Here is a 57,671-nt window from a genome sequence, read left to right on the forward strand (position 1 = left end):
CAGCTCAATCAACATAGAAATAAAAAAGAAATGAAAGAAGAAACCGAGGTATTTTCATTATCAAATACGCTTTAAAAAAGATAAATTGGTTCAACGTGCTCTGTATTAGCATTTTTGGATTTATGCCACGGCTTATTCCTGAGCAATCCAACTGAAATTACGCCCTGCTACTACGCTTATGCTTACCTCCTACGTACCGCACTTTATGCGCGGTACGTAGGAAATTGATCTAACTCTAATCAAAATGAGCCATTATTCTGGAACATTTTTATTCTTTTCCTGTTTTTTCTAAAGAACCTGAAATCGTTTGATGCTCCGTATGCAAAGTCATTTGTCTTAAATCCAATCTAGAAATAATTTTCATCATTGTCGTATTGTTAATTTTTCTTTCTTTTCTCAATGTACGCAATTCCAGATGAGCCCCTTCTAGGGCCGCATATCTTAGTTGCCGCTCAAACGTTAAAGCTAACATACTTTCGAGTTTTTCATGTTCAGAACCATGAGTCGATGCGATAAATTGATTAAAAGTCGCCATTAGCTTATCTCCAACCTCGAGGCATAAAGCCTTATCCCGTTCATTGATTTCTTCACATAAACTCTTCATTTTTGTTTTGATTGCTTCCACTGCGGCTTTAGTTAATGCAAGCACTGCTTCATTTTCCTCATCTTGAGTATGCTTATGAATCAAGTTTTTCAATCCAGGGGTAATCAAAGGCAAGAGCAAACTGCTAATTAACAAAGAACAAAGAACAACGCCAATAACCAAGATAATTAAAAGCTTACGCGCGGGAAAAGGCACTCCATTAATCATATGAGGTAAAGATAAGATCGCCGCCAGAGCAATTGCTCCTCGTACTCCGCCTAGTGAGAATGTGCTGATTATTTTTATGTTAGGGAAACGCCAGGTACTACGTTTGCGCCTGGATATTAATGCTTCAAAAGGCAATGTTAAATAAATCCATAATGTGCGTAATAAAATTAGAGTCACCGTGATAAGCACAACAATTCGTGCATATTCAGATAAACTATATCCCGTAGTGGCAAGAAATTTGATCGAATGAGGCAAATACAATCCTAAAAGAATAAAGATAATTCCATTTAAAGTGAGATCGAGTACCCCCCAGACAAAATGCCCTTCGATACGCATTTTGGCCATTGTTCTGTCTAAAAACCCGGCTCGATCTACGGTAAAACCCGCAGCAACTGTAGCTAATACCCCGGAAAAACCTAGTTTTTCAGCAACAAGATATACAGTGAATGGTAAAAGTAGTAACAATAGATTTTCAGTAGTTGTCTCATGAGCGCTATGCTTGGTTAACTTTCCTAAAAGCGAGATAAAAACATAGGTAAGAATAAAGCCAACAGCAATTCCTCCCAGACTTATAAATAATAAACTCCATACGGCACCTGTGAGCGAAAATACGCCCGTAACCATTGCAGCAACCGCTAATTTAAATGAAACCAGACCTGAGGCATCATTTAAAAGCGCTTCTCCTTGCAAAATATGCATAATCCGCTCAGGCACTCGAGTTCCAACAGTCATAGATCTAAGGGATATCGCATCTGTTGGAGAAAGCGCTGCCGCTAATGCAAACGCTGCCGGTAAAGGAATGATTGGAACTAACCAATGAACTAAATAACCAATCCCTGCGACCGTAAAAAAAACCAACCCAATCGAGAGCATAATAATGGGTCTGGTATAGAGCAAAAACTCACGTTTAGGGAAATGCCAACTGTCATTAAATAATAAAGGTGGAATGAACAACAACATAAAAAGTTCAGGATTAAATCCTACATCAAAGGTAGGAAATAAAACTGCCAGAATGGTCCCTATAGTAATTTGGATTAATGGAGCTGGTAGAAAAGAAACAAACCGTGTAATCACACCAGAGATCACCATTAAAAAAAGAAGAGTTAAACAAATTAATACACCTTCCATTGCTCCTATTTCCTCTAAGACTAATCAATTGATCATTATTAAATTTACTGTTCGTTACATGGTTATTATGAAACTCCGAACCTAGGTAATCTCCTACAGTTGAACATAACCACTATTGATTGTAAAACACTTCAGGGGTAAAAACCTGTAGAAGGCGATAAGATTAATCCCAAAAAACAATCTAATTGCGCAATTTACGTACATACATTAATCCTGCTTAAAACCTTATTTGGTATGATGGTAGTGTCAGTAAAGCAACTTAGATCTTTTCTAAGTACAACAAATTACTACAGAATCATCACCACAGATGGAGAAAATTAGATGATAACGTTCAAAAAATCGATAATAGCTTTAGCCATGATCTCACTCTCTTTGGCTAATTTTTCTTCTATGGCAGCCAGCGGGAGCAATCAAAATCAACTCGATGTTTTATTAATTTCAGACCCTCATGTGGATATTACAAAACGGCAACCGACGCATATAAATCCTCTTCCGAATACTTCTGAAGAACTGGATCCAGAAAGTTTTAAAACGTTAATAGCAAGCATTGGGGAACAAATCGACTTGGATCAAGAAACAAAACATGCAGTGCTTTTGCTTGGTGACTTACCAGCTCATAACGCATATAAGCGTAAAACGACCAAAGACAATATCAACTTGGTTTTTGAGCAACTCAATGAAAAAATAAATCCTTCCCCCTATTTTTATATTTTTGGTAATAATGATTCCTTCCAAAGAAATTATGGGCCATTTACTTATAACGACGAATCAGCTTTCGATTTGTTAAAAGCGATAACAGGAAATGGTGATGGATTTCTTTCAACAGGGCTTAAATGTCCATTTAATGGAGAAGCCTGTATTGGACAAGAAAACCAGAAATACGGCTATTACTCTGCCTATTTAGGCGATCATCTCAAGCTTATTTCGCTAAATAGTGTTGTATTTGTATACCGACCAGGATTTGACCCTTCTCGAGAAGGTGCTACAGATGAACTTCAATGGTTGGAAAATGAACTTAAAACAAGTAAAGCAAACCATGACAATGTTTTGATAGCCATGCATGTTCCTCCACAAAGTTGGGAATCAAGCTATAAAGACTCATTCTCAAAAATTATAAAAGCTTATCCAGAAATGATTATTGGTATGCTTGCAGCGCATACTCATTTTGATGAAATCCATGCAATTAAAGTGGAACGTAACGGTTATGTAATTCCAATTATTTATTCGGCCTCTATCGGAACAGATCATGGGAATGCGTCCTCTTTTAAAACTCTGAAGTTATCAAGATCCAATGAACAAGCTGCATGGAAATTGAGCGACTACATTACTTACAATTTCATCGGTAATACTGCTGCCAAAAGTCGTCTCAATCAATATTATGATTTTCAGCAAGCGTTCTGTTCAGGTGGGGCTAGCTCTGTAGGTAGTTGTCTCAACAAACACATTAAAAATAATAAATTTGACAGTGCCACCAGCACGTTAATGAGCAAACATTACACAGCTGGAAACCCTAATAATAATCAAAAAATTGATCCATCTTCAAAATGGATGATGATCATAAAGTGATAAATCATAGGGTCATTCCCGCCTACGCGGGGATGACATCATTTAGCGTCGAACGACAACAATGTAAGTAAAATGATTATTAATGATGGGACTGTTATTCTTCAACTACCATTGCAGAGCTTAGGCATTAAAAAAATTTAAAACAGAATGCTCTGCGGCCATCGTATCATCAAAACCTAATTTTATTAATTGACGCGTATATGCTTTTTCAAATAATAAAAAGCTGAGTAAATCACCGGAATGACGTTTCGCCCCCAGAAAATTAAGAAAAATACGTAATAAAATAGGCATATTATTGTATTGAGATTGAGCCATAACAGCAACATCCGTACTGGGTCGTAAATGCAAGGTTTGAATTGGCCGCCAAGGGGGAGACTCTGCCCCGGTTGGTACCATGCGCGCCATATGATTCATGTGACTCACCATCTCAAGATCACGCTCAAGATTATCTAAAAACAACCCGTTGACCATCCCTCCCAAAACACGCGAAAAATCAATGTCACCACGCTGTAATTTTTCGAGGTCACTCACATTGGGCAATGTACGAGTGCCAATTATTAAAATTTTATCGACTTGACAACGAATAGCACCTCGTAGAGGAGCCGCTAAACCTACATGCCCATCTCCATAATGAAGTCCATTTATATTTGCCGGTGGAAAGAATAAAGGTAATGAAGTTGAGGCCAGAAAATATTCCATTTTCAGGTTAACACGTTGACTACTATGAAGCGGATCATCCCAATCGTCAAACTCTTCTGCATGATGTTGATAAAAGGAAATGGTTTTTTGTGCTTCATAACAATTGCTGATGATTTCCATCATTTCTAAGTGTTTATTTTTGATAACATCTTCCAAGGTCTCAAAATTAATAATGTTCGTAATGAACTGACGCAAAGGCGACGTATCCAGAATATGTCCTAATAAGCGTTGCTTAGTAAGCATACTATTCATATTCCGCATCGCCGATATGCTAAGCGCGTAATTACTGGACTTAAATATGTGCTGACAAGTAATGTTGCTCCATAATTCATTTAACTTGTTTGTACCCGCAGAAAAATCCAGTGCATTTTCGGCGATTACTGCTGCATTAATACTGCCAACACTAACACCACTGATCATACTGAACGGAATTTTCCTTGCACCAAGAATGGTGTTGATCGCCTGAAGCGCCCCAGCCTGATAGGCTCCACGGGCTCCACCACCAGCTAAATAAAGTGCGATTTTGGTCATTTCTTACCGTTTTTAGGAGCGAAATTAAAAAATATAGCCCCATTGCACGTCGCTGGCAAGTTATAACCTGTGTTACTAAAACTGGATATCTCTCTAATTGCAAAGATTTTTTATCGGTTTATCAACTCAAATGACTTCGATTTATAACTCAAGATCTTGACATATTTTTCACTAAGCTGTATATTTGTACATTAATAGTACAATTTTGTGAAATTTAATGTCCCATTCTACTTTACACCACAAGTTAAATGAAAAAGCAGGTTTACCACAAACCTTTGCTTGCTTTTTTTATTTTAGCTTCTTTAGCCCCGAGCTGGGTGGTCGGTAGAATTAACTAACACTCCAACCCCCAGCATAGTCTGGGGGTTTTGGTACCCGAATTCCCAGACAACAAAATGCATGGGCGTTGGATAAACCACAAGAGGAGTGTATATCATGCGCCACCCATCGCGAACATGTCGTTCCCCCGCTCTATCCACAGTACGTTCTGATTGTAGGAGGGTATGATGAGCTATTCAGTCTTAAAAAAACTACCTTCTGTAGAATCAATTCTTCAAGAAATCCCTTTGTCCCTTTCTGCTCATCAGCAAATTACTCGCGATAGAAGAGAAGTAAAAGCTATTTTGGAAGGCCGTGATCATCGTCTTTTAATGATCGTTGGTCCTTGCTCTGCGTGGCCTAAACAGGCTGTTTTGGAATATGCCAACCGTTTAGTGCAATTGAATGAGAAAGTAAAACACGAATTAAAATTAATCATGAGGGTATATATTCAAAAACCTCGCACGACAAAGGGATGGACAGGCCCTGTAAACCAACCTGATTTATTTTCTGAACCCGATATTGCAGCAGGAATAAAATATACCAGAGACATGATGATTAAAGTCATCGAAAAGGGGCTTCCAATTGCCGATGAAGCACTATTTACTCATAATGCCAAAGGATTTCTTGAACTTCTCTCCTGGGTAGCAATTGGTGCACGCAGCTCAGAAGATCAAGAACATCGAATTTTTGCTTCGGCTTTAGATTGTGCCGTAGGATTAAAAAATCCCACTCATGGTTCATTGGCGATTGGCGTTAATAGTATTATTGCCTCACAACACTCTCACGTCGCAGTATTTGATGGTTATGAAGTACAAACTCATGGTAATAATCATGCTCATATGGTCTTACGTGGCTCGAACAATGCCCCTAATTATTCGATTGCACATCTTAAAGAAGTAAAACGGTACATGGATATGCATCAAATTGTTAATCCTTCGGTCATTGTTGATGTCAGCCATGATAATTGTCTTGTTGAAGGCAAAAAAAATCATCAACTACAACCCTCCATTGCTTTAAGCGTTTTAGAAAGCATTAGAAAATACCCTGATTTAAAACAATTGGTCAAAGGATTCATGGTTGAAAGTTTTATCAAAGAGGGGAATCAAAAAGTGGACGCTGTACACCCTGAGGACCTTGATTTAGGCGGGTTATCAATTACTGATCCTTGTTTAAGTTGGGAGAAAACAGAAAACTTTTTGTTGGAGTTAGCTGAGTTGCGATCATTGGAGAAAACAGAAATACGCAAGGAGGCCATCGCATGATCACTTTATTTGGTATTTCAGGTGATGCGGGGTCGTTTTCTGAAGAAGCGGCCCTGGTTTATGCCAAGCAAAAAGGGATAGCTCCCATCCTTGTACACTTACTGGATATGGAAGGTGTTCTTGATGCTATTGAACATGAAACCATCGATTTGGGCATATTCCCTGTTGTTAATCTTTTAGGGGGCTTGGTAAAACCCGCATTTCTAGCAATGGGAAAGCATTTATTTACCCCCATTGATGAATTATGGCATGAGATCAATCAATGTTTGCTAGTAAGACCTGGTGTTCAATACCACCAAATTACCTACATCGTGTCACACCCTCAAGGTCTAGCTCAATGTCGCCAATTTCTGCAAAAAAAATTTAAAGATTTAGAACAAATAGAGTGGATTGATACAGCAAAAGCAGCAAAAGATTTGGCAGAAGGAACATTACCGGCTCATTCGGCAGTCATTGCACCGGCACGGTGTGCTCAATTGTATGGGTTAGAAATATTAGAGGCCGATATTCAAGACAGCAAGCCGAATCGAACGGCGTTTATCTTAGTAAAAAAACATACTGATAATGCAACGCTTCTCAAGTAAGGAGAACATCATGCAAACCCTCGAAGAATTGAGAAAACAAATTGAACAGACAGATGCTGACCTCATTGAAATACTTGCGAAACGTCAAGAATTGTCGAAACAAATTGGCGCGTTAAAATCAAAAGAAGGGAAAAAAATAACGGACCGCTCGCGAGAGAAACAATTGTTCGAGTATTATGAACATTTATCCGAGCAGTACCACTTACAACAAGAATTTATTTATCGTGTATTCAAAATCATTATCGCAAATTCTAGAAAGGTACAAAAATAATGAGGCATTTACCTGAGAATTCAGCAACTGTTGTCATTAATTCATTAGCTCAGCAAAAGATGAGTGCTGGGATCAAAATTTATAACCTAAGTGCCGGCGAACCCAAACTTCCACCCCATCCATCCATTGCCACTGCCACCATGGAGGCTCTAGAACAAGGATTAACCCTTTATCCACCCGTATCAGGAGTCCCGGAACTGCGACACCTTGCAAGTGAATGGATGAATGAAATGTATGGCTGTTCATTCACAAAAGAACATTGTCTGGTGGTTAATGGTGGAAAACTAGGAATCTATTTGCTGATGCAATTACTGTTGGAAAAAGACGATGAAGTGATTATTCCCACCCCCTACTGGGTCTCTTATCCTTCTATAACTCAATTATTTGGAGGCGTACCCATCCTCGTTGAAACTCAAGAGACCCAAGGATGGAAGTTGACACCCCAATCACTCAAAAATGCCTGCAGCACTAAAAGCAAAATTTTAATTTTGAATAACGCAACAAACCCTACAGGAGCATTGTATACTGAGTCTGAGCTTACCGAGTTGTTGCAAATCGCCCACGAGCAGAATCTACTAGTTATTGCAGATGAGGTTTATAGTGCTCTCACCTATGATGAGCATACTTACGTATCATGTGGCTCCTTCCACCAATTTCAGGATCGCATCATTATTATTCAAAGCTGTTCAAAAAATTTTGCCATGACCGGTTGGCGAATCGGCTTTGTGTTTGCTCCCCCCGCCATCATCCACCCATTAACTACATTAGTAAGCCAAAGTACAAGTGGAGTAACTACATTAAGCCAATGGGCAGCCATAGCTGCATTAAACAAAATCAATCAGATAAGCACGTGGGTGCAACAATGCATGCAAAAAAGAAGAGATGTTCTCATTAATGCTTTACATCAATCATTAGGCTTAACAATAAAACCACCTAGTTCATCACTTTATGTGTTTCTTTCCTTAGAACGTTTAGGTGTAAAAAAAATGAATTCCGAAGAGTTTTGTAAACATGCTTTAGAAGAGGCACATGTTGCGCTTGTACCAGGAGTTGCATTTGGCAAAGAAGGCTATGTACGCTTATCATTTGGGGGCAGAGAAGAGGATTTAAAAGCCGGAATTCATGCTTTGGCACAATGGATGCATTCATAAATTTCTTAGAATACCAGTGTCTAACGGTCCATTAGGCATTTTATTTAATAAGCCATATTTGGATAGATTCAACAAATTCCCAACTCGGGTTACACTTTGATTATATATGGAAATTCAGGAAAAAAATGACTCGTTTAATAAGTATTATTATGATGCTTTTCCCCATAATTAGTTTGGCAAATAATCAAACGTTTTATTATGAGCCAAACGTTGTGGAATTAACTGGGATTATTAAAATACTTAAGTTCCCTGGTCCACCAAATTATACCAGCACCAAGGATGGTGATGTTGAGGAAACTGGAGGTTATCTACAATTAGATAAACCTATTGACGTAGAAATTAATCCTACTCTGAAAAAGAATAATGACAATCAACCTGAAAAAAATGTTTCATTATTACAGCTTGTTGTCACCGATAAAGACCAGTGGAATAAAATTAAGGAAGGTAATAAAGTTCGAATCACTGGGACCCTCTTTCATGCGCATACTGGACATCATCATGCAAGGGTATTAATAAATCTTAAAGAGATCGGTGTGTTTGCGAATCAAACAGAACACGATCATAAGCTGCAATTGACTCCGGAAGACCAGCCGTTTTTAAATCATCCATAACCAAAATAAATCACTTGGAGTGTCCCTATACTATGGTTATATGTTTTTTTTCATGACAGTAAGGAACAGTTCTGAACCTAAAAAAAACTGTAACCACCCATGTAGATATTTATATTCGCTTTGTTCAAACCATTGTGGATCGACCATGTAAAATTGCCTTATAAAAGGAAACAATGCGACATCGGCAATGCTGATATGGCTAGCTAAAAGAAAACGGTTTTCCATTAATAAGAAATTTAATTTATTAAGATATTCTTTGGCCTTCTCCCTATAATATAGAGGATCTTTTTCCGCTGATTTTTGTGGATATTTATAATTATCAAGAATGGGCTTAAATTTGAGATCATTTAAGTGAATCAATTCTTTGCATTTATCTTTTAGATTAATAGATAACCAACCATCCGGATCCGATTGTGCTAATGCCCAAATCATAATATCAATGCTTTCATCAATCACACGCCCATCCCTTAACACTAATACAGGGACCGTACCCTTTGGTGAAACCTGAAGCATTTCCTGCGGTTTGTTTTTAAGTTCGACCTCACGTTGTTCTACGCTAATTTGGGAATAGGAGAGCGCCATTCTTGCTCTAATCGCATATGGACAGCGCCTAAAAGTATAGAGTATCGGATATTCCACGAGATTTAGACCATTCTTAGTTTGCAAGTAGGGTGATTTGCTTTGAATACAAGCAGATAATAAAACAATAAAAGCATCCATGACAACTCTGAATAATATCAGCGCCCTTTCGCGACTAAATAGCTTATCCATCAAAAGAACAGATCTTGATCGATTTGTATTTATTTTTTGCAACAAAGACCCGTTTTATGTATAATTAAAAGTCAATTTGTAAAAAGGCAATATAATGAAAACGATAGTTGTAACTGTAGAAGAGCATGAAATAGTTCTGTTGGATATAGAGAATATCAAACTTCATGAAATGTCAAAATATTATACAAAACTATCCCAATATAAAAAGCTGGATGAGGCTATAGAATTATTGTCACAACTTGATGAAAAAGAATATTGGAGAGCTGCCATACTATTGAAAAGTCTCAAGAAGAAAAAGGAAGATGAGAGCGAGATAGAAATCAAAGCACTCATAGAACAATGCAACGATTTTTCACTCTTCTTTGAATCCAACTCAGATCAACTTCCGAGCATGAAGGGACTGAGTTGCTATAGAGTGGGTGCTGATGCAGGCGCCGGATTTAAGGAAGGCGATATAGATGTTATCGGTACAGAAGGTATTCTCCATTGCACTGGAATTTTAGTCGTCACCAAGGATGAAAAAGGAACTCCTTGTTATTATATGGGTCATATATTTGGTGAGCGTACAACTAAAGAAACCGTTCAAGAAGAATTAGATCGAATCTTATCTGACATCCAAGAGCTTTCCGGTAGGGAACTCTTATGGTCGGACTTAATTGGACAAGTTACTTTGGTAGGAACGGGAAGCAGCACCGATGAACCCAGTATATGTTACAAACAAACATTCAAAATTTTGACTCAAGAAGGGGCCAAGCCTACTCCATTATTTGGCAGCAGTGTCGCGTTTAACTTAACAGGGAAAGGCGAGTTAATCATATTAGATCCTACAGGAATGTTGCATCAGGGCATTGAATCCCGCCATCCTAGAGTAAGTCATGGAGTCTATTCTCCTGTCGATAACATAAGCGAGATACAATCAAACCAAACAATTAACGAACAAATTGATGATGATTTATCGTATAACAATCCATTTCTTTTCAGCAAACTTTAAAGTTATAACAGCAGGCATTGAAGTGCTTTGAGGCAAACTCTATAATTCCACTTCATCAAAAATTACAGGATATAACATGACAACAGATGAAAACCCCCGGCCTGCTGAAACCTTAACAAATGAAGATTATTCCAAAGCGATGAATTTTATAGGGCAAAACTTATTAACCTCTTTGGTTCAATCCGTGGAAAAACTGCCACCTCATTTTCGTAATAATAATTTAATATCTCAGGCTTTATCTGCATTTATAGCAAATATTATTTATAAACAATCTCCGGGAAATCCTGAGTCATGCCAGCAAATGCTAGAAGCAATTACAAAACTTGTGAAAATACAATTAGATAATCTACCCCAACTTGCAAAATAAAGGTAACTCGGGTGTAGATCCTAAAGATCGAAACCCGGATTCCCCCGCTTCACCTAGGCTACATCCATCTGCGGTTCAACGATCCTGAATTAAGTTCGTATTGCTATAATGAACATAGAAACGTTGCATTTCAACTGGAGTTATCATGGACGCTAAAAACGGCTACACAATGCTTCGAATGGCCTTAATTATTTTTGGACTGGTTTTTATCTTCGCTGTATATCCTTTAACATTTTTATGGCCATCTGGATGGGCTTGGCACCAATCCGGACACAACGTCTACTTGCAAATGATATTAGGTGTCTATGCAACATTAGGGGTGTTCTTGCTGATGGCAGCAAAAAATCCGCTTCAACATCTAAGTCTGATTTGGTTTACCGTTTGGTCCAGCTTCGTGCATGGGGGTATTATGGCCATCCAGTCATTTTATTATCCACAACATTTCGCTCATTTATATGGAGATGTCCCTGCGTTATTTATTATCGCAATTGTCCTGGCTTTTTTAACGCCTCGTCGTAGGAATCTGAATTAGAAAACGAAGAGGTTTGTAAGGAATTGGGGGAGCTAATCCATTTGTTGCTGTGCTGACATAATAAATTGGGCATGAATATGATCATTTCATCTATCGCTGATTATCGAGAAGCTGCTCGACGAAAATTACCCCGGTTTCTCTTTGATTACATTGAAGGTGGCGCGTTCACGGAACAAACTCTTAAGGCAAATACTGAAGACCTCGCGAAGGTATTATTGCGCCAACGTATTTTAAGAAATGTAGGACATCCCCATTTTGAAACAGAACTCTTAGGACAAAAACTGGCGATGCCAATCATCTTAAGTCCGGTAGGACTTACAGGAATGTATGCTCGACGCGGCGAGGTACAAGTAGCCAAAGCAGCGGCCCAAAAGGGCATACCCTTTGCCCTCTCGACAGTTTCTCTATGCTCTTTAGAGGAAGTATCGAGCCAAAGTACTCAACCTATTTGGTTTCAACTTTATATTCTTAAAGATCGCGGTTTTATGCAGAATGTTCTTGAGCGAGCCCAAGCCTGTGGTGTGACTCATCTCATATTTACAGTAGATATGTCGACACCCAGCGCACGCTATCGAGACCTCCACTCAGGCATGGCGGGTCCATTTGCTCACGAACGTCGTTTCTTGCAAGCCATGCTAAAACCCTCCTGGGCTTATCATGTTGGCCTCATGGGACGTCCACATGATTTGGGAAATATCTCAACCTATTTACACAAAAGGATTGGTTTAGAAGATTATATTGGATGGTTAAATAACAATTTTGATCCCGAGATAAGTTGGTCAGATCTCGAATGGGTACGTAATTTTTGGAAAGGGCCTTTGCTCATTAAAGGAATACTGGATCCCGAGGATGCAAAAGATGCCGTGCGGTTCGGTGCGAATGGAATCATCGTCTCTAATCACGGGGGTCGGCAACTTGATGGGGTATTATCTACAGTCAAAGCCCTGCCGATGATAGCAGATAAAGTAAGCTCCGAGATAACCATCCTAGTTGACTCAGGAATCCGCTCAGGACTTGATGTCATTCGCATGCTTGCATTAGGGGCTCAAGCAGTGCTTATAGGACGGCCTACGGTTTATGCTTTAGCAGCAAGAGGTCAAGCCGGAGTCGAACATATGCTCGAACTGATTCGCAATGAGATGAGTATTGCCATGACATTGATGGGAGTCAATTCCTCTACCGAGATTAATCAATCTCATCTGTGCACCTCGTATCAGATAACTCACTCTAGATAAACGGTGTATTTTGTATCAATTAAAAATAATTAATACACATATTGATCCATTAAAAGTTAAATTTTATATTTAATAATCATAAATTTAAAATATAATTCATCGAGCAAATAAATTTCAATGCGCTACACTCAATAAGAGAGGAAGGAACGTCTATGGGTCTTTATTACTTATGCCAATGGGGCACCCAAGTTATGGAAAATAAGTTTGAAACCATTAAAATCGAATCGTCTAATGGACGATTACTTACGAGAACACGCGCAAATCCTCAGGGAGAATATTCTTTTTTTACAGTTCAGCACAAAAAAAATTTGACACCTCTTTACCCCAAAAGACTATCTATTTCCCACATTGCTCAAGGTGCTCGGAGTGGCGATTGTTATCTTCTTTCAGTGATTAATGCCATCATTGCTTTGCCCAACGGAGAACAATATATTCGCGATGCAATGATTGAGCACAAAAATAAAATCCATGTTCGTTTTTTTAAAGACGACGAGCCCCAATGGCTTATCCTTGAAAAATCACTTCCGACTTCCTGGGGCATTTTGAGTTCAGGTCCAAACTGGGTTCGTTTTCTAGAAAAGGCTTATGTAACTTTTATGGGGGGTAATTACAATAAAACCTTAACAAGTGGCGACAGTCGGAATGCTCTAAAAGCGTTTCTTGGTGGTTTTAACGATTCCATCGCAACCCCCAAACAAGCGGAGGGTTCTCTTTCCGAATTATATAAACAAGTGATATATGGCTGTAATGGTAAAGATATTTATTCCTTAATTTTTCTTTTGCGCCCATATGATAAATTAGCCAGTATTTCCAATATGTGTCAGTATATTTTTGATAATCAACCTGCGTTATTAAACGTATGGTGGAATTGGGTTCATTTGCAACAAAAACACTTTGAACAATTACTCAAAAATCATCTCTTTTTAACGAAGAAGATCTTTATCGCCTTTATTAGGGAGCGAATGGAAAACAGCATCAATCCCCCCGTTAAAGCAATCGAAGCTGTAGAACAATGGCTGGATAAATATGCAATTTTACCGGAAGATAATAAGTACAGTTATGATGAAGAACAATTGTTTCTTTCCATAAAAAGTGCTCATCAAGAACAAAAACCCATTGTCTGTAGTCCGAAAGAGAATCCGCCAGAAGGGATTACCATGCAGCATACCTATGCCTTGATTGGCATCAAAGAAAGCAAAATATCGCATCGAAAATTTGTTATTCTCCGTAATCCACATCACGAAAACCGCAATTGGTTTTCACATTATTTCTTTTATGGAGGGCGACATTCTATAGAACAGCAAGAAAATGGAACCACAAACCTCACCATCTCACCTGTAGAACGCTCCACTTTTACTATGGAACTCAGAGATTTTGCTCATGCATTTGCTTATATCGATAGTGGTCGCTCTTTATTGGATAAGCAACTTCTCAAACAACAGGAAAAGAATCCTTTTCATTCTTATGCTAAACAGCATTGTCCTTAGGGAATATCTCCTATGTTGATTTACAACCATTTCTTCTTTTTAAACAGAAGGTACAAGAATAATGCACAAATAAATATTAAACCCAGAGCCCCAAAATATCCGTATTGCCAATGTAATTCAGGAATCCAGACAAAATTCATTCCATAAATTCCAGTGATTAAATTTAACGGCAAAAAAATAGCTGCAAATGCTGCGAGTATGGCCATCGTTTCACTCATTTTTTGCATCAACTCATTATCGATTTGCCCCAATAAGCCATTTAATAACTCACGAATTGAATCCACTTCGTTGATGATAAGGTGACTATGATTCGACAAATTATATAAGGAAGAACGGCACTTTTCAGAAATAACTAGAATATTTCGACTGGTAATTCGCATTAAAATTTCTCTTATTGCAATCAAATAACGTTTAATTTGCAATGTTTGGTGTTTTACCTCTGCGACATTTTTATAAAGATTCTCAGACGTTGTTTGTAATAAAGAATCGAACTGCTCTACTAGTTCTTCATAATGCAAAAGAACCTTAGCATAATCATTAATAATTCCTTCCAGAAATAAAAATAATATAAAACAAGGTGTTTTGGCATAATGAACTGATTTCGAGCAGTTATTGAAGAACTCAAATAAAACAGGCAGAGATTCATGCGACGCGGTAAAACAATAATTTGGGGTAAGATGAATGACCAAGCTATCCAAATTGATTTCATTATCCTCATTTAACTCAAGCGAAGACAAGCATTTAATTTGCAGTGTGAGCGCATTATCATTATCAATAAGATTGGTTAAATTATTTTCCTCAGAGCATAATTGAATGACATGGGTGGGTAATCTTAGTTTTTCTGCTAATTGATTAACAATGCCCTCTTGATTTAAGTTACAATGAACCCAATAAAGTTTGTTTTTCTCCTGGGCATTAATACTCAATTCGTCAAGAGCAACCTGCTTGATGCTGAGATGGGTTAAATCAAATTCAATTGCTATTGTATCAAAAGTATTCATTTTAACTAGCATCCATTTGTCTCAAGAACGCTGAGCCGCATTGTTAACTTCATTTATACAAATTTAGCACAAATACAACCAATAGATTAATAAACACACAAAAAGATTAATTAATTTAATATTCTCTTAAGAATTGAATTATAAAATGCAGCCATTGTTAAAACTATTCATACGGATTGGGAGTAACGAACCCAAAATGACTTCTGTGTGAGCGGAGGACTGGTACAACTTAAGCGATCTTAAATCAATAAATTGGATTTGTTGAATAGATTTATTTAAGTTTATCAGCGGCGTTTAACAAAAACTCAGCCTTTCATAAATAAGGTTAGAGCTATTTTATATTTGTTTGCGCTTTTTTCTTAAATCATTTCTGCGCCTCAAACATCCACCCCAAATTGATAAGGTTCCTTAAGGCTCAAGATTAATTCAAAACTTATTTATTTTTCATTTTAAATTACGAATTAACTTTTTAAGGTACACAAATGACTATACGCTATTTATCCTTCGATTTTGATGGATGTTTATTTAATAAAGAATACTGTGAATTACCTCATGACGATTTTAGCAAGCATCTGGGTGATGCGGTTCTTGCTGCTAATAAAGGCTTTCTAAATTGGATTAAAAGAGGAAATGCTGAATTTTCAGCCGCCTACGCCTTCATTGGTTCTACAAGACAAGATTATTATACCGACCTAATAAACAGTGGTTCTTGGGTTAATTTTAAGGGTTCTTGTTGTCCGCCCATGGAAACCATTTGTAAACATCTCGGCATCAACTTGGATCGCATGTTGCTAGCGGATATAGAGGACGATTTGGAAAGTGGTACTTCCTTCAAACGTATAATGGATGAAATTATTAATGACTCTTGGATGGATGACACTAATCAAGTTCATAAACATGCCTCTTTGAGCATTAACCAAATCGACGAATATAAAAGAACTATTCTTTTTGCACAAATGCAAAAAGCGTCAATAGAGCATCCCGGTGAAGAAATCATTTTTGATTTTTTTGACGATAGGATGGATATATTATATACATTAAAAAATTATTTTACCCAACATCCCCATATGATCCCTATCAATGTGCATTTACGATTACATGCCTATGCGGGAGAAGATGTTCGCTTGCAAGCGGAAATTCAGGGACTCGGGATACCTCTCACTTCCTATGGAAGCTGTTTAAAACAAATGCAAGAAAATATTAGCGACTTAAATATGGTTGCGAATGCACTTAAAGAAGTGATGATCGAAATGTATCCTGAACTGGAGCAGCTTTTACCCGGAAAGAATCAACAAGGACGCAAGCCTGCAATTCAAACTAAACCTAAGGTTGAAATTTCGGAGGGTCGATCTCTTTACCTCAAGATTATAAAAAGTCCTTATTTTGTTGTCCATGCAGAAGACGCGACTACCGTTCTAAAAAATAACAACGAATTACCTTTTGTAATTCGTGAAAGTCGTACCCAACTCCCTGGAATGCTCACATTTACCCTCGTATCCGATACATCAAAAGGGTTTATTTCTTCACGCTTTGCCCTTAATCATCAGGGGGAGCTCTTTGGTCTCGATGAAGAAAATGCTTATAAAATAGAGGTTCCCGGGGATTTATTGGAAACTTTAGAAGAGCAAAGTCGTTCGTTAAAAGAGCGTGTAAAGAAGGCGAAAAAACTAGAGGATATTACGTTTACTCCGGGTGAAAAGAACACGGATACAGCCAAAGGAGCAAATAGACTTCTGGTCGCAGAAAAAGGATTCTTTGCAAACGCTGCTAAACCGCAACCGGCCTCTGAACTCCAACGTGGTTTGGATATGAACCCTTGAGTAATACCTAGCAAGCATGGTTCTAGCTATGCTTGCCCCTTTTGCTCATTTTAAAACTCTTGAAAACCATTCCTTTACATTGAAATCAAATCCCGGGTCAAGTAGATTGATAAACATACAAAAAGATTAATTAATTTAATATTCTCTTAAGAATTTAATTATAAAATGCAGCCATTGTTAAAACTATTCATGCGGCGGATTGGGAATATAAAGGACCCAAAATGACTTCTGTATGATCGGAGGACTGATACAACTTAAGCGATCTCAAATCAATAAATTGGATTTGTTGAATAGATTTTTTAAGTTTTATCAGCGGCGTTTAACAAAAACTCAACCTACACAAGGTTTAGGTATTTTATTTTGTTTGCAACCTTTTTCTTAAATCATTTCTACACCTCAACATTCACCCAAATTGATAAGGTTCCTTAAGGCTAAAGATTAATTCAAAACTTATTTATTTTTCATTTTTAATTACGAATTAACTTTTAAGGTACTCAAATGACCATACGCTATTTATCTTTCGATTTTGATGGATGTTTATTTAACAAAAAATATGCTGCACTTCCCGATAAGGATTTAACTAAACATTTGGGTAATGCGGTTCTTGATACAAACAGAACGTTCCTGGATTGGATTAAAAAAGGAAATGCTAAATCTTCAGCAGTCTACGCATTCATTGGTTCTACCCGGCAAGACTATAGTATAGACCTAATGAATAGTGGCTATATATACAATTTTAGAGGTTCTTGTTGCCCAGCAATAGAAACCATTTGCAACGCCCTAGGTATGAACTTAGATCCTTTAATGCTTGCGGATATAGAAGGAGACTTAGAAAGTGGTACCTCATTTAATCGCATAATGGATGAGATTAAGAATAATACATGGATGGACTCTAGAAAGAATATCCATAAACATATATCTTTGGACGTAGACAAAGTAGATGAATATAAAAGAACCATTCTTTTTGCGCAAATGCAAAAAGCTGCAGCAGATCATCCAGATGAAACCATAGTATTTGATTTTTTTGACGATCGACTGGATATATTGTTTACTTTAAAAGATTATTTTACCAAACATCCACATTTGATACCTAAAAATGTCCGTTTACGTTTAAATGCCTATGCTGGAGAAGATGTTAGTCTAAAAGCAGAAATTTCTGGAGTAGGAGCACCAATAGCTAATTATAGATTCTGCATTAAAAAAATGCATGAAAATCTTCATGCCTTAGACCATCTTGCAGAAATTCTTAAAGAATTTACAGTACCAGTACAACCTGAAGAAAAAATAGTTTCTATTATAAAAGATATTGCTCAACGTGGACTATTTATCAACTCTCACGAGGAAGTTAAACAATTCTTTACTGAACATCCCCATGCCCCTTTTGTTATCCATCCAAGCACACACCCAGTTCAAGGTTTACTCACCTTCACTGCGGTTCAAAAGGCTGGAAAGGATATGGCTCACATAAGATATGGTTTGGATATGGAGGGTAAATTATTCGCAGTTGATGAAGAGAAACAAATTGAAATTTCGATTCTTCCTGAAGGACTGTTTGCTACTCTGACTATGCATTTTGAACTAATGACGCAAGTTTCCGAAAAAGAAGTACGAAAAGCGAAACCCAAGGCCAAAGAAATTTCAAAAGGACAAGCTCTTTACGATGAATTGACGAAAAGTCCTTATTTTGTAGCAGATGCCTCGCAAACTAAGGCCGTTCTGGCAAAGCATGATGATTATCCTTTTGTGATACGTGAAAGTAGTGCCAAAGTATCAGGAATGCTTACATTTACCCTGGTATCCAGTACAGATAAAGGGGTTATTTCTTCACGCTATGGACTGAATCATCAAGGTGAGCTCTTTAGTATCGATGAAGAAAGTTCTTTAAAAATAGACGCTTCCGGAAATTTATTGGATACTTTGAAAGCGCATAATTGTTGTATGAAGGAGTATGTAAAGAGCACGGAAAAATTAGAGGATATTATGTTTATTCCGGGGGAAAAAACCAAGGATGCAGGTAATAAAGTGGCGTTAGCAAATAAACCGCTGGTTGCAGAAAAAGGATTCTTTGCTAATTCAGTTAAGCCACAACCCACGGCAGAACTTAAACGTAATTTGGATATGCAACCTTAAATAATCAACCAAGCATAGGTGGTAGCCTATGCTTACTTCCACTGCTTGCATAAAATTCATCGTCTTAACTAACGCATTTTTATAATTATTTTTATTAAAATTCACTTGAACCTTTTTTAGAGATAAGTTAATTATCAAGATGGGCCCTAAATATCCAATGGCGTTTATTGGTGTACACAAAAGGATTTACTATGCAAACAAAAATACCTCCCTCAAAAAATAATTCAAAAACAAATCCTGGCGACAGCAGAGCCTTAGCACTTCAATTAATACAACACGCCGAACCCGATCGAACGTACTACATAAGAAGCACAGCAACTGAGATCAGCAATTTTTTTTCACTCAGGGTGAAAGAACTCTATAACACACTAGCTTGGACTTTTTCTTTAGACTCTATGGATTGGAGTACTTTTAAAAAATACATATGGCCAGCGATTTACTCAGGATCAGCATTACTAATTGGTGATTATTTAACCCCGCAACTTAGTGAATACCTCGTCGGAAGCCCGGAGTATGATTTTATTATCAAATTTATTTATGGTGCCGCTATATTGGGCTATTGTGCATTAAATCGAATTACCGATAAGAAACTTAATGCCGGTCCAGCACTATCTATTGCTATGGCCAGTGAAATTACCGCAATCGTTTATATGTACAGTTCCGTTTTTAAGGGCACTACCTTTTTACTCAATGAGCAAATTTCTGATGAATATTCGTTAATTGCCGGACTGGGAGCGAGTGCATTAGTGGTTCCAAGTGGAATTTCTTATCTTACTCAAAAAGTACAAGAGTTGCTGGTCCGCTTTCAGTACAATCGCGGAGCACAACGCTCAGACACCGCAGTGATTTCCAGTGGTCTAACCCCTTTATCCAATCTTTATTTTCAAATAAATCATTTTATCGCCAGTGAATTGATGGTCAGTTCGCGCGCATTTCAATTAGGATTAATTTCTCACAACATTCGTTATGCCGACCGAATTGTCCAAAAATTTCGTAACTTACCTGCATTATTAGCCGATTTGACCCCATCAACCATAAAAAAAATGCGTGTACAGCAAGAAAAGTTGGACCATGATTACGAATACAATCATAAACTACATCAAGTTTTAAGATTTACTGCGAGTGGTCCAAAGTTTGTTTCAATACCCCGCTATCAGCTGCGTACGGGTGATTTGGTACTTTGTGATGAAAGCATCAATTTAGATTGTGTACCAATTTCTGGCGAGTTGATTGCCCTACAACGTAACTTAGAAGGTGATTTTACAAAAACGTTGGAACGAAAAAAATTTAGCGTCAATCTTAAAGCCCAAAATGGTGAAGATGTTTGGATTGAACATCATACCAAACCGGATTTTACTTCAAATTACAAAAAAGTGGATTTGTATGCAGTAAGGGATGGCAAACAAGCTGGAGTGCTAGTTGGTGATAAGTTAAATACATACGGTCAGAACAATATTTTTATTCAAATCAAACCCGAGAAAGAACTGTTATTAAACAGCAATTATGAAAAAGAAGCCGTCATTAATAAAGTGATTGCACAGCGCAAACAAAGAAACGTCTTATATTCTATTTTAGGCTCCATAATTATGGCAGCGTTCTTACAAAGAGATATTACTCAAATGCCTGCAGAAACCCTCAGGCTAATGTTTACTCTTTTTCAAACAATGATTCCTTTTTCTGAAGCTTTTTTACGTGAAACAGTAAATAGCCGCTTGATGAAAAAATTAAATAGTAATTTAGGAGATCAACCTTTTGAGACGATAGACGCACTGCGAATTGTGGATTTATGTAATGCCTTAGGCGGATACTATCGTGAGCAGTTTTCCAATGGTGTCGCTATTATTTCGGATAAAACAGGAACCCTGACTACGACACGAATGGATGTGCTCGGTTTATGGACCTCCGATATGTCGCCCGAAGTTCAACAGCTCCTCAAGGAAAGAAAAGAAGATATGCTTCTACCTGAAGAGGCACGATGGCGTAAATCATTTGAAGTATTTTGCTATGCTTTTACAAACAATAAAAAGGAATTAGAACCCGAAGAACATGCTATTTTAGAATTATTCAAAACCTTATTGGCAGATAAAGACTGTTTGGAAGTAACTACTCTCGGTAACAATCATTTTAGAAAGGTGATTACTGCTACAGAACAACAAAAAAAGATCGAGACGTTTCATCTGGGTTTATATCGTACGTTCGGAGGACGACTTACCCTTGTCCAGGATGGGGAGCATTTTGCTCTTGTCTTTTGTGGAGTACCTAAAGCCGAGGCGTTTCAAAAAACACCTTTATTGCAAGACTATACTAAGATGCAAAGTCGCACTGCGGTCTTATCCCGTGATTGGTGTATCGCCCAAGCCGAACTTAATGAACACGACTTTACGATTTTAAAGAAATTATTTGATATAGATGATAAAAAAGAGATTGAACGTTTCCTTCTAGAACATCCAGACTTGCTTAAAAATTTGGAATATCACGGCACATTTATTATTGATAATCCAGTGAAAAAAGGTGCAGAAAAATTTATTGCGCAATGTAGAGAAATATCGGTTCCGGTATTTGTAGCGACCGGTGATACCACAAAAGCGGCAGTAAATATTGCCAAAGTATTATGTCCGGAAAATGCAAAAAAGATTATCACTATTCGAGCTGCCCATATTGAAGAGGAGACCCTTAACCTTTTAAGTGAAGAACTTTGTTCTCCTGATTCGACGGTTATATTCGCGGGTGTTAATGAAGCGATATTAGCGCGTTTTCAACAATTAATGGCCCGAGATAAAGCAAAACGTCCTGTAATTATTTTTGCAGAAATGAGTACGGAGGGGAAAGGTACTCTGGCGCGTTTTCTTAAAGATCATAATTATTTTGTCGTTGCCAATGGAGATGGGACGAATGATGTAATGATGATGAAAAATTCGAACATGGTCATTGCTCATCATTCTGATGACGGTACTTTTGCACCCGGGGTTGATGCGTTATCGAATATCAGCGAGGAACAACTCAGAAGATTATTTGGTTCTGAAAAAACCTTTTATGAACTTTTTGATATTAATCTTCCTCAGAGCTTGTTTGTACAGCAATTCGCTCCTTTAGCCAATTCACAAGAAAAACCTACAATGGCCTTAGCACTCAAAAGTGGAAAAATGACGTTTGATTTGGCTAAAGCAGTAGGAGCTAATGTCTCAGAAATGCAACAGCAGCATTGGTATAGCGTTGCTTTTGATTTGTTGTGGTTATGGATTGCGTTTTATGAGATCAATCAAAGCGCCGACTTACCGATGGATAATAGGAATATCAATGCATCTACCTTGATTTCCAATACTATAGGAATTGCTTTAATTATTGCGGTTTTGGAATCCTTAACCAATTATGCTTTATTTAACGAATCGACCAACTTGGCCAGTATGCTGATTATGTTGAGCTTGTTACCTCTAGTCCTCAAGAGCGTTTTTTCGGGTTTTAGAATGGTGCAGGAAAACTTGTATCCGGAACCCAAAATCGTCGAGGTTAAAGAAGAAGCAGAACCCCCTTCTAATCGCTCTCTCTTCGGTTATCTGGGCTCTTTTTTTGCGCGTAAGCCCACAAAGCAATTAGAAAATGTACCCAAGGTACCTGAGTTGAAGTAGCCAATTTCTCAATGGAATGAACTTAAGGAAATTTGTATCGTAGCCCGGGTGAAAGCACAAGCCATACCCGGGGGAAATGCTAGGCAAGGAACTTTTTGAAGACTCCTCAGGACGCAGTAGGTGCTATTTTGTTTTTCAATTTAATAAGACAGTCTACCGCATTAAACGCGGATGGGTAAGCTGAATGACAGGGGTTTGCACTGCGAACGTTTTCACTTAACTCTTCAATGGTTGAGCCAGTAATAATTCCATTTCCCACTACAATATCGTTTAGAGCAAATTGAGTGAAGCAATAGCGAATATGAGACATGATATTATCATAGTGATCTAGATTTATTTTAAGGATTAATCCTAGAGCAATATAACCATCAAAAGGATTTTTTTGATGATACGTATTAATTACAAACGGAATTTCATAAGCACCGGCTTGTAATAGCTCCACTTGATAATCGTAACCTGCATTTTTAACCAGGGTTACACAGAGCTCCAGCTGTTCTGCTGCTAAATCTTTATGGACACCAGAAGAAATAATTAGAATTTTAGGCATACGCAACTTTTTTATTTTGTTTATTCTTAAAACGAATTAAATAATCAACCGCATTAATTGCTTCTTGCACTCGCTCTCCGTTTTCAACCCGCTCGCATAAAATATCCATACTTGGAGCAGAAATAATTCCATTACCCAGGGTTAATCCATCTAAAGCAAATTGAATAAAACATTCTTTAACATGTTCCCAAATAAACTCATAATGATCGGTTTTACCTTTAAGTAATAAACTCAATGGCAAATAACCATCGAAGGGATTAACGCGGTGGTAATGTTGGATCACCGTCGGGATTTCATAGGTTCCGGCTTCCACCGTTTCAACCTGATAATTATAGTCATATTGCTTTAATTTGTTTAAACAAACATCCAACTGTTTTTCCGCTAAATCTTTATAATAATTAGACCAGACTATTAATATATTAGGTTTGTACATCGCTTATTACTCTCCTGCAAGGTGAGTAATAATTTTACATAAAAAAAGGAAGCCCCACAAATATTATTTACGGAGCATTCTCTACTACACAGTTCTATTTTTTAATAAAAGTACCGCTGAAACAAGTAGTAATATGCCACCTACAGCAATCAAACCCGCACTGGTCAAAAGGGATAATAAATTGGAACCAAAACCCGTGACCATCCAGGCAAATGCCATCACCGCACCCGATATTCCCATGACCCATCCTTGCGATTGTGCATCCACCGCATTAGAAAATAACGTTAATAAACAGGCAAACGCCATAATATCGAAAGTTGCAATCGCTACTGCCAAGGGCCATTGTAATAACGAATTAGGAATAATATAAACCAGTAACTGCCCCAGACCGGTAAGGACAAGGGTCAATACAGCAATGTGATGGACTTTATATCGATTCACACATAAAGGCATGCCAATTAAAATACCAATAGCAAAACCCAAACCAATCATCCCCTGTACTGCTCCTAACTGCCAGTTGGTGTAATGATAAACCATCTTCATATGTACAATGATGAATTGAAAATAAAGACTAAATCCCATTTGCATCAATAGAAACACTAAAGCCAGCATACGAACCGATTGATGTTGAAATGCTTCAATAAAAATTTGGATTGGACGAAAAATAGAAATTTTTTTATGGGATAGAACTAAAGCGGTATCTTGGTATCCGAGTTCTATCCAAATCCAAGCAATAAATGCAAGCAATGCGGCCATTAGAAAGGGGGTAGTAAATGTAAACCACGGGAGTAATTGTTGATCGGACATGACTCCACCAAGCAAGGGACCAAGAACAGAACCAAAACTAAAACTCATGGAAATTAAACTCATATTTAAGGCCTTGGTTTCAGGAGTACTCAAATCAGCAATAGACGCTTGAGCTATGGGTTGGCTACCGGCCATTAACCCAGAAAGAGCTCGGCCAATAAGTAATAAACTCAAACAAGAGAAGGCGACTCCCATTCCCATTAACAAAAAACTGATGGTTATCCCCAGCATGCATAATAACAATACTTTTTTTCGTCCCCAAACATCAGATAAATCGCCCATAAAAGAAGTGCCAAAAAACATGCATAAAGGATAGAGCATATAACTTAATCCCAAATAAAAATGTTTCATAGCAAGGCTGGCATCGGCACTTAAAACCGGACTATGATTCGCTGTAAAGAGTGCTGTCATTACTGGATAAACAAGACCAAAACCTAAAGCATCAATAACCACTGCGAAAAAACAAGGAGCAGTTTTTCGAAACATACATCAACCTTTAGCTTAAGAATATAATTATTAATATAGTGATATTGCATAGGATTTGTCTAATTAAAGAATATGTAAGAACGCTTTTTCTTGACTCATTGTCTTATATGCTGGAAGGAGCGGTCATTGGTTCTTTTATGGGTGGAGTGGAAGTTTATTCTCTTCAATCAACTTCAATGCTACATTCACAACTTTTGTATCATAAAGAACACCCCTACCTCGTTTTATTTCTGCTACTGCAGCCTCAATGCCTAATGCGGGCCTATACGGTCTATGTGAGGTCATCGCTTCCAAAACATCTGCTACAGAAACCACCAAGGTTTCAGGCAAAATCTCTTCTCCTTTTAATCCTCGAGGATAACCGCTGCCATCAAGTCGTTCATGATGTTGTAAGATGACTTCTGCAACAGGTTCTTTAAGTGGAACATCTTTTAAAATATCATAACCTGCTTGGGGATGTATCTTCATGAGTTCCATTTCAATCTCAGTAAGTCGGGTTGGCTTGGAGAGAATTTCAGCAGGTATTGAAATCTTCCCTATATCATGAACCAATCCCATGAGCTCTAACGAGGCACAACGCTCGGGGGACCATCCCAATTCCTCACCAATTGCTTTCGCTATTAATCCTACTCTACGTTCATGACCTGCAGTATAAGGATCACGAAGTTCGACCATGTTGGAAACTGCCATGAAAGTCCCTTTTATTGCCGTCTCTAACTGATTAATGTATTGATCGATTTGCTCTTTCGCATGTTGAATCTCAGTAACATCATCCACTATCGAAAGATACTCGAAATGTCCATTCCAGGAAATAACTGTCGTATCAACCCTTAGAATTAGAGAGGCGCCATCATTTTTTCTTTTTAAAGGAAGGTTATAGGCAATACTCGATTCGCCGTGCTCTAATAGCCGCCAATTCTTGAGAATTAATTTTTTAATGAGATTGTCCTCTACTAAATCCAACAGTCCCATGGATAACAATTCTGCCTCTGTTCGACCAACCAGGTCACAAAAGCGTGGATTTACATACAAAAACTTTTTTTTACTCCGTATATATACGCCAACATGTGCTTGTTCAATAAATGCCCGGAAGTGTTCTTCACTTTCTTTAAATCGTTTTTCGGCCTCCGTCGCCTTTTGTTCCGAGTACAATCGTGTTAGCGCATTTTGCAATAGCGTCGCTACTGAATCCAATAGCGTTGATTCTTCAGGTAGAAAAAGAGTTGTGGATTGTGGTGGTTGCGAGCGGTAAGCGACGCTTATTTTTACTATAGAGTGGTTTTCAATTAGAAACTCTTTTTCTAATTGATAAAGCAGTTTATCCATATCCACATTTAGGTCTGAACTAAACTCCCCCCAATCACTTTTTATTATTGCAACCATATGCTTTGGAAATTGAAATGCATCTGGCAATACATTGACAATTTGAGTAAATAATTCCCCAATGCTCAAGTGGCTAAGTGCAATTAAATTAGCAATCATATAAAGACAACGAAGTTCTTTAACACGCTCACCTAAGTCATAAGTCAATTTATTTCGCTCTTTTTCAAGAGCCTTACGCACAGTAATATTCCTTACTATTTGTACCCAGGAATTAGGAAAAAAATCAGAATCAATCGATGACATGCTGCATTCTACCCATTCATTCTTTTCAGTCTCAATTTCCAGAATAAATTGACGTTTTGAAATAGACAATTGAGAGCATACCGGGCATTGCTCTGGTTCTATAGACTTATTATGAAAAAGCATATGGGAAGATAAGCCCACTAATTCTTCAGGTTTTATATGAGTGAATGCTCCAGCAGCACTGTTTGCTTGGCTGATGGTGCCGTCTGATTGAACAATAAAAGTGGGGTCAGGGATGTTATCGTAAGTCGTTGCTACCCGTGCCAACATTGCAAAAGGATGACGTAATGTTTGTACCACCAACGCAATGTAGATAAACCAATATGAGAATATTCTTAATACATGGCCAACTATATTTTCAAAACCAAATAAATTCTTATAAGTAGACAATGCTAAATCAGAACCTATCATCGAAATAAGGCTCAAGCTCATATAAAAAAACAACTCTCTCGACATCATTGCTCTCTCATACCAAAGCAAGATGAGGGTCATGCATAGGATGAGGACAACACTCCATTCACAATAGAGTTTGAACCAAGTAACTCCATAATTATTAATATAGGTCGTAGGAAAATAACCCGAGAAAATAGCAGTAAAAATAGCGAGGATAATAAAAAAGAAAAAAAGATTAACCACCCAAATTCTCATGGTATGTCTAAAAAAATAAATAGCAAAAAGAAAAGATAAAGCTTGAATGATTCGCGCAGAAACCCAAAGCTGGGTACTCAGATTCCCTCCACCACGCGGTAATAAGTTCATTCCTTGATAAGCTAAAAGATGAGCAATATCGATACATGCACACCAACCGGCTGCTAAAGAAATAAAAACCACAAACTGATTTTTTGTGAATTGGGTCGTTGTCGCTGCTACCGTCATTGCAGTTAAGGCGATAAACACCGAAATTAACTCAACCAGGACATGGAAAACAAGAAAACTAGTTTTATATTCAATTAAGATACAGATTAAGGATAGAACTGCAGGAGGGAAAAAAACGCGCCAAGTAGGTGAGCGCTCTGCGACATAAGCAGCATAGTGTCCCCTATCGATAAGCATCCATTTCTCCCTATTATTATACTTTTTGATGCGTATTCATCTAAACCTAAATGGAATTTGGCCAATATAAAAATGTTATTTATTATTATAGTTGAATAAAACAATTAGGTTGCTCACTTAAACCTGAGTCCAAAATTTAGAAACACATCGAATTTATTATATTTGAAACACAAAGAACTAAAAAAATACAGTTTCTTCATATTTCCTTAATTATTGATTGTTAAAATTGGCCTACTTTTAGCCAATGTATATTGAATGGGGTTTATATGAAAGAGAAGCAAGAATCATCAACTATTGAAGCACCAAAGAAAAAAAGTGTCCACTGGAATGATGGTAAAACTGAAGGAAAGGTTGATGAGAGTTTTCTTAAAGTTACTACCAGTGCGTCTCCAACCCAAGAAGTATTAGACAAAGAAATTCATGAGTTGATGAAAAGTGGGTATTCAGAAATTGAAGCCTCATCTATAGTAGGAAAACCACTAACACCGAGTGGGAAAGTGCTTATAACCGAGCCAGTTTTTTATGATTCAAAAGACAAAATTGCAGAACGTAAGTTTTTAGAAGCACAAGCAAAACCCATAAATGACCAAAATTCTAATACGCCACAAGTAAATGGTGCAAAAACTACATCTCCAGAGAATGGAGCAGCCAACCGATATAACTTTTTCTCGCCTACTGTAATTGGAGTGGGGCTGGCTTTAGCAGTCGCTGCATCCATAGGACTTAGCAGAAATAGCTAGAAAAGACGCTTGGTAATTTGATGTTTTTATATGCCTGGGGGGATTACCCAGGCAATCTGGTTAGATGTTAAAATAACCATTATTTAAATCTGTTTCAAAATCATATGGCCAATTAGTTCGGTATAAGCCATATTTCTTCTGTATCGAATTTTTTTCAATGGTAATCCACACTTGGGTGCTGACTATTTGATTGGGATCATAACTTGAGCCATTCTTTATCGTTATTTTAAATTCCTGAGTAGAAAACCCATTTCGAAGTAAAATACTTTGAAAATCTTTTTTTATTACTTCTTCTCCGTTATGCATTTGTTATTCCTTAAACAAGTACTTAAAATAATTATAGTATTAGCACGAATGACGAACATGTTCTTTTTAACTATTGTTCATTAAATTCAGTTATCCAAAATTTTTGCGATGCGCTCATGTTTTTAGGAACAGGTGTTACTAGGATTGTTTGCACCATTGGAGGATTAAATGGTCCATCCGCGGTTGCCCATTGGTACGTTATTTTAAATTTCCAAGTGTTCTTACTTTGAACTACTTTTTTAATTTCATAAGACGTAATCCAGGGACTGGAAACACCAGAAACCCAATAAGGCCAGCGATCTTTAAATTTGCTTTTTAATTGTTCCGAAAACAACATGAATTGGACTGCACCATTTCGTTCTTTGTTGGCTTTTGCAAACAAAGCGGCGACTTCCTCCAGTTTTTGCGGAGCCAACGCCTTCTCCAACATTGAAATTCGCGCGGCATCTGATTCAGCTTGGGAAACATTTTCAGTCATACTACTTGCTGAAACAGAAAACAAAATCATTAAACCGCTGATTAGGTATTTTTTCGCAGTGTTCATATTTTTCTCGTGTTTAGGAGACTTTGATTCATTCCTTTATATGTTATATGTCAATTTAACACTGATGTCATTATCTCATTTGGCCTCATTAAAAATAGAGCTCTAGGAGCACGTGTATTTTTTAAAAAGCTCAATTAAATGTTTTGCTGATGGCCCCATTTCTTGAGGTTGGTGGTGCACTAAATAAACGGGATAAGTTCTGATATTATTTTCTTCCATATTCAAAGGAAGGATGGGAAGATTTCGATTTTCAATCATTTGCTGCGGTAACCAGGCAAAACCTATCCCATGGACCACACATTGAATCTTCATTTCCAAAGTACTCACCTTCCAGTGGAATTCAGAGCCTAACCAGCCTTCATCACGTTTTTTGTTTAATCCAGAATCCTGGGCAATGAGGTAGCGCTCATCATAAAGATCTTCGAGAGTGAGCTGCTTTTGATGCAAAGTACTGTCTTTATGAGCATAGGGAAGAAAATGAACATCCATCAATTTATTGCCTGTATACCCTTCTGGAATTTTTGAAATAATAGCTAATTCAGCCTCACCATTAATTAATTGATCGCTAGGACCTGATAACAACCCATGAGTGATAATCAGTTTGGTGTGTTGATTCTGCTGCGCAAATTGTTGCAACACCATCATCAATACAGAGGATGGAAAAATCTCATCAATGGCTAGTCGGAGCGATTTTTCAAAAATTGATTTTAAATTAACTGCGGCATTCTCTACATTTTTTGCCGCTCTGGTAATTTGGCGTGATAATTTTAGAATTTCAATACCCTGCTCGGTCAACACCGCCCTTCGTCCGTCAAGCTGGAGTAATTGTAAACCGAGCATGTCCTGAAGTTTTGCTATTGTATAGCTAATATTTGATTGGCTTTTATGCAGTTTCATTGCTGCTTTAGCAAAACTTCCTTCGTCAATTACAGCATGTAATACCCGCCATTGCTCAAGAGTTACTTTCGTCATAGTGCCCCTCGAATCCATCAAAATATTAGATATATTTAGTCAAAATTATGCGCTTTTTTAATTTAAATAGCCATTTATAATCAATTTGTTTGATTAATAAGGAGCAATAATGAATAAAATACTGTTGTCACTCTTAACCAGTGGTTTATTAATACACTCAGTTTCTGGCATTGCAGGAGCACTTCAGGAAACGAATAAACAAATTGTAACCCAATTTTATCAAAAGGCCTTGAATGAAAAGGACTTTGATGCGGCACAAAACTACCTTGGTGCCTGGTACATCCAACATAATCCCATAGCTCAAGATGGAATTGACGGTTTTAAAAATTACATTAATTATCTGAAGAGTACCTATCCGCAATCACATAGTGAAATCAAACGAATTTTCGCTGAAGGAGATTATGTGATTGTGCATGTCCATTCTGTATTAGAGCCTGGGACGAAAGGACGTGCTATCGTTGATATTTTCCGCCTGGAACACAATAAAATTTATGAACATTGGGATGTTATTCAACCAATTCCTGCGGAGTCAGCGAATAGTAATGGGATGTTTTAGGGGGATTTCTACTCCCCTCATCCGCCCGATGGGCACCTTCTCCCCAACGGGGTGAAGGGATTCAATTGTCCTCATGAGATAACTTCAATACCATCCCCTCTCCCATTATAGGAGAGGGTTAGGGTGGGAATAAAAAACAGCGAGAGTCTATTTGACCACCCACAAAACCATTATGTACACTTATTATGTAGTACACATTCTGGATTCTATTTATGTCAAAACCATTTACATCACAAATTCATCCTCCCACTTCATTTGTTGAACCCGCATTCTGGTTTATCTTTCATGGTGAAGACATTCTTTTACAGAACCATTCGATACCCAAATTTTTTAGCCTGAGCGCACTTAATCTCCTTATTGAGCGCCAAATTTATTTAGGAACATATGGAAGTACTCCCTGTTTTGCTGTACAGATTCATGAACAACCCAAGATACTATCCAAAGATACTACGTTTCAACATATTCGGCAGGCTCATGAATTGCTGGGCGACGAGGATCTTTTTTTACTTGTTTCCAAAGCGAAGCAACTCTTACATTGGGATAAAAGTACTCAGTTTTGTGGGTATTGTGGTCATCAAACCCAATACAGTACAAAAGAACGAGCTAAAGTATGTTCCGAATGTAACTCATTAATTTTCCCCCAAATTGCACCTGCGATGTTGGCATTAATCTGGCGAGGTGATGAACTCTTGCTTGCGCGCTCGCCTCATTTTATGCCTGGAATTTACAGCCTACTGGCAGGTTTTGTAGAACCTGGAGAAACGCTTGAACATACGGTGATACGCGAAGTAAAAGAAGAGGTGGGATTAACTATAAAAAACTTGGATTATTTTTCCTCTCAACCCTGGCCATTTCAAAGTAATTTGATGTTAGGTTTCATTGCCGAATATGACAGCGGTGAAATTCAAATCGATGCAGCGGAAATTGAAGATGCTCAATGGTTCTCTATAAAAAAACTCCCGCAACTCCCCAAACCCATCAGTCTTTCGCGCCAAATGATTGATAAATATTTGGCCATGCGATTTCGCTAATGTCTACAAAATCCACCAAAAGATATATAATTGCCCAAACCATCACTTAGAAGTACGAGCTGTGCATTAAGTTCAGATTAGGAATTGCATGAAAACCCAAACGGAAATCCTCGATTATCTCGACTTATTATATGAAAAAAATCAATTACCAACGATTGAATCTTCTGTTGAGCCAAATGGCGGGGTCCTGAACCTGGATAAAGCTCTGGCAGATAATCCAGAATGCTGGGATACCATTGCTATAAACTCCGCTCAACTCGAAAAAAAAATCATCATTCTTAAATGCAAGTTGAGCGAAACCACCGAAAATCGTTACCTGAAACAACGGATTATAAAAAAATTACTAGATGATTGTTTTTCTGTGTATTTTCCTACTGAGGAAGGTTTAAAAAAAATAGACGATGTAGAGGAAGTAGATAACATCCCTCTCCAATATCATGAACTGGATCCCTCCCAAGAAGCAGCTGAGTTAAAAAAATTAAATCTCATCGGGGATCGGGTTACTTTTTTGAATACCTCTGAGTTTGATGCGTTCTGCACCAAAGTGTTGAGTTCTCCTGATATATTTTTCCATTTTATCAATTCCTTAACGCTGTATTTACCCAACCTATTTAACGATCTAAATGACTCTGAAGTGGTACAAAAAGATTTAGTCGGTGCACTCGAATGGTCATTTGACACTCAGATAAATACGGATAGAGATTGGCGGCAAAAGTACATCCATTTTGAAAAAGCACTCGAATGTGAACCACAAGAAAAACCGATTCCGCCATTCTTACAACCCACTTTGGCAACTCCTCAACTCACCGCCGAGGCGGACAAACTTTATTTCGCCTATTTATTAAAAAATCGTCCTGACATACTCAAAAAACTAGTTCATATTTCATTAACAAACAGCTCCGTCTCTCTATCTTCTTTTCTCAATAAACGAGAAGGCCTACTCTCACTGGCCATAGAAAATTGTGAATTGGAACCATTGAATGACAATGAGAATGAAGAAGATGAAGAGCTACTTCTCACTACTTCATTAAGATTTTTATTAGCCCAACAGATTAATTTTTCCGCTAAACAGCTCGCATCGCTATTAAACAATTCACCAAATTTAATGTCTCTTTGTCTCGTTAACGGAACAATTGCAAAGGGACCACCTCTCTCCCTACTCTCTAAAAAAATAGCCAATTTAAAAACTCTTTCATTAAATAGTGTAAAGACATCGACACATCAAATAAATGCATTAATTAATGCAACCTCTAATTTAAAAGAGTTGGCACTTGCCAATCTGCTCCTATCTTGGGAAGAGTCTTTGCAGGTGAGTGTCCCACTTATACACTTAAAAGATCTTTCCATCAGCTCCAGTTTCATTTTTGATGATATATACACTCTTGTAAACTCTGCTCCTAATCTCGAAACTTTATTTATTTATTCATTTGATTGGACAGAATATGGTGAGCCTCTCATCCAACCTGATAGCAAACTCAAATCTTTAAAAAGGGTTATCCTTGGCCGAGGAAAAATGGCTTCCGAGCAACTCTATAGCCTATTAATCGACGCCCCCAATTTAACTCATCTTGAATTATCATCCTGCTATCTTGATTTTGAATCGATTAATCTTGTCCCAAACTCATTGCCCAACTTAAAAAAACTCATTGCACCAGGAACTCACATTTCTTCAGAACAATTGTTCTATCTTTTCCTGGCTGCACCGAATTTAAATGAAATTGAAATTGATAATCCTGATGATCTTCTTGCTTTACTAAATGCTCTGGAACCTGGTTCGCTCTCGTCTTTATCCCACATCACTTTCTCTTTAAATGCTTTGAGCTTTTCGCAATTAAATCAATTAATTAAAATAGCACCTAACTTAAAATCTATATCGTTCCCCAGGTCACGAAACAGGAATGATTTAGTTGCGGCACAATGGTTTCAACACAGTTACCCACACATTGAAATCAACTTATTAGAAACCGGCTCAAAACAACCACAGGAATATGAATATACAGATGGCTCTTTATCTCTTGATGGAAATATAGGCAAGACTGACCAGATTCCATCCTTGCCTGCACGCATGATTTTCAAAACGAAAGAAGGTCCCAACCCTCACGTTTCGGCTTATCATCTTAATACATTTTTTTGGTTCCCTTTTACTAAAAATTTTAAACCCTACATCCCTTTAGAAGAAAATCTAGAATCAGTTCCTGAATCCTTAAAATGCACTACCCAACAGTTAGAAGAGCAATTTAATCACTCAGAAACCTCCAAAAAACTCGTTTATGGGCAAATTACTTTTGAGAAGCCTCTAATGGGTCAATGGCATCAATTGCCCGCCTTAAGCACTAACGATAAATTGTTCCACTATGCAGCACAACACCCAGATTTTGAATTAAAAAGATGTAACACTACCGGTTATCATTTCATCAAGTTTAAAAAAGAACTTGAATCATGTCTGATCAATTACGTCATTGAACCTGGAAATAACATTGATTTCACCCTTAAAAAAAAGGCACCCAAAGAACATTTAGAGTGGATGTCCAGGTTATCTTTTGATCACACAGGAGCCTTAATTAACTGTAATGAATATCAAAAGTTGTTAAAACTGCATCCGACTCAACGCATTCAAGCACTGGCCGAATATTGCCGCTTTGAAGAGGAGGCCGCTGCAGCAGACATAAAAGGAAACGCAATTTACGTCTTGAATTCCTTAATCAAACAACGTGCAGGAGTGTGCAGGCATCGATCCCAAGTCTTTTGTGCTTTGGCACACGCATTGCAAATCGAAGCCAGTCTTGTCGATAACGATACCCATCAATTCGTTCTCGTTAAACACAAAGATATGAATTTAACGTTGGATTTGGGTGGAGGTGCGGCTCACGTGATCGCTCTCCCTATGCCGCCACTGAATGAAAAAAGAAGTGAAAAGAAAACAGAAGAAAAGAAAACCAAAAAGATAGTTAGCCCGTTAAAAGCAGATAACCGCTTTCAAACTTGGAATAGCGTACCAATTCAAGCCCAAAATGCAGATGAGCTGGTAAAAAAACTTACCTCCAAGGATTGGTGTACAAAACAATGGCTTATTTTTAAAGACAATCAGGGAATAGAGGCGCTCCATCAAGCATCCTCAGGTTACAAAAACACTTTTTTCTCGCGTGACTTAGACGCCCTGGTTCTCCGTAATTTACGCGTGGAACATAACAATGACCAACAGGTAGATAGTCCCATAAGTCAGTTTTTAAAGAATGCTGCTTTAAATCCCAGTGAATCATATACCTGGTTTATTAACTGGTCTGATCCTAAAGCCCGCCATGTCAGTTTAAATAGCATCATTGACAAGGACGAACCTAATCTTGGCGGTCTTTCTATCCCACCTAATGTGCATGTCGTTGTGGGAATGGATGAGCTTTCTGCGTTTAAAATGGGGGATGATTTTTATTCACGTTTTGATGCCATCAGTCAAGCACCTGAAATACCTCCCATGGCTTTTCCAGAGATTAAGTTGAATCGACCTGTGGGTGATGATGATGTGCTGTTTCCTTCCACCTTAAATTGGGAATCCATTTTTCTAGGAAGACATACATTCGATGAAGGGACTTTAGATATTCTTCCCGGTGCACTTATGAAAGCCGCCAGGAATAAAACTCCCAAATTAATTGTGCATAATGCACCATTTGAAGATCCTAAATTTCGCTTCTTGATCACTGAATTAATGGCAAAAAACCGTTTTTTCTTTAATGGAGAATGGCATGAATTGCCTAAGGGCTTTCATCTGGAATTTGCTCAACCTGACTTGAGTACTTATCCTGACGTCATCAGACCTGTAGCCGCAGCGGGGAAAAAACGAATTGTTAACCAGACAACTCTTCCCCTATTTTCCAATCAATATAAAATTACCAAGAATCATACGCTTAAACCCCTTCCTGGTTTTTTTGCTTTAGACCAATCACTCGAACTGCTGGTGACTGATAATTTAACTGAAATTCAGTGGTACAGCCTCTTGAGGGAAGCCAAAAAAGCGCAATGCACTCTAACTATTAAGACAACACCCAAGGTATTTATTCCAGAGCCATTGAAAAAATCAATTATTCCCATCGAAGAGTTAGGACAGAGCAATCGCCTCATTATTTCTAATGATTTAGATGATGCTGAAGAACATTATAAACCAACAGATGCCATCACGATCAATATTGATCCCAAAACCAATTTTAACAGTTTGTTTTTCCACGTTTCTTTAAAAAACAAACTATTTAAGGGTGAAGAAACTCAATTACTTAAAGCCATCAAAACAGGTAAACCGTTAGTTTTCAAAGGACAATTTTCAACAACTTTGGCGCAACAATTACAAACGCTCTTTATTGATCCCCCTACTCTGTGGGTCAATGGGGAAGCCGTTTCAGCCCCAAACATCACTTTGATTAGTGACCATGCTGCCCCTTTTAAAGCCATTCATAAGACCATTCACACCTATAAACCTGAAGAAGACTTCTCTCGATTAAACTCTGAATTGGCAGAACAATTAAAAAAAACCTATCAACAGCTCAAACTAACACCCTGCCACAGCCATTTCATTGATTTGCCCACCAACACAACACTCCATTCGCAATGGATTGACGGTTTAATCAAAAAACTGAAATGGAGCGCAGGAATTCTTCCGGAGTGTGCAGATCCAACAACCCCTGAAATGGTGCTGGACTACCTGGCTCATCATCCGTTTGCATTTTTAACCAGTAAAACGGGCACTGGAAAAAGCTATTTCGTCCAAAAAATATTGCCTAAGTATGGAAAGGAACATCATAAACCCATCACCATCTATCATGGATTCGCGGGGATAAAAAATTGGCTTGAACACGAAGGTATGAGCCAACCTATATTATTTATTGATGAAGCCAATATAAGTCAGGAGCATTATGCTCTGTTTGACGCACTGGCTCGCGGCGACAAAGAGTTTTGGTATGAAGGCACATGTTATCCATTAAAAAATCATAAAATCATTTTTGCTGGAAATCCTACTCATTATGAGGGGCGTTTTGAGCCTAATTTATTTAAACGATTCCCAAACTACTTACCATTTGAAGGACAACCACTAAAAAAAATATTAACACCACTCCTTGAGTCAAATGATGATGCCAGCGACTTATTAAAACTCATCGAGGTCTACTATGCCAAAGCACAAGATGCCGGACTCAATATCACACCGCGAAATGCTCAAATGATGTGTCTGCGCTATTTTATTTTAAAAGAAAATTCGCAAACCAAGTTGATGACTCATGATTTCTTGATGCGTTATGCCATTTTAAGTGAAATCAAAACATTAAGTCTGGATAAAAAGTTAAGCCATCACATTCGTCATGATATAAAACAAGGAAAAAACTGGAACAAAGAGAAGAAACAACTCAAAGAAGTCTTGCAACGATGGCATCCCAAAACTACCGACACGCAATTTATCTGGACTGATTCGCGTAATAAAATTGCTTTGAGTATCGAAATGCTCCTGCTTATTCGAGAAAAGAAAATAAAAGGGGAATGGGATCAGGAGCTGGGTATTAACGGAATTATTCTTGAGGCAGAGCCTGGTTTGGGCAAAAGCCGGTTAGTTCATACACTACTCAAAGCCAAAGGAATTGAATATCTAACGATAGCACCCACTAATCCTAAAGAGCTACAAAAAAAACTCTTAGATGCATTTCATAAAGGCCAAGTTGTTTGTATCGAAGAATTTAATACCCAAATTCATGAACAATTACTAAATGCCCTTCTTTCAGGCTATGATCTTGAAGGCAATCCGCCAAAAAAACCAGGTTTTTGCCTCATTGGCACCCAAAATCCAACCACATTTCATGGAAGACTCCCTCTATCTAAAGCCCTTGATAATCGGCTCATGCTCACTGAGTTAAGTCATTATAACTTTGCTGAATTTATCAAAATTCTGACCGAAAAATTTAAATTACTGATAGATACAGCACAAAACATCACGATGGAATATTTTGCAGCTCGTACCTACGCACAAAGCCAAAGCTTATTCCCACCCCCAAACCCACGTAATGTAATGAATGTAGCTGAAGAAGAGCAACACCGACAAGAAATATTAGTGTATTAAAAACCTGGGATATGAAACTAATTAAACCTGGTCTATATGAGTTCATAGAACTTCTTTGAATCAAGAGCTACACTTAAGATATAGAGAAAAAAGGAATCCTTAAAAATGGACAAATCCAAATTTTTAAGTAAAGTTCTGGGAATTTATCTTATCATCGTTAGTTTAGCGATGTTTCTCAATCTGGAACAATTTACAATCTATGTTCAAGATTTGCTTAAAAATGCGCCATTAATGCTTGTCCTCGGCCTTTGGACTCTTATTCTTGGGTTACTTATGGTTGTAAGTCATAATATTTGGGAGTGGAGTTGGCGGCTTTTAATCACCTTGATTAGTTGGGTCGTATTGCTCAAAGGGGCAAGTATAATTTTTTATCCTCACTATATTGATCACGCCACTTTTCTCTTTACGCAAAATAAAAATATTGCCTACAGTGCCGCCGGATTTGAACTCCTCTTGGGAATCCTTCTTTGTTACCTCGGTTTTAAACGTTAGAACTATTTCAATCCCATTATCTGTTATGCTAATAAATTCATTAGCTTTCTAGTCAATTCATTGATTATTAGGTTAAAGTATTATGTCCGTTTATTTTTTCAATTAAGGGAATAGTAATGAAAATTTTAGCAAAATCACTTTTTTGTACTCTCTTTTTGGCCAATGCTGCTTTTGCTGATGATCAAATAGCACAATTTAATACGCAAATCCAAAATCAGTTAAAACAATTACAAGCCCAGCAACAACAGCAAATACAACAACTTAACACGCAACTCCAAGCACAAATTCAAAAAGTACAAAATGATTTACAACAACAAATACAAACATCAAATAGCCAGCTGCAAAATCAAATCAAGACCGTACAAAGTCAATTGCAAACCCAAATACAAACGGTGAACACCCAAGTACAGCAATTGGCAGGAAAGCAAGCTCAGCCCGTAACCGTACCTGCTCCCCCAAAATAAGTCAAAACCCATTCCCGCGAAAGCGGGAATCCTTCCAGAACCATGTCTATTTATCCCCTGCTTATTAACTTATAAATATCAATTGATTTCTTTTTAGGCAAAAATCCATTAAGCGTATATAATTTAAATTGAACTGGCTTCGAATAATAAGTTAATTCATTAGCTAGTACTGAGGGGAGTGAGTGAGGGAACATGGCGCGACGTGAACTAGATTATAAAGAGGTGGCAGCGGCTGCGGAACGAGTTAAAAAGCAAGGCCGGGAACCATCGCTTATCAATGTATGTGAAGAATTAGGAATAATTACACCTACCTCTAACCTATCTATCCTTCTTGAACGATGGTATCACACCCAACCCGAATTTCAGCGTTCGATTAAAGCTCCACTTTCAGAAAATATTAATATAAAGACGCATGATATTCTTGAAAAAAATATAGAACTGGAAAAATCCTTATCCCTTTTACGCGCCACACTTGAATCAACTGCTGATGGCATTATGATGGTAAACGGAAAAGGCCAAGTAGTTGATTGGAATCAAAAATTTGTAGAAATGTGGCGAATTCCCTCCCATATGTTGGAATCAGGTACTGAAAGTATTGGATTTGAATATATTTTACAACAATTAAGCAATCCTGAAGCAGTAATTGCAGATGTAAAATATCTTTATGAAAATCCGGAGTGGCAAGGAGAACTACCCGTTTTGCATTTTAAAGACGGACGAATTTTTGAACGATTTACCCAACCGCAACGAATAGGTTCTGAGATTGTTGGAAGAGTGTACAGCTTCAGGGATATAACCCAAAAACTACTGGAAGAAGATGAACTTCGTATCCGAGAACGAGCCATTGAAGCAAGTACCCATGGCGTGGCGATTCTTGATATTTCTAAACCTGATTTGCCAATTATTTATGTTAATAAAGCATTTGAGCGCATTACAGGATATAGCGAACGACAAATATTAGGACAAAGTCTTTCCTTTTTGCATGGTAGTCAAGTGGAGCATGTGAATCATAAACGGATTACTCTGGCGATTAAGGAATTACGTGAAGAAACTGTGGAATTAGAAAGTTATCGACGCAGTGGTGAAGTTTTTTGGGCTGAAGTAAGTGTGGCACCTGTCAGAGATTCATTTGATAACGTCAAGCATTACGTCTGCATTCTTAACGATGTCACCCAACGTCGAGAAATGGAACAACAATTAATTCAACAAGCAACTCATGATTCGCTCACTGAATTACCTAATCGAGTGTTACTAATCGACCGTGTAGATCAAGCTATTTTACTGGCCAAGAAAAAAGGCTCTATGCTGGGTTTCTTATTCCTTGATCTGGATCACTTTAAAATGACCAACGATACTTTAGGCCATAGTATTGGCGATAGAATGCTGCAAGCGGTATCGAACCGCTTGGTAATTGCTACTGACGATTTTGACACCGTTTGCCGCCTGGGTGGTGACGAGTTTGTGGTTTTGTTACAGGATGTGACTAGCGAGCAACAGGCTCAGCAAAAAGCAGAAGAAATACTTGCTTCTATAGCCAAACCGATTCAAATTGATCAACATAATTTAAAAATCACTGGGAGTATAGGCATCAGCTATTACCCTAAGGATGGTGATGATTATGAATCCTTAATGAAATGTGCTGATTTATCGATGTATCATGCGAAAGATAATGGCCGCAATACATATCGTACTTATGATAAAGAGATGAATATGCGCGTCATTAATCGAATGCAACTGGACAATGCATTGCGTGATTCACTCAAGCGAAATGAATTTCATCTGGTGTATCAACCGTTCATTGATTTAGCTACGAATAAAATTATTGGCTTTGAGGCATTATTACGTTGGCACAGCCATATCTTAGGAGATGTTCCTCCTAATGATTTTATAGGGATGGCAGAAGAAAATGGCTTAATTCTTGATATAGGCATGTGGGTTTTGCGCGAAGCATGTAGTCAACTTGTACGTTGGCATCACCAAGGTTATGACCAACTAACGGTAGCAGTCAATATTTCTGGCCGGCAATTTCGTCAGGCTCATTTATCTGAAGTCATTGAGAATATTCTGCTTGAAACCGGTTTACCTGCCAAATTCCTGGAATTAGAACTCACCGAAAGCCTGCTTGTTGATAATGTAAAACATGCGGTAGAAACCATGTATGAATTGAAAGACATGGGGACAAAATTAGCTATTGATGATTTCGGAACGGGTTATTCAAGTTTGGCTTATCTGAAGCAATTTCCTGTAGATAAATTAAAAATCGATCGCTCATTTATTAGTGAGTTAGTCAATCGAGAAAATGACGCCGCCATTACAAGGGCCATCATTAATTTAGGGCATAGCTTAAATTTACAGGTATTAGCCGAAGGAGTTGAAACAGACTTACAACGTGAATTTATTATGCAGCATGGTTGTGACTATGCTCAGGGCTATTATTTTGCAATGCCCCAAAAAGCAGAAGACTTGAAAGAGTTCATTCGCCAACACTATTAATTTTTATAACTCCATAAATTTTCCTACTATTTTCTCTAGAATTTCTCAAATCGGTACGATTCTTGCTGGTAAAAATTATGATGTGATTTTTAGGTATTTTTTATGATGTGAATTGATTATTAATAAATAAGCAGTCGTAGTAATTGTTCGTCTGAAGTGAATATCGGTACGAGTGGATAGTCCTGTGCCAACTGGATTAAAACCCGATTTTACTTCAGACCGCAATCGTTCTAAGGAGACTGGAATGAAAGAAGTAACCATTATTGGTTCAGGTTTGGCAGGAACCTTACTTGCACTCTATTTGGCAAAAAGAGGTTACAAACTGGAGTTATTTGATGCACGACCCGATCTAAGACGCTTGCATGCAGATGATGGACGCTCCATTAACCTGGCTTTATCATGTCGTGGCATTACTGGCATGGAAGGGGTAGGTATCATGCCACTGGTGAAAAAACTCATGGTTCCCATGCGAGCTCGTGCGATTCATGAAACTCAAGGACAAATTAAATATCAATCGTTTGGCCGAGATCAGGATGAGTATATTAATGCAATTCTACGAAACGAGCTCAATAAATTATTACTTACTGAAGTAGAGAAATTTGCTAAGGTAAAACTCAACTTCAATACGAAGCTCACTGACATGGATGTTCAGAATAAAATTGCCATTTTTGAATTACCTAATGGTTCCTTTCTAAAACATAAGTACGAACTTCTCATTGGCGCCGATGGAGCAGGTTCATGTGTTCGTGAGCATTTGCAGGCGAAGCATTTGGTACATGCATCACGAACGTTCTTACCTTATGGATATAAAGAGTTATCCATTGGAGAGCCTGGCCAAAATCACCTTATTCACGAACATTTACACCTCTGGCCAAGAGAGGCCTTTTTATTATTAGGAAATCCTAATCTCGATCAATCCATTACGGGGTCCCTATTTCTACCCCATGAAGGAAAAAACAGTTTTGCTGAGTTGGATAATGAATTCAAAATAAATAATTTTTTTAAAGAGTCATTTCCAGATGCATATGTCGAAATGCCTCATCTAATTGAAGAATTTACCCAACATCCTACCGGTAATATGAGTACTATAAAATGTGACCCATGGTATTACCAAGATCAATGCCTTCTAATAGGAGATGCAGCGCACGGTGTGGTGCCTTTTTTTGGGCAGGGAATGAATAGTGCTTTTGAAGACTGTCGGATTTTGAATAAACTGCTGGATCAATATCATGATAATTGGCAAAAAGTAATGCCCGAATTTTATCGTTCAAGAAAAATAAATACCGATGCTGTAGCCCAAATGTCTATGGATAATTTTCATGAAATTCAAATCGACATCACAGACAAACGATTTAACTTAAAAAAACAGTTGGGACATGAATTAATGCATCGATACCCTCAGCATTATGTTTCAAAACATGTTTTGGTGATGTTTACGAATACCCCGTATGCGGAAGCGCAAGCGCATGGGGAGTTACAAGCGGAATTTTTAAATAAAATATGCGATAACGTGGAGCGAATTGAAGAGATTGATTGGAGTAAAGTAGAGAAAGAATTAAAACAATATGACAAAAAATTGGCATAATTGATTTGAATTTTAAAATAGTTAAAAAAATTCAAGGGGTTGCTTTGCCAAAAATTTGACATATAGATTATTATTTGCTCATAAAGATTGACAGATTCAAGTTGCCTTTTATTAAAAAAGGGCACAAATAACCTTTTTTCATAGTTTTTTGAGCAAACTGGAGAAAAAAAGTTGGTATGCGAAATGCATTGTTAGAAGTGTCCAACAAATTTTTCTCATGGAGATGGCTATGAAAATCATACAAGATTATATTGATTCTAAACAACAAGAATTCATGAATCATCCTTTTTTTGAAATCCTAGAACAATTGAAAAGTTTAAAAGAATTAAGTTATTTTGTTCCTGAATTGACCTTTTGGGCTATGACATTCCAAGATATTTTAAGAATAAACGAAGAACGAGTAAATGACCCTTACTTACGAAAAGTCGCTCGTCACCACAGACTCGAAGATGCAGGCCATGAAAAATGGTTTCTACATGATAAGAAGTATATGGGTGCAGTAAACATTGATTCAGCAAATGATACTAATGATGTAAGTTGGCTCTACAGTAAAGAAACTCAATTAACTCGCGATGCTGCTTATGCTATTTTAGCCGAAGTATATAAAGCGAATGATGAAATTCTAAATATTGTTCTCCTTTTAACGATTGAATCATCAGGACATGTGTTCTTTGAAAAAGTTTCAAAACAAGTGAAGAAAACTGGGGAAGATAAAAATCTCAAATATTTCTCCACATCACACTTAGAAGTAGAAATGGCTCATGCCTTGTTTGAAGAAGAAATGGAGCGGTCTTTGTTTTCAAGACAAGTACCCATTCATATTCGACGCGAAGCATTAAAAATGGTTGACCGATGCTACGATGCATTTAACCAGATGTTCGATGGCTTGATTATTGCTTGTAATCGAAGACTCGAACTGGCAAAACAAAGGAATCATCAAGATGCTGCAAACAAAGAACCAGTGGAACTCATTTCACATAAAGCAGTGTAAAAAAAAGTTTGGACAAGCGATGCTCAGCGATGGGCATTCGCTTGTTTTTTTTCGTGAAGATTTCGGTAAATTGATTCATTCTGATCCAATTGCCGCTTTTGAACCCCAAACCACCGCAGCAACACAATCATTCATACAATATGCTCATGAGAATCAACTGCCTATCACCCTCCGAGGTAATGGAATGAGTCAGAGCGGACAATCGCTCGCAGTCTCCGGTGGCATGCTCCTCAATATGAAACATTTCAATCGTGCCTCAGAAGCTGATTCAAACTCTATTTGGGTTGAAGCAAATACGACATGGGCCTCATTGTTGGATAATACCTTAAAACACTCCATGACCCCTTATGTAGTCCCTCATAATTGTAATTTAACAGTTGGAGGCGTACTCTCTGCTGGCGGAATGGGGGCTTCATCATTTAAATACGGTAGCGTTACGGCCCATGTCAAAGCGCTAGAAATAGTGCAAGCGAATGGCGAATTGATCCAAACAGAGCAACAATCTTCGTTAACGCAAGCCTGTTTAGGAGGACAAGGACGTTTTGGTCTGATTACCAAAGCATGTATTGCATTAAGGCCTTGTTTAAAAAATGTGAGAACGTTCTTCTTAATTTACTTAGACAAGGATGAATGGCTTAATGATTTGCTTTTGTGTCAAACCAAAGCAGATTATGTAGAATCATTTTGCACCCCGGCAATACAAGGTGCAAAATTATCCGCAAAAGGTCGAGCACCTTTCGCCCAATGGTTTTATTCCCTTCATGTAGCGCTTGAATATGACAATTTCCCACCCGATTTTAGTGATTTAGGCTTAAAGCCCTGGCGCTTACTCCACACTCAAGAAGAATCCATTCACTCTTATTTGCACCGCCATGATTCACGTTTCAATGCAATGAAAATAACCGGGCAATGGGACTTGCAACATCCGTGGTATGAATGCTTCATACCCGGTTCACAATTAAATAATCTGGAAGAATTATTGGCAACTTTGCCTTTACATTATGCCACTGTGGTACATCTTGCTCGGATTGCACCACTTGCTCCAGCTGGATTTCTGCAATTGCCTAAGGATAAAGATATTTTTGCCTTCATGATCTTAAATCCAGGCTTACCTAACGCATTAATTCCGAGTTGTTTAGAAACCATCAAACACTTGGATGCACTCTTTTTATCCCAAGGAGGCAAACGCTATCTTTCCGGATATTTGGGTGAGTCCCCAGATAAAAAATTTTGGCAAAATCATTTTGCAGAGCGATATACTGATTGGATTAAATTAAAAGAACTTTATGATCCCCATAATATTTTTTGCTCGGTTTTGCATCACAATTAGTAACCTGGGTGCAGCGTAGCGAAGCCCAGGGAGTTCGTTACGCTGCACCAGACAACACTCATCCTGAGGTTTTAGGCTTAAATTCCATTAAAGTGAATAAACTATTTGTTGGATAACTGTTTTTAAAGATAAATCCCGCGGGTTCAATTGATTGCTGCCATTCGGACAAGGTCCGTTGTCTGCCACCTAATAATACCATCATCACAATATCCATCGTTTTATTAGGATGAGGCTTATCGTCATCAGGCATTACTTGCTCTATGATAAATAAGGTCGCATTGGGAGACATTTGTTGAGCACAGTTCTTTAATATTTTATGCATCATTTCATCATTAAAATCATGCAAAACTCCTTTGAAAGTATAAGCATCTGCTTGCGGGATGGTCGCAAAAAAATCACCTGCTTGAAGGGTTACTTGATTGGAAAATTTTTTAGGATCTAATTGGCAAATCACTGACTGTGTATCAAAAAGAATAGCCTTTAACTGGGGATATTGGTGGGTTATTGCTTTCACAAGCCCCCCTCGTCCACCGCCCATATCAACAAAGTTAGAAAAAGTAGCGAAATTGTATGCATTGCTAATTGCCACTTCATCATAAGAAGATAACTTAGCCATCCCTCTATCAAAATTTTGCTGTTTCTCTGTATTTTTACTAAGAAAACTAAAAAAATCATCGCCATGTTGTAGATCAAATGCGGGTATTCCAGTTTTAATGCTGGCGTCTAACTGTGAAAACGCTTGCCACCAAGTATCATCAACCATACACAATACATCCCGCATTGAATGAGGATCCTCATCACGCAGCGGTTTGGATAATTCAGTCAATGAATAAAAACCATTATCATAATTAAATAAATCGTAACTGCTTAGAAATTTTAATACCCTACCAAGCAATTCGGGCTTAGTTTCTGTAACTTGGGCCAATTCGTCGATTTTTTTCGGCCCAGAGGCCAGATGATTTGCGATACCTAATTTGGCTACTGCATGTAATGCTCGTGATACAACATACCAGCGAGACATAATTGCTAATTGCATATGTGGTTTATCCATATGAGCTTGCATTTGTAATTCCTTTTAAGACGGTTTATTTATTATTTGTTAATTAGATCAAAAAGTTAAGCCTTTATTGTTTATTTTTATCCAAAAAGAAATGTGCGCATTGAAATAGAACTATTCTCAATCCCTTCATAAATGAAATCTAGCTTATCTTCATTATGAGCAGCACCTAAAATATAAAACAATGGATAGTAGTGATCAGGAGTAGGAACGCTCAGCTTCCCTGAAAGAGTATCTCTATAATGGGAAATTAATGCAGGAAAATCTCTGGCTATTAATTTTTCTTTGAGCCAGTCGTCAAACTCAACCGCCCAATCATAAGGTTTTGATTTGCACTCCCAACTGATCTTGGAAAGATTATGTACTAAATTACCACTACCGACGATGAGAATGTTTTGCTCTCGAAGTGATTGTAACTGCTGGCCAATTTGATAGTGAAACGCTTCAGATTGTTCTAGGTCCAGGCTGAGCTGAACAATAGGAATATTTGCCCGTGGATATATATGTCGCATCACCGACCAAGTTCCATGATCCAATCCCCATTGTTTGTCATCCAGTTTGATCGAAGTTCGCGTGACTATGGTTTTAATGAGTTCTGCCGTTTCAAGAGAGCCTGGGGCCGGGTATGTCATATCAAAAAGCTTTTTTGGGAAGCAATAAAAATCATGGATCGTTTTTGGATTTAACATATGGGTGACCCAAGTACCTTCAGTTAACCAGTGTGCTGAAATACATACAATTGCCGTTGGTTGAGGAATTTTGCCAGCTAATTCCTGCAATTTTAATGTAAATTTATTGGTTTGAATTGCATTCATGGGACAGCCATGGCCAATAAAAACTAATGGCATGCGCTTGTTGTGGTCCAAATTATCCTTCATGTCCATAATGAAGCACCGTAAAATCAGTACTCACTTAGTATCATATTAGTTCAAAAAAAGCTCGATGTTTAATTAATGAACATTTATTGAAAAAAATATCACTTTTGCAAAATATAATGTTATGGTCTCATATATTTAAAGAAAAGCCTTCCATCGTAATTCTACTAAGATCGATTAATATTCACTTAATATGTTTTTTATACCTTTTATACAAATTAACTTTATGGTGATTGATTATGTGGTACTTAAAAATAATGCGTGAATTATTGAAAACGCTCCCGGAAATAAGTAAAAAAGATGGCGAAACTTTTTTAAATGAACTTTTTTTATCTGTTAAAGCAGTAGGGGGAACTCCTGAAATAGAATTCTTTCTCGGCCTTATTGAGAAATCTTTTTTAAAATTTGCAAATCAGGAGCCTGGTTCGGTCTCCTTAACCGACTTTTCCAGACATATTTTGGGGCTTACTCTACTTTATCTTAAATCCAGCGATGAGCTCGCTATCTGGAATGATGATTTTATTCCAAAAATAGGAAAAATTGAGAAATTTTTGGCTATTGAAAATGGGAAATCGATACTCCACTTGCTTAATCAGCTTGAAAGGAATGCATTTGCGAGTTTAGATCACAAAGTTAATATCAATTTCTCTCATTTAAGGTCCATTATAAATGAATGCACCGCCTTGGAGTTAAGCGAAAACGGTACCTCAGAAATCGCTCAATTTTTTAATGATACTTATGCTAAAGAATTGAATGGAGAAAATTGTTGCGATGCGTTTAAACTGATCATCCAAGATGCCAAGACACTCGTTGAAAGTCAAAAAAAGGAGACTTCTGTGGGTAAAACTCGATTAAGCATATTTAAATCAATTGCAACATCAAGTGATAGCCCCGGGAGTAAATACGAATCCATGAAAATGCGATAGTCATAAATTCCGGGACATCAAGTCCCGGACAATTCCCTCGTCTAAGGTGTGAAGCATGTAAATCCGCTCTCAGCTCACATCAGAAAAGCTCAAAAAAATTCAATACTGCCAACTCCTAATACTCTCTAGTAAAAAAATATCTCTGATGCGAAACATGCTATCATATGTTCCAATTTTAATTCATGGAAAAATATAAATGCACACTTCTTTGGGCACTCTTTCTATCTGGGAAGAGAATTCAGGAATGCCGGTATCTTTGTTGTTTCTTCATGGACATTGCACCAATAAAAACTTTTTCAAATACCAGATGAATTCTGATGCGTTCAAATCCTATCATCGAATTGCTATCGATTTACCGGGTTATGGAGAAAGTGAATCCCCTATTAATCCTTTAAAAACTTATAGTTTTCCTGGCTTTGCAGAAGTAGTGCTCGAGGCAGTTCAACAATTGGCGATTCAACAATTGATTGTTATTGGATGGTCTCTCGGAGGACACGTTGCTTTAGAAATGGCATCCAAAGTACCACAATTGGCTGGAATACTTATAACGGGCACCCCCCCTTTTGAGGTATCGCTTCAGGGAATCCAGAAAGGATTTAAGGTACTCGAGCCTGAAATAATGGCCTGTTTTGGTAAAAAAGAATTGACACGGGAAGAGGCGAAATTACTCGCAAAAGTTTCAGGATACGATGGCAGTGAAGAAAAAGAATTTTTAGTTGATGCAATACTTGCTACCGATGAGGGAGCACGTTTCTTATATCCTCAATCGATTTTAAATGGAGTAGGTCAAAATCAATGCAACATCATTGCTGAATGGGATAAACCGATCGCTGTTGTTGCAGGAGAACATGACATCGCGATTAACTATGATTATGTTCAAAATGAGCTGCGATTTAAAAATTTGTGGCGTAATAAAATTCATACATTGAGTAACGCAGGACATGCCGTCATGCTGGATCAACCGACCTTGTTTAATCAACTAATCAGAGAGTTTATAGAAGACTTGATTCATGATAACAACAACCCTGCCCATCCTATGCAAGCAAAAGGATAAATGATGAATAAAGAGCAATATAAAATAGTGACACTCACTGCTCTAGGCGGCGCACTAGAATTTTATGATTTTACGATTTATGCACTCTTTGCCTCATACATTAGCCAGAATTTTTTCACAAATACCAATACACTTATTGGCCTAATGAATACTTTTGCTGTCTTTGCATTGGGGTATTTAGCACGTCCTATAGGGGGCATGGTATTTGGGCACTTGGGTGATAAATTTGGTCGAAAATCTGCTTTTTCGCTTGCCGTTTTTATGATGGCAACCGCAACTCTGCTTATGGGATGCCTACCTAATTACCATTCCATAGGCATGGCCGCACCCATTTTACTCATTTTTCTACGCTTAATTCAGGGCTTCTCTGTGGGAGGCGAAATTCCTGGGGCCGCAGTTTTTACGATCGAACACGTCCCTCAAGAAACACGTGGATTTGCTATTGGTGTTGTATTCATGTGCATTACCCTGGGTAATAGTCTTGGCGCATTAGTAGGATTTATTCTTACATCCATATTAAACCAGGACCAAATGATGAGCTGGGGCTGGCGCATTCCTTTTATAATTGGCTTTGGATTAGGTATTATCAGCTATATTATTCGAAGACAATCGATTGAAACACCCGTTTTTTTAGCCATGGCAAAAGAAGAGCGATTGCATCATAGACCCTTTTGGGGATTGTGGACCTTATCAAGGGCAAAATTATTCCATGCGTTCTTATTCACTGCTACTTCTTCCAGTATCATCTCGCTTTTTTTATATTTGCCGGCCTATCTTACATCTATAGTCAAACTCAAAATAACCCATACGTATTTGATTAATTTAGTAAGCTTTTTAAGTTTCGCAATCTTAACAGCTGTCTTTGGACGCGTATCGGATCGCTATAATCGCAAAAAACTACTTGCGCTGGGCGCCTCACTGTTGATTTTATCATCTTATCCGCTCTTTTATGGTCTGAATCATTTTGGCGAATCGTTCATTTGGATTTTTACCTTATGTTTTGCTTTGTTTGGTGCAATGATCAATGGAAGCTATGTGGTTCTTATTAGTGAATCGTTCCCAGCTCATTTACGATACTCTGGGGTTGGGTTCAGTTATAGTCTCGGTATTGCACTATTTGGTGGCATTGCACCACTTGCTTTTACTCAACTCATCCAAACCTTAAACTTACCTGAAGCACCTGCTTTATACCTGTTGTTTTGTGCTTGCATGACGCTCATTGCTATTAAGCGATCAGCTCATCAAGAAAAAACTTCACCCATCCAACACAGTAATGAACATGCCAGTCTTTTATAGTAAAGCAACGTCGAACTCATTTCGAAGGGGCATTAACAGGGAGAACTACCTAGATGATTTTCGGTAGATACCAAAGACAAGCCCCTGAGAAAGCACCGAAATTTAAAAATAACTTAATGTTTATATGAAATCTACTCATATTCCTACGTACCGCGCATTAAGCGCGGTACGTAGGGGGTGTGAGCGAGATGTAGCTTTAAAAGCTTAAGATTCCTCAACCATAGAAGCCATATCTGTAACTACTCAGCCAATACTACCGGCAACATTGCGGCATGACTTAGGCTTGCAATCCTGATTCCAAAAGCAACCAATAAGCCTCCCATAATTTTAACAATATAATATTGCAATCGATTCAGATTCGTTTTGACATACTGATGGGTAAGCATATAAGACAGGCAAGAAAACCAAATCATGTGAATTAAAGCAATTTCAACTCCATAACCTAACTCAGTCATAATTGAATGACCTGGCTTTACCACTAAAGTAAAAAATGCCAGTAGAAACATAATTGCTTTCGGATTTAAAAGATTACACAACAATCCTTGATTAAACGCTTGCAAGCCTGTAATAGAATGGGATGAATGACTGGAGTCCAGTTTCATCATTTCGCGCTTCGCCAATAAGCTTTTGATGCCAATATATATCAGGTACGCAGCCCCCAAATATTTTATAATACTGAACGCAAGTAATGATTGCGAAATAACTAGGGCCAATCCTAAAATACAGTAGCTTGCATGAATTAAAAGACTCACTGAGACGCCAAGGGCGGTATAGAGGCCCTCCCTTCGAGAATAAAGTAAGGAATTTTTCGTAACTAAAGCAAAATCAGGGCCTGGAGAAATTGCGGCTAACATAATCAATATACTTATAGATAAAAACTCTTGCACAATATTTCTCCCTAAAATCGTAAAATGATAATTATAACACAATCTTGAGTTGCATCTGATGTTCCGATTCGTTGATGGTTACACCGAGATTAGCTAACGCAAAATAGAGGCAAAAGACGTACTTAGGTGTTTTATTACTTGCTTTAATAAATGATTCTTTTTAATTGTTTCTGCATGGTTCCTGCACTCTTTAAAATTTAATGATAAAAATGAATATTTAGTACATTCAAATTGAACCATACTGCTATTAAGAATATAGTTCACACATTCACGCAACTCTTCTTTACGAAGCGTCAAATCAACATAGCGATTACATAATATATTCATTCCATCATAAAAATTTTGCACCCCTGCTCTCAAAATTGCAGCAGATTCTTTATTCATTTCATCAATCGTAGAGAGATATTCTTCAGTTTTTACCATCAATAAATGCATTTGTGCGCGAACACCTCCTGATTTGGATAGTTCCGCTTCTCTCTCCCGTTGGGCAACATCGGCTAAAGATTTATACCAACCGCTATCTTTATTATCTCGATAATAAGTAATGAAATTCTTATCCGCACTTAGGGATTGCTGTATATAAGCTTCTTCAGTTAAAGAGCACTGATAATCAAAAACAGGACCTATGTTCTTCGCTGTGAACTGTGAGGCATCTTTTCCCCCATGACCATCATAAATCCCTATCAAAAAAGGTCGCGCAGGAGAAAGGGTTTGGATCGCAATTGAAATATTATCTCGAGATCCTCCTTCGAGGGCTTTATTCGCCAGCATTTTTGCTAATTGGTGTTCTTCTAGTTTGCTTGCCGACGATATTTCATTTAAGCAATTAATTAGCCATTGTTCATGTGCTTTTTGAGTCTGGGATGCTAATGGTTCTGTAAAACCATCGCAGGTTGTAATTATTTGAATCATTCCTACGTGCTCTGGAGTAATATCTATAGATGCTTCAATTTTATCAAGATGATGAATATCGATATGGGCATCAGCACAAACGACCTCAGCATTGAAATAAAAATCACCTAGCGCACGAGATACTGCCAACTGACCATTGATGCGATCGAAGAGAACCACGCTCCCAGCTCTTTGAATGCGCTCTAACTCTACCGCGGGGTGATGAATGATACTATTTAAGCGTACCACACCAGCTAACTCATCCAGGGTATTGTAAATAACTGCAAAAGAAATAGAATCCGCTAAGGTTGCGGTAATCAAGGTCCCATGGCCATCATATACTGTCGTCGACGCCGTGGTGCCTCCATGCATGATATTACGCCCTAAAATGTTGATTAAGTGATAACTGGTCCATAAACGACGCCCAATCTCTTGCGGGGTGAGTAAATTAAAATGATTTGAAGCATACCAACATGCAAAAGCCGCATCTTCTTGGCTCGGACGGGCACCCATGGTCTCATACAACCCAAATCCATGGTCTTCCACACGTTCACAAACATCAATCCCATCATCAGGAAGTGATGTGATGAATTGAATGCTTTGCATGTTTTTTCCTTATCAACATCCCCTGTAAAAATATAGCACATTGCTTTTTCGAGAATCAGTAACTTTACTTCAAGCCGTAGACCCGCGCCCCTGAAGTATCGTCATCTTTTTATCATTTTTCGATTCACTAATAGACAAAATGAATATATATTGTGTCATTGCTTACATCTGATGTCATTCCCGCCTGCACGGGAACGACATCAATTTAAGATAAAATGAATTATTGATATCGATTATTAAAAACTCTTGTGTTTAAAAAACAGAGGCGATACCTAGATCCCGCCCCCCTTCCCTGCGCCTATATTGCTTCTTCAGTTAATTGAGTTAAATAACCGCATTGAATTAAATAATTAAGGTATTTATTGAATACGGTTTCATCTATTTTTTCACAGTAAATGCCATGATGAGCCAACTGCGTCTCTGTATAAGTACAATCAATTTTCGCTTTATTGTTGTGAAGATATAAATCAAATAATGAGCTGTTTTTAGGTGAGACTTTTTCTGTAAAAAAGGGACGTAATGGAGAAAATGAGTGGTGTAGTTGACTTTGGTCTTTAATCATTCGTTCCCATTTAGGATAGGTGACATCCTTTACCTTAAAACCCTTTGCTTTTATATATCCAAATAATTGATCTACACTAACTTCCTGCGGATTTATTAAATGATACGTATCAGACAGATGGGGTTTTTCTATAGCGAAACGAGTAATTGCTTTGGCAACGTAATCGACAGGAACAAAATTGAATCCAACATCCAATAGAGGGCGAGCTCCCAGTTCAATACATCCTTTGAGGATACGACACACCACATCATCCTGATTCCAACAGCCGGTTTGACTTTCTCCCGTAATCAGGCTCGGCCTGTAAATCACGGTTGGAATATTATAGGTTCGAGCGTGAAGTACCAATTGTTCTGCCAACCACTTTGTTTGATTATAACCACCATAAATTCCCTCTTGAACTGTAAGCTCCGTGCGCTCGCCAACCACCCTATCATCCGTTAAATCAGCAGACATAAAGTAGCCTACGGTGGAGATATAATGCAGTGCTTTTAGCTGCCTGTATCCAGCTAGGTCGATAAGTTGTTTGGTACCAAAAACATTGCTTGTTGCCAACTTTTGATATGGATAAATAAAATTAAGTACGGCAGCTCCATGAAAAATAAGATCGACAGTATCCGCCAAGTAATACCAATCATGCTTGGAAAGTCCCAGGTTGTGTTTTTCCAAATTACCTAAAACGATTTTAATTCGATCATGATAAACAGGATTCCACACCCCATAGTGTTCCATATTTTTAATGACTCTGGTTATTCCTGCCTCACGTGAGCTGGCCTGAACAAGGCAGGTAATCTGCCAGTCCGTATGGGTTAAAAGCTCGTGAAGCAAATAAGCGCCTAAGAAACCTGTAGCTCCGGTCAATAATGCATGTTGAGGAATGGCCTTAGGCATAGAAGTAATATGAGTGTTGATGGTTTTATATTGATTAAATTCAGCAACCAAATCAATCGGGTTCTCATCAATGGGCTGTTGCTCTTTTGTTTTGCCTGTGAATAAATCCATAATTTCACCTAAGTTTGGATCCTTGAGCAGAAATTCAATGGATAGGTCTTCATCAACGCTTTTACAAAGAGCATCATGTAACTCGCCTAGTTTCAGTGAATTGATTCCCATTTCACTTAACTTTTTTTCTTTATCTAAAACCGTAATCTCTTTATTAAAAATGGGTTGGAGTATCTGAGCAATGCCTACAGTTTCAGCATGAAGTGTCTTTACAGATTCATCTACTGCATTCTTTGCGATGTTATCAATGGAGATAATCTCTAAATCACCTTGCAGATATTTTTTCTTACATAATAGGCGCTGTGTTTTGCCGCTGGTTGTTTTGGGAACTGATTTACGCCCGACAAGAACCACAATGTCTGCATCTATTCCATGGGTTTGCAGCAGATTGCTCCGTATGGTTTTAATTATTTCCTCTGAATTCAGCTTATTAACATCCTTTTTAATTTCTTGGACGATTACCAATAATTCATGTTCCTCTTCTTCTATGGAGAAAATGGCACAACCATACTCCTGCAATTGAGGATGGCATACATGAATAGTATCTTCCAAATCATGCGGGTAATAATTACGGCCACGAATAATAACGAGGTCATTCAAACGCCCTGTTACATAAAGTGAACCCCGATCCAGGTAACCCAAATCCCCAGTGCGTAAATAAGAATGATCTTTACCTGCAAGATGGGCATTAAAAGCGTGGTTTGTTTCCTCAGCTAATTGCCAATACCCCAGAGTAACACTTTTACCTGCCACCCATATTTCTCCAACCACTCGTTCGGGACATTCCTGCAAAGTCTCAGGATTCACAATTGCAAGATAACAACTGTCAATTGGCTGTCCACAGTTAATCAAACTGCGAGCATCAGGATGGGATTCATCACAAGAAAGCACGTTTCCCTGATCGAGACTACTCTTATCTATCCATTGATAACTTATTCCTTGTTGGCGATTCCCTCCTGTAATCATCAATGTCGACTCAGCAAGTCCATAGCAAGGATAAAAAACCTCTGGCGAAAAACCACACGATTTAAAACGCTCTATAAAACGTTCAATAGTGGCCCTGCGAATTGGTTCTGCTCCACTCATTGCACACTGCAAGCTACTTAAATCTAAATGTTCTTTTTCTTCTTCAGTCACTTTAGACGTACATAAATCGTAAGCAAAATTGGGAGCGACCGTAGCCGTAGCTTGATAATGGGTGATCGTTTCTAACCAAATTGCGGGGCGCTGCAAAAAGGTCAATGGCGACATCAGTTTTACAGGAATCATGCTAAAAACAGGTTGTAAGATCCCGCCAATGAGTCCCATATCATGATAATGAGGTAACCAAGAAACACTAATATCCTCTTCGGTAAGACGATTCGCTTTTTCGATTACAAATAAATTATGCAGCAAATTACCGTGACTCACCATCACTCCTTTGGGGGTTCCAGTAGAGCCTGATGTGTATTGTAAAAAAGCAATATGATGTTCAGTAAGAGAGGGAGCACACCAGCTATCGGGCCTATTAACCCAATCTTCTGTTGTTATGAATTGTACCGCTGAATAATCATCATATTTTGTACTCAATTTTTTGATATGCAGCATAAGTTCTATGGTGGTCAAAACAACATGTGCCCCTGAATTTTTAATAATCCGTTGGGATTTCTCAGTCCAATCTTTGGTGGAGGGAGGATAAGAAGGTACGGCAATAGTCCCTGCATACAAACAACCAAAAAAAGCAGAAATAAACTCAAGCCCAGGAGGATAAATAAGTAAGACACGATCGCCAGGGGATGTTATATCCTGCAACACACTTGCTATTTTTTTTGCCTGCTCAGCTAACTCACGATACGTTAGGTTCTTATGTTCCTTTATTTTTCTGTGGATGAACGTATAGAGTGGAAAATTCGGATTTTTTTCTACTTTTTTTTCCAGTAAATCGACCAAACTTATGTAACAGTTTTCCCCCATACCAAACCCCTAAATTATGGCTGAACTTTATTGCGAACTGCATGAATCCCCTTTCGGGTAATTTATTATGGAATATCTATTTGAAAAGTACAGCAATCTCAGACAAACTAAAAAATTAAAACAAGGTTTTGTAGGACGAATCGGAATGCCCAAATTCATAATGAAAGCCATTCGGAAATTAAAAGAAGCCAGTCGTTATTCGTTTCATGGATTAAAAGCTGCCTTTCAAGACGAATTTGCATTTCGTCTTGAGCTATTGGTTGGTATCATCGCTTTACCCGTTGCCATTTTTATAGGGAAAACGTACATTGAGCGGGCTTTATTAATCAGTACTTTGCTCATCGTTATCATAGCTGAATTATTGAATTCTGCTGTAGAAGCAACTTTGAATCGAATTGATAGCTCTTGGCACCCTTTAACGAAAAAAGGCAAAGACTTAGGCTCAGCGGCGGTCCTCGTCACAATTATTAATGCGCTTGTTGTGTGGATTATGATTATTATCTCACACTTCATATCGTAGCCCGGCTTAATGAAGCAGTAACCCAGGCTCACTTGCTATGCAATTAATGGGTAAAAGTTGCCGTTTCTTGAATAAATTGAGTGATTTCATCTAATTGAGCTTTGGCAAAATACTCATCTTGCTCTTTCTCCGGATCGATCTGTGCCAGTTTTTGGTACAGTTTCTCCATATTCTCATGCCGGCCTTTACCTAAAATTTTAGAATGACTGAAAAAGTAAAAGAAACCGGTTGTCGTCTTTGATTGACCTATTTGATGTAATTGTTCCAATTGTTCTAATGGGGATAAGGCCGAACTTAAAATCCCTGCAATTTTTCTCATTCCAGTGCTGTTCGTATTTATAAATTTTCTCGTTAGCTGTTTATTATTCACCATCACCTTGACGCATTGGTTAAAACTAGCCATTGCATTCTTAAATTTCAAATTTTCCTTTTGCAGCATACGAGTTACTTTTTCTACATTAGGGTAAGGATTATCTTCATCCTCAAAATCTGCTGTACGATTTTCCTTTATCAGTTTTTTGGACAATTCATAGTGAGAGCGGGGTAAAGCAAATCTTGAAATTTCTTTACAAATTGCCTGCCTTTTTTCGAGCATTCCTCGATTAA

46 protein-coding genes (2 of these 46 cut by a window edge) are annotated in these 57,671 nt (G+C 37.9%); 29 read left to right on the plus strand and 17 right to left on the minus strand.

Going from position 1 to position 57,671, the window contains the following annotated elements; genetic code table 11:
- Positions 1-75 carry the 3' portion of a flavin-containing monooxygenase gene (locus ACWTEW_RS15780; RefSeq protein WP_454782616.1) on the plus strand. The gene continues 1,464 nt to the left of window position 1, outside the view, so only the last 75 of its 1,539 coding nucleotides appear in the window; the start codon falls outside the window, past its left edge; the stop codon is at positions 73-75.
- A 193-nt stretch (positions 76-268) separates the two neighbouring features.
- Here the strand turns inward: ACWTEW_RS15780 and ACWTEW_RS15785 are convergent, their stop codons facing one another.
- Positions 269-1,939, minus strand: a complete 1,671-nt coding sequence (locus tag ACWTEW_RS15785) for a Na+/H+ antiporter (protein ID WP_454782617.1) — start codon at positions 1,937-1,939, stop codon at positions 269-271.
- 321 nt (positions 1,940-2,260) lie between these two features.
- On the opposite strand from ACWTEW_RS15785, the gene ACWTEW_RS15790 reads away from it, so the two are divergent.
- Positions 2,261-3,505, plus strand: coding sequence for a metallophosphoesterase (locus ACWTEW_RS15790; protein ID WP_454782618.1), 1,245 nt, complete (start codon positions 2,261-2,263; stop codon positions 3,503-3,505).
- Positions 3,506-3,625: 120 nt separating this feature from the next.
- On the opposite strand, the gene ACWTEW_RS15795 is transcribed toward ACWTEW_RS15790, so the two are convergent.
- Positions 3,626-4,735: a patatin-like phospholipase family protein gene (locus tag ACWTEW_RS15795; protein ID WP_454782619.1), complete on the minus strand. Its 1,110-nt coding sequence runs from the start codon at positions 4,733-4,735 to the stop codon at positions 3,626-3,628.
- A gap of 506 nt (positions 4,736-5,241) precedes the next feature.
- Here ACWTEW_RS15795 and ACWTEW_RS15800 point away from each other — a divergent pair.
- The 5 genes from ACWTEW_RS15800 (at position 5,242) to ACWTEW_RS15820 (ending at position 8,935) form a co-directional block, all read left to right on the plus strand.
- The gene (locus ACWTEW_RS15800) at positions 5,242-6,318 is read left to right on the plus strand and encodes a 3-deoxy-7-phosphoheptulonate synthase (protein WP_454782796.1); all 1,077 of its coding nucleotides are present in this window, start codon (positions 5,242-5,244) and stop codon (positions 6,316-6,318) included.
- Entirely contained in the window at positions 6,315-6,902 is a 588-nt protein-coding gene (locus tag ACWTEW_RS15805; RefSeq protein WP_454782620.1) for a prephenate dehydratase domain-containing protein, read from the plus strand. The genes ACWTEW_RS15800 and ACWTEW_RS15805 overlap by 4 nt, the downstream gene beginning before the upstream one ends.
- 10 nt (positions 6,903-6,912) lie before the next feature.
- A complete protein-coding gene (locus ACWTEW_RS15810) occupies positions 6,913-7,173 on the plus strand; it encodes a chorismate mutase (protein WP_454782621.1) in 261 nt (86 codons plus the stop codon).
- Entirely contained in the window at positions 7,173-8,324 is a 1,152-nt protein-coding gene (locus ACWTEW_RS15815) for a pyridoxal phosphate-dependent aminotransferase (protein WP_454782622.1), read from the plus strand. Before ACWTEW_RS15810 ends, ACWTEW_RS15815 begins: the two co-directional genes overlap by 1 nt.
- Before the next feature lie 125 nt (positions 8,325-8,449).
- Complete coding sequence (locus ACWTEW_RS15820; protein ID WP_454782623.1) at positions 8,450-8,935, plus strand: DUF4431 domain-containing protein; 486 nt, start codon at positions 8,450-8,452, stop codon at positions 8,933-8,935.
- Between the two features lie 36 nt (positions 8,936-8,971).
- Here ACWTEW_RS15820 and ACWTEW_RS15825 read toward each other — a convergent pair whose 3' ends face one another.
- Complete coding sequence (locus ACWTEW_RS15825) at positions 8,972-9,655, minus strand: glutathione S-transferase (RefSeq protein WP_454782624.1); 684 nt, start codon at positions 9,653-9,655, stop codon at positions 8,972-8,974.
- A gap of 145 nt (positions 9,656-9,800) precedes the next feature.
- Here ACWTEW_RS15825 and ACWTEW_RS15830 point away from each other — a divergent pair, with 145 nt between their 5' ends.
- The 5 genes from ACWTEW_RS15830 (at position 9,801) to ACWTEW_RS15850 (ending at position 14,318) form a co-directional block, all read left to right on the plus strand.
- Entirely contained in the window at positions 9,801-10,697 is an 897-nt protein-coding gene (locus ACWTEW_RS15830) for a hypothetical protein (RefSeq protein WP_454782625.1), read from the plus strand.
- 76 nt (positions 10,698-10,773) lie between these two features.
- Positions 10,774-11,064 (plus strand): hypothetical protein, encoded by a 291-nt coding sequence (locus ACWTEW_RS15835; protein WP_454782626.1) that lies wholly within the window; start codon positions 10,774-10,776, stop codon positions 11,062-11,064.
- Positions 11,065-11,209: 145 nt separating this feature from the next.
- Positions 11,210-11,596 (plus strand): DUF6632 domain-containing protein, encoded by a 387-nt coding sequence (locus ACWTEW_RS15840; RefSeq protein ID WP_454782627.1) that lies wholly within the window; start codon positions 11,210-11,212, stop codon positions 11,594-11,596.
- Between the two features lie 77 nt (positions 11,597-11,673).
- A complete protein-coding gene (gene lldD, locus ACWTEW_RS15845) occupies positions 11,674-12,831 on the plus strand; it encodes an FMN-dependent L-lactate dehydrogenase LldD (RefSeq protein ID WP_454782628.1) in 1,158 nt (385 codons plus the stop codon).
- A gap of 152 nt (positions 12,832-12,983) precedes the next feature.
- Positions 12,984-14,318 carry a C2 family cysteine protease gene (locus ACWTEW_RS15850; protein WP_454782629.1) on the plus strand — a complete coding sequence of 445 codons (1,335 nt, stop codon included), beginning with the start codon at positions 12,984-12,986 and terminating at the stop codon, positions 14,316-14,318.
- Between the two features lie 20 nt (positions 14,319-14,338).
- Here the strand turns inward: ACWTEW_RS15850 and ACWTEW_RS15855 are convergent, their stop codons facing one another.
- Positions 14,339-15,319, minus strand: a complete 981-nt coding sequence (locus ACWTEW_RS15855; RefSeq protein ID WP_454782630.1) for a magnesium transporter CorA family protein — start codon at positions 15,317-15,319, stop codon at positions 14,339-14,341.
- A 482-nt stretch (positions 15,320-15,801) separates the two neighbouring features.
- Here ACWTEW_RS15855 and ACWTEW_RS15860 point away from each other — a divergent pair, with 482 nt between their 5' ends.
- From ACWTEW_RS15860 to ACWTEW_RS15870, 3 genes are all read left to right on the plus strand, one after another.
- Positions 15,802-17,139, plus strand: a complete 1,338-nt coding sequence (locus tag ACWTEW_RS15860; RefSeq protein WP_454782631.1) for a hypothetical protein — start codon at positions 15,802-15,804, stop codon at positions 17,137-17,139.
- A gap of 498 nt (positions 17,140-17,637) precedes the next feature.
- Positions 17,638-19,269, plus strand: a complete 1,632-nt coding sequence (locus tag ACWTEW_RS15865) for a hypothetical protein (RefSeq protein WP_454782632.1) — start codon at positions 17,638-17,640, stop codon at positions 19,267-19,269.
- A gap of 191 nt (positions 19,270-19,460) precedes the next feature.
- Positions 19,461-22,895, plus strand: coding sequence for an HAD family hydrolase (locus tag ACWTEW_RS15870; protein WP_454782633.1), 3,435 nt, complete (start codon positions 19,461-19,463; stop codon positions 22,893-22,895).
- Between the two features lie 106 nt (positions 22,896-23,001).
- Here ACWTEW_RS15870 and ACWTEW_RS15875 read toward each other — a convergent pair whose 3' ends face one another.
- From ACWTEW_RS15875 to ACWTEW_RS15890, 4 genes are all read right to left on the minus strand, one after another.
- A complete protein-coding gene (locus ACWTEW_RS15875) occupies positions 23,002-23,442 on the minus strand; it encodes a 6,7-dimethyl-8-ribityllumazine synthase (RefSeq protein WP_454782634.1) in 441 nt (146 codons plus the stop codon).
- Positions 23,435-23,875 carry a 6,7-dimethyl-8-ribityllumazine synthase gene (locus ACWTEW_RS15880; protein WP_454782635.1) on the minus strand — a complete coding sequence of 147 codons (441 nt, stop codon included), beginning with the start codon at positions 23,873-23,875 and terminating at the stop codon, positions 23,435-23,437. The genes ACWTEW_RS15875 and ACWTEW_RS15880 overlap by 8 nt, the downstream gene beginning before the upstream one ends.
- A gap of 84 nt (positions 23,876-23,959) precedes the next feature.
- Complete coding sequence (locus ACWTEW_RS15885; RefSeq protein WP_454782636.1) at positions 23,960-25,168, minus strand: MFS transporter; 1,209 nt, start codon at positions 25,166-25,168, stop codon at positions 23,960-23,962.
- Between the two features lie 135 nt (positions 25,169-25,303).
- Positions 25,304-27,847, minus strand: coding sequence for an MASE3 domain-containing protein (locus tag ACWTEW_RS15890; protein WP_454782637.1), 2,544 nt, complete (start codon positions 27,845-27,847; stop codon positions 25,304-25,306).
- 266 nt (positions 27,848-28,113) lie between these two features.
- Here ACWTEW_RS15890 and ACWTEW_RS15895 point away from each other — a divergent pair, with 266 nt between their 5' ends.
- Positions 28,114-28,587 carry a hypothetical protein gene (locus tag ACWTEW_RS15895; protein WP_454782638.1) on the plus strand — a complete coding sequence of 158 codons (474 nt, stop codon included), beginning with the start codon at positions 28,114-28,116 and terminating at the stop codon, positions 28,585-28,587.
- A gap of 60 nt (positions 28,588-28,647) precedes the next feature.
- Here the strand turns inward: ACWTEW_RS15895 and ACWTEW_RS15900 are convergent, their stop codons facing one another.
- The 3 genes from ACWTEW_RS15900 to ACWTEW_RS15910 form a co-directional block, all read right to left on the minus strand.
- Positions 28,648-28,893 (minus strand): hypothetical protein, encoded by a 246-nt coding sequence (locus tag ACWTEW_RS15900; protein WP_454782639.1) that lies wholly within the window; start codon positions 28,891-28,893, stop codon positions 28,648-28,650.
- A gap of 70 nt (positions 28,894-28,963) precedes the next feature.
- On the minus strand, positions 28,964-29,437 hold the full coding sequence (locus tag ACWTEW_RS15905) for a hypothetical protein (protein ID WP_454782640.1): 474 nt from the start codon (positions 29,435-29,437) through the stop codon (positions 28,964-28,966).
- Between the two features lie 102 nt (positions 29,438-29,539).
- A complete protein-coding gene (locus tag ACWTEW_RS15910; RefSeq protein WP_454782641.1) occupies positions 29,540-30,409 on the minus strand; it encodes a LysR family transcriptional regulator in 870 nt (289 codons plus the stop codon).
- A 109-nt stretch (positions 30,410-30,518) separates the two neighbouring features.
- Here ACWTEW_RS15910 and ACWTEW_RS15915 point away from each other — a divergent pair, with 109 nt between their 5' ends.
- From ACWTEW_RS15915 to ACWTEW_RS15955, 9 genes are all read left to right on the plus strand, one after another.
- Positions 30,519-30,965 (plus strand): nuclear transport factor 2 family protein, encoded by a 447-nt coding sequence (locus ACWTEW_RS15915; protein WP_454782642.1) that lies wholly within the window; start codon positions 30,519-30,521, stop codon positions 30,963-30,965.
- 212 nt (positions 30,966-31,177) lie between these two features.
- Entirely contained in the window at positions 31,178-31,996 is an 819-nt protein-coding gene (gene nudC / locus ACWTEW_RS15920; protein WP_454782643.1) for an NAD(+) diphosphatase, read from the plus strand.
- Positions 31,997-32,084: 88 nt separating this feature from the next.
- Positions 32,085-38,084, plus strand: a complete 6,000-nt coding sequence (locus tag ACWTEW_RS15925) for a hypothetical protein (protein WP_454782644.1) — start codon at positions 32,085-32,087, stop codon at positions 38,082-38,084.
- Between the two features lie 105 nt (positions 38,085-38,189).
- Positions 38,190-38,576, plus strand: a complete 387-nt coding sequence (locus ACWTEW_RS15930) for a hypothetical protein (protein ID WP_454782645.1) — start codon at positions 38,190-38,192, stop codon at positions 38,574-38,576.
- Between the two features lie 116 nt (positions 38,577-38,692).
- On the plus strand, positions 38,693-39,040 hold the full coding sequence (locus ACWTEW_RS15935; RefSeq protein WP_454782646.1) for a hypothetical protein: 348 nt from the start codon (positions 38,693-38,695) through the stop codon (positions 39,038-39,040).
- A gap of 192 nt (positions 39,041-39,232) precedes the next feature.
- Positions 39,233-41,533, plus strand: coding sequence for a sensor domain-containing protein (locus ACWTEW_RS15940; RefSeq protein WP_454782647.1), 2,301 nt, complete (start codon positions 39,233-39,235; stop codon positions 41,531-41,533).
- Positions 41,534-41,777: 244 nt separating this feature from the next.
- Positions 41,778-43,118, plus strand: coding sequence for an FAD-dependent oxidoreductase (locus tag ACWTEW_RS15945; RefSeq protein ID WP_454782648.1), 1,341 nt, complete (start codon positions 41,778-41,780; stop codon positions 43,116-43,118).
- Between the two features lie 229 nt (positions 43,119-43,347).
- Positions 43,348-44,109: a hypothetical protein gene (locus tag ACWTEW_RS15950; RefSeq protein ID WP_454782649.1), complete on the plus strand. Its 762-nt coding sequence runs from the start codon at positions 43,348-43,350 to the stop codon at positions 44,107-44,109.
- On the plus strand, positions 44,060-45,439 hold the full coding sequence (locus ACWTEW_RS15955) for an FAD-binding protein (protein ID WP_454782650.1): 1,380 nt from the start codon (positions 44,060-44,062) through the stop codon (positions 45,437-45,439). Before ACWTEW_RS15950 ends, ACWTEW_RS15955 begins: the two co-directional genes overlap by 50 nt.
- Before the next feature lie 58 nt (positions 45,440-45,497).
- Here ACWTEW_RS15955 and ACWTEW_RS15960 read toward each other — a convergent pair whose 3' ends face one another.
- Positions 45,498-46,502 (minus strand): methyltransferase, encoded by a 1,005-nt coding sequence (locus tag ACWTEW_RS15960; protein WP_454782651.1) that lies wholly within the window; start codon positions 46,500-46,502, stop codon positions 45,498-45,500.
- A gap of 74 nt (positions 46,503-46,576) precedes the next feature.
- On the minus strand, positions 46,577-47,380 hold the full coding sequence (gene ygiD / locus ACWTEW_RS15965; RefSeq protein ID WP_454782652.1) for a 4,5-DOPA-extradiol-dioxygenase: 804 nt from the start codon (positions 47,378-47,380) through the stop codon (positions 46,577-46,579).
- 230 nt (positions 47,381-47,610) lie between these two features.
- Here ygiD and ACWTEW_RS15970 point away from each other — a divergent pair, with 230 nt between their 5' ends.
- The 3 genes from ACWTEW_RS15970 (at position 47,611) to ACWTEW_RS15980 (ending at position 50,647) form a co-directional block, all read left to right on the plus strand.
- Positions 47,611-48,297, plus strand: coding sequence for a hypothetical protein (locus ACWTEW_RS15970; protein WP_454782653.1), 687 nt, complete (start codon positions 47,611-47,613; stop codon positions 48,295-48,297).
- A gap of 196 nt (positions 48,298-48,493) precedes the next feature.
- Positions 48,494-49,351, plus strand: a complete 858-nt coding sequence (locus ACWTEW_RS15975) for an alpha/beta fold hydrolase (protein WP_454782654.1) — start codon at positions 48,494-48,496, stop codon at positions 49,349-49,351.
- Complete coding sequence (locus ACWTEW_RS15980; RefSeq protein WP_454782655.1) at positions 49,352-50,647, plus strand: MFS transporter; 1,296 nt, start codon at positions 49,352-49,354, stop codon at positions 50,645-50,647.
- A 239-nt stretch (positions 50,648-50,886) separates the two neighbouring features.
- On the opposite strand, the gene ACWTEW_RS15985 is transcribed toward ACWTEW_RS15980, so the two are convergent.
- The 3 genes from ACWTEW_RS15985 to ACWTEW_RS15995 all read right to left on the minus strand — a co-directional run bounded on the left by ACWTEW_RS15985 (position 50,887) and on the right by ACWTEW_RS15995 (position 56,545).
- Positions 50,887-51,534, minus strand: a complete 648-nt coding sequence (locus ACWTEW_RS15985) for a LysE family transporter (protein WP_454782656.1) — start codon at positions 51,532-51,534, stop codon at positions 50,887-50,889.
- Positions 51,535-51,627: 93 nt separating this feature from the next.
- On the minus strand, positions 51,628-53,031 hold the full coding sequence (locus ACWTEW_RS15990) for a PP2C family serine/threonine-protein phosphatase (RefSeq protein ID WP_454782657.1): 1,404 nt from the start codon (positions 53,029-53,031) through the stop codon (positions 51,628-51,630).
- Positions 53,032-53,329: 298 nt separating this feature from the next.
- Complete coding sequence (locus tag ACWTEW_RS15995; protein WP_454782658.1) at positions 53,330-56,545, minus strand: thioester reductase domain-containing protein; 3,216 nt, start codon at positions 56,543-56,545, stop codon at positions 53,330-53,332.
- A gap of 67 nt (positions 56,546-56,612) precedes the next feature.
- Between ACWTEW_RS15995 and ACWTEW_RS16000 the strand changes: the two genes are divergently transcribed.
- Entirely contained in the window at positions 56,613-57,065 is a 453-nt protein-coding gene (locus tag ACWTEW_RS16000) for a diacylglycerol kinase (protein WP_454782659.1), read from the plus strand.
- A gap of 43 nt (positions 57,066-57,108) precedes the next feature.
- Here ACWTEW_RS16000 and ACWTEW_RS16005 read toward each other — a convergent pair whose 3' ends face one another.
- A protein-coding gene (locus tag ACWTEW_RS16005; protein ID WP_454782660.1) for a protein kinase domain-containing protein crosses the window boundary here: on the minus strand, positions 57,109-57,671 show its 3' end. 1,243 nt of this gene lie beyond the right edge of the window; the window shows 563 of its 1,806 coding nt (coding positions 1,244-1,806); its start codon lies beyond the right edge, outside the window; it ends in the stop codon at positions 57,109-57,111.

Source organism: Legionella stuttgartensis (assembly GCF_977063405.2).

What these genes read in the sequence shown, in the direction of transcription:
- ACWTEW_RS15785 (WP_454782617.1), bottom strand. Translation starts at nt 1,939, where the DNA reads ATGGAAGGTGTATTAATTTGTTTAACTCTTCTTTTTTTAATGGTGATC.
- ACWTEW_RS15790 (WP_454782618.1), top strand. Translation starts at nt 2,261, where the DNA reads ATGATAACGTTCAAAAAATCGATAATAGCTTTAGCCATGATCTCACTC.
- ACWTEW_RS15795 (WP_454782619.1), bottom strand. Translation starts at nt 4,735, where the DNA reads ATGACCAAAATCGCACTTTATTTAGCTGGTGGTGGAGCCCGTGGAGCC.
- ACWTEW_RS15800 (WP_454782796.1), top strand. Translation starts at nt 5,242, where the DNA reads ATGAGCTATTCAGTCTTAAAAAAACTACCTTCTGTAGAATCAATTCTT.
- ACWTEW_RS15805 (WP_454782620.1), top strand. Translation starts at nt 6,315, where the DNA reads ATGATCACTTTATTTGGTATTTCAGGTGATGCGGGGTCGTTTTCTGAA.
- ACWTEW_RS15810 (WP_454782621.1), top strand. Translation starts at nt 6,913, where the DNA reads ATGCAAACCCTCGAAGAATTGAGAAAACAAATTGAACAGACAGATGCT.
- ACWTEW_RS15815 (WP_454782622.1), top strand. Translation starts at nt 7,173, where the DNA reads ATGAGGCATTTACCTGAGAATTCAGCAACTGTTGTCATTAATTCATTA.
- ACWTEW_RS15820 (WP_454782623.1), top strand. Translation starts at nt 8,450, where the DNA reads ATGACTCGTTTAATAAGTATTATTATGATGCTTTTCCCCATAATTAGT.
- ACWTEW_RS15825 (WP_454782624.1), bottom strand. Translation starts at nt 9,655, where the DNA reads ATGGATGCTTTTATTGTTTTATTATCTGCTTGTATTCAAAGCAAATCA.
- ACWTEW_RS15830 (WP_454782625.1), top strand. Translation starts at nt 9,801, where the DNA reads ATGAAAACGATAGTTGTAACTGTAGAAGAGCATGAAATAGTTCTGTTG.
- ACWTEW_RS15835 (WP_454782626.1), top strand. Translation starts at nt 10,774, where the DNA reads ATGACAACAGATGAAAACCCCCGGCCTGCTGAAACCTTAACAAATGAA.
- ACWTEW_RS15840 (WP_454782627.1), top strand. Translation starts at nt 11,210, where the DNA reads ATGGACGCTAAAAACGGCTACACAATGCTTCGAATGGCCTTAATTATT.
- lldD (WP_454782628.1), top strand. Translation starts at nt 11,674, where the DNA reads ATGATCATTTCATCTATCGCTGATTATCGAGAAGCTGCTCGACGAAAA.
- ACWTEW_RS15850 (WP_454782629.1), top strand. Translation starts at nt 12,984, where the DNA reads ATGGGTCTTTATTACTTATGCCAATGGGGCACCCAAGTTATGGAAAAT.
- ACWTEW_RS15855 (WP_454782630.1), bottom strand. Translation starts at nt 15,319, where the DNA reads ATGAATACTTTTGATACAATAGCAATTGAATTTGATTTAACCCATCTC.
- ACWTEW_RS15860 (WP_454782631.1), top strand. Translation starts at nt 15,802, where the DNA reads ATGACTATACGCTATTTATCCTTCGATTTTGATGGATGTTTATTTAAT.
- ACWTEW_RS15865 (WP_454782632.1), top strand. Translation starts at nt 17,638, where the DNA reads ATGACCATACGCTATTTATCTTTCGATTTTGATGGATGTTTATTTAAC.
- ACWTEW_RS15870 (WP_454782633.1), top strand. Translation starts at nt 19,461, where the DNA reads ATGCAAACAAAAATACCTCCCTCAAAAAATAATTCAAAAACAAATCCT.
- ACWTEW_RS15875 (WP_454782634.1), bottom strand. Translation starts at nt 23,442, where the DNA reads ATGCCTAAAATTCTAATTATTTCTTCTGGTGTCCATAAAGATTTAGCA.
- ACWTEW_RS15880 (WP_454782635.1), bottom strand. Translation starts at nt 23,875, where the DNA reads ATGTACAAACCTAATATATTAATAGTCTGGTCTAATTATTATAAAGAT.
- ACWTEW_RS15885 (WP_454782636.1), bottom strand. Translation starts at nt 25,168, where the DNA reads ATGTTTCGAAAAACTGCTCCTTGTTTTTTCGCAGTGGTTATTGATGCT.
- ACWTEW_RS15890 (WP_454782637.1), bottom strand. Translation starts at nt 27,847, where the DNA reads ATGCTTATCGATAGGGGACACTATGCTGCTTATGTCGCAGAGCGCTCA.
- ACWTEW_RS15895 (WP_454782638.1), top strand. Translation starts at nt 28,114, where the DNA reads ATGAAAGAGAAGCAAGAATCATCAACTATTGAAGCACCAAAGAAAAAA.
- ACWTEW_RS15900 (WP_454782639.1), bottom strand. Translation starts at nt 28,893, where the DNA reads ATGCATAACGGAGAAGAAGTAATAAAAAAAGATTTTCAAAGTATTTTA.
- ACWTEW_RS15905 (WP_454782640.1), bottom strand. Translation starts at nt 29,437, where the DNA reads ATGAACACTGCGAAAAAATACCTAATCAGCGGTTTAATGATTTTGTTT.
- ACWTEW_RS15910 (WP_454782641.1), bottom strand. Translation starts at nt 30,409, where the DNA reads ATGACGAAAGTAACTCTTGAGCAATGGCGGGTATTACATGCTGTAATT.
- ACWTEW_RS15915 (WP_454782642.1), top strand. Translation starts at nt 30,519, where the DNA reads ATGAATAAAATACTGTTGTCACTCTTAACCAGTGGTTTATTAATACAC.
- nudC (WP_454782643.1), top strand. Translation starts at nt 31,178, where the DNA reads ATGTCAAAACCATTTACATCACAAATTCATCCTCCCACTTCATTTGTT.
- ACWTEW_RS15925 (WP_454782644.1), top strand. Translation starts at nt 32,085, where the DNA reads ATGAAAACCCAAACGGAAATCCTCGATTATCTCGACTTATTATATGAA.
- ACWTEW_RS15930 (WP_454782645.1), top strand. Translation starts at nt 38,190, where the DNA reads ATGGACAAATCCAAATTTTTAAGTAAAGTTCTGGGAATTTATCTTATC.
- ACWTEW_RS15935 (WP_454782646.1), top strand. Translation starts at nt 38,693, where the DNA reads ATGAAAATTTTAGCAAAATCACTTTTTTGTACTCTCTTTTTGGCCAAT.
- ACWTEW_RS15940 (WP_454782647.1), top strand. Translation starts at nt 39,233, where the DNA reads ATGGCGCGACGTGAACTAGATTATAAAGAGGTGGCAGCGGCTGCGGAA.
- ACWTEW_RS15945 (WP_454782648.1), top strand. Translation starts at nt 41,778, where the DNA reads ATGAAAGAAGTAACCATTATTGGTTCAGGTTTGGCAGGAACCTTACTT.
- ACWTEW_RS15950 (WP_454782649.1), top strand. Translation starts at nt 43,348, where the DNA reads ATGAAAATCATACAAGATTATATTGATTCTAAACAACAAGAATTCATG.
- ACWTEW_RS15955 (WP_454782650.1), top strand. Translation starts at nt 44,060, where the DNA reads ATGCTGCAAACAAAGAACCAGTGGAACTCATTTCACATAAAGCAGTGT.
- ACWTEW_RS15960 (WP_454782651.1), bottom strand. Translation starts at nt 46,502, where the DNA reads ATGCAAGCTCATATGGATAAACCACATATGCAATTAGCAATTATGTCT.
- ygiD (WP_454782652.1), bottom strand. Translation starts at nt 47,380, where the DNA reads ATGGACATGAAGGATAATTTGGACCACAACAAGCGCATGCCATTAGTT.
- ACWTEW_RS15970 (WP_454782653.1), top strand. Translation starts at nt 47,611, where the DNA reads ATGTGGTACTTAAAAATAATGCGTGAATTATTGAAAACGCTCCCGGAA.
- ACWTEW_RS15975 (WP_454782654.1), top strand. Translation starts at nt 48,494, where the DNA reads ATGCACACTTCTTTGGGCACTCTTTCTATCTGGGAAGAGAATTCAGGA.
- ACWTEW_RS15980 (WP_454782655.1), top strand. Translation starts at nt 49,352, where the DNA reads ATGATGAATAAAGAGCAATATAAAATAGTGACACTCACTGCTCTAGGC.
- ACWTEW_RS15990 (WP_454782657.1), bottom strand. Translation starts at nt 53,031, where the DNA reads ATGCAAAGCATTCAATTCATCACATCACTTCCTGATGATGGGATTGAT.
- ACWTEW_RS15995 (WP_454782658.1), bottom strand. Translation starts at nt 56,545, where the DNA reads ATGGGGGAAAACTGTTACATAAGTTTGGTCGATTTACTGGAAAAAAAA.
- ACWTEW_RS16000 (WP_454782659.1), top strand. Translation starts at nt 56,613, where the DNA reads ATGGAATATCTATTTGAAAAGTACAGCAATCTCAGACAAACTAAAAAA.